Source organism: Streptantibioticus ferralitis, from assembly GCF_029223525.1.
Lineage (GTDB): Bacteria > Actinomycetota > Actinomycetes > Streptomycetales > Streptomycetaceae > Streptantibioticus_A > Streptantibioticus_A ferralitis.
On record NZ_JARHTQ010000002.1, the window covers coordinates 397,169 to 454,119 of the forward strand.

Sequence of the window (56,951 nt, forward strand, 5' to 3'; positions counted from 1 at the left end):
GCAAGAAGCTGGGTGCTCGGGAGATGAAGTTCGCCTCGCTGTACATCCTGACCACCCCGGCGATCGTGCTGGTGGGGTCCGGGATCGCGATGGCGCTGCCGGGGGAGCGGGCCGCGATGCTCAACTCCGGTGCCCATGGCTTCTCCGAAGTGCTGTACGCGTTCACCTCGGCTGCCAACAACAACGGCTCGGCGTTCGCGGGCCTTTCGGCCGACACCGTCTGGTACAACACCGCGCTCGGCCTGGCGATGATCTTCGGCCGCTTCCTGCCCATGGTGTTCGTCCTGGCGCTGGCCGGATCGCTCGCCAGGCAGCAGCCGGTGCCGGTCACCGCGGGCACGCTGCCCACGCACCGGCCGCAGTTCGTCGGCCTGCTCGCTGCCGTGATCCTCATCGTCGTCGGCCTCACCTACTTCCCCGCGCTGGCGCTGGGACCACTCGCGGAAGGGCTGCACTGATGCCTACAGCCACCGCTCAACCGCCGGTTTCCAAGGACCCGCTGGCCCCCAACGTCCACCGGGTGTCCGGTGGACTGCTCGATGCCAGGCAACTGGTGACCTCCTTTCCCGACGCGCTGCGCAAGCTCGACCCGCGGACGATGGTCAGGAACCCGGTGATGTTCGTGGTCGAGGTCGGTGCCGTACTGACCACGCTGTCCGCGATCAAGGACCCGAGCGTCTTCGCGTGGGTGATCACCGCCTGGCTGTGGCTGACCGCGGTCTTCGCCAACCTGTCCGAGGCTGTCGCCGAAGGCCGCGGCAAGGCGCAGGCCGAGACGCTGCGCCGGACGAAGACCGACACCATGGCACGCCGGCTGACGGACGGTTGGCGGCCGGGCGCACCGGGCGTGGTGGAGGAGGAGGTCCCGGCGGCCGGGCTGCGGCTGGGGGATCACGTGGTCGTCGAAGCGGGCCAGATCATCCCCGGGGACGGCGATGTCGTCGAGGGCGTCGCCAGTGTGGACGAGTCGGCGATCACGGGTGAGTCGGCGCCGGTCATCCGTGAGTCCGGCGGTGACCGCTCGGCCGTCACCGGGGGAACGAAGGTGCTCTCCGACCGCATCGTCGTGCGAATCACCTCCAAGCCCGGGGAGACCTTCATCGACCGGATGATCGCGCTGGTGGAGGGGGCGGCCCGGCAGAAGACACCCAACGAGATCGCGCTGAACATCCTGTTGGCCTCGCTGACCATCATCTTCATGGTGGCCGTGGTGACGCTGCAGCCGTTCGCCATCTTCGCGGGCGCCGAACAGAGCATCGTCATCCTGGTGGCGCTGGTGGTGGCGTTGATCCCGACCACTATCGGTGCGTTGCTGTCCGCGATCGGCATCGCGGGCATGGACCGCCTCGTCCAGCGCAATGTGCTGGCGATGTCCGGTCGCGCGGTGGAGGCGGCGGGTGATGTGAACACCCTGCTGCTGGACAAGACCGGCACGATCACGCTGGGAAACCGTCAGGCCGCCGAGTTCCTGCCGGTGAGCGGTGTGGAGATCGAGGAACTCGCGGACGCCGCCCAGCTGTCCTCCCTCGCCGACGAGACTCCCGAGGGCCGCTCGGTGGTCGTCCTGGCCAAGGAGCGGTACGCACTGCGCGGGCGCACCGAAGGGGAGTTGGCCCGTGCCGAGTTCGTACCCTTCACCGCCCAGACCCGGATGTCGGGCGTGGACCTGAACAGCACCGAGGACAACCGGTCTTTGCGCAAGGGGGCGGCGACCGCGGTGATGAGCTGGGTCCGGGAACACGGCGGACATCCCACCGAAGAGGTCGGCCCGATCGTGGACGGCATCTCCGCCAGCGGGGGAACGCCGTTGGTGGTCGGTGAGGTCGCATGGTCCGAGGGCGCCCGCACGGCCCGGATCCTCGGTGTCATCCACCTCAAGGACGTGGTCAAGCAGGGGATTCGGGAGCGGTTCGACGAGCTGCGCCGGATGGGCATCAAGACCGTGATGATCACGGGTGACAACCCGCTGACCGCGCGGGCGATCGCGCAGGAGGCGGGCGTGGACGACTTCCTCGCGGAGGCCACTCCCGAGGACAAGATGGCGCTGATCAAGCGGGAGCAGTCGGGCGGCAAGCTGGTCGCGATGACCGGTGACGGCACCAACGACGCGCCCGCGCTGGCCCAGGCGGACGTGGGCGTGGCGATGAACACCGGTACCTCGGCCGCCAAGGAGGCCGGGAACATGGTGGATCTGGACTCCAACCCCACCAAGCTGATCGAGATCGTCGAGATCGGCAAGCAACTGCTGATCACCCGGGGCGCGTTGACCACCTTCTCCATCGCCAACGACGTCGCGAAGTACTTCGCGATCATCCCCGCGATGTTCGCCAGTGTCTATCCGGGCCTGCACCGGCTGAACATCATGGGCCTGCACAGTCCGACCTCGGCGATCTCCTCGGCGATCATCTTCAACGCGCTGATCATCATCGCTCTGATCCCGCTCGCCCTGCGCGGCGTGCGCTACCGGCCCTCGTCGGCGGCCGCGCTGCTCAACCGCAACATCGTGCTGTACGGGTTCGGCGGACTGGTGCTGCCGTTCGTCGGCATCAAACTGATCGACCTGCTCATCCAGTTCATCCCCGGGCTGCACTGACAGACAAGGAAGGCGCTCCTCATGGCCGGCTCTCTCGCCCGCACGGCCCGCCACCACCTGGCGGCGTTGCGGATGCTGGTGGTGTTCACGGTCATCACGGGCCTCGCCTATCCGCTGGCGGTCACCGGCATCGCCCAGCTCGCGTTCTCCCACCACGCCAACGGGTCGGTGATCAGGGACGGTGGACGGCCGGTCGCCTCCTCACTCATCGGCCAGAAGTTCAACCTGCCGCCCCCGAAGGGGCGGACCACCGGTGCCCCCGACCCCAGGTGGTTCCAGCCCCGCCCGTCCGCGGGCGGCTATGACCCGGCGAAGTCCGGCGCGTCCAACCTCGGCCCCAACAACGCCGGTCTGGCGAAGGCCGTGACGGACCGCCGCGCCGCCGTGGCGGCCTTCGATGGCGTGCCCCCGAGCAGCGTTCCGGCCGACGCGATCACCGCTTCGGGCTCCGGGCTGGACCCGGACATCTCGCCCGCGTACGCCTACGAGCAGGTCAACCGGGTGGCGAAGGCACGCGCCGCGCCGCCGTCAGCGGTGCGAAAGCTGGTGGCCGACCATGTTCAGGGCCGCACCCTGGGCTTCCTGGGGCAGGAACATGTCAATGTCGTCGCGCTCAACCGCGCCCTGACCGCGCTGAAATGAGGGCGTGATGCGCCGCCTCCTGGTCGTCGACGGCGAGCCGCAGATGCTACGGGCCCTGGACGTCAACCTGACCGCGCGACAGTATGCGGTGGCCACGGCTCACGACGGCACCAGCGCCCTGTGGCTCGCCTCCCGCACACCGCCGGACGCGGTCATCGTCAGCCTCGAACTCCCCGACATCGAAGGCGTCGACGTCATCACCGGCCTGCGGGCTGGGACGCCGATGCCCATCATCGCGCTGTCCGAGCGCACGGACCCCGCCCACATGGTCGAGGCGTTGGACGCGGGGGCCGACGACTGCCTGACGAAGCCGATCTCCATGGACGAGCTGGCCGCGCGGTTGCGCGCGGTGTTCCGCCGCTCGGACCAGTACCAGCCGCGGACCGCCGACGTCGGTGACTACACCGTCGACCTGTCCGGGTACACCGTCGTACCCAGGTCAGGGCACGGTGCCCCGGTGCACCTCACCCCGACCGAGTGGCGGCTGCTCGTCACCCTCCTGCGCCACCCCGACCGCCTGGTCACCGGCCACCAACTCCTGCGCGACATCTGGGGACCCGACCACGACCAGAACACCAACTACCTGCGCATCCACATGTCGGCCCTGCGTCACAAACTCGAACCCGATCCGTCCCATCCGCGGTACCTGATCACCGAACCCGGCCTCGGCTATCGATTCCAGCCCGAGGGCCGGGCGGCGTGACGGGACGGCCATGTGTGGCGGCCGGTACCCGGAAGGCGGGTACTCCCGATCACCTCCCTGCTCGCGCGGACAGAACGGTCAGGGCCCGAACGGGCGCCGACCGACGCGCCCCCCGTGCGCCGCGTCCGCCAACGGGCCGAAGGCCATGGAGTGTGCGGGCCGAAAGTCCCCTTGCGGCGGAGCGTTGTCCGCACGGGCCTGTCACCCGATCTTCCCGCTGATGTAGTCCTCGGTGGTCTGTTGCCGCGGAGTGCTGAAGATGCGCTCGGTCGGGCCGACTTCGACCAGTCGGCCGGGCTCGCCCACGGCGGGCATGGTCAGGAAAGCGGTGGTGTCCGCGACGCGGGCCGCCTGTTGCATGTTGTGGGTGACGATGACGACCGTGTACGTCTCCTTGATCTCCCTGATCAGGTCCTCGATCGTCAGGGTGGAGATCGGGTCCAGATGCGAGCAGGGCTCGTCCATCAGCAGGATCTCCGGATCCACCGCCAACGCCCGGGCGATGCACAGCCGTTGCTGCTGTCCGCCGGACAGGCTCCCGCCCGGCGCCTTGAGCCGGTCCTTGACCTCCGGCCACAACCCCGCCTTGGTCAGCGCCTGTTCGGCCAGGTCGTCGTGCGGGCCCCGGCCGAGCCGCCGGCCCAGGTGCAGCCCGGCCAGAACGTTGTCGCGGACGGACATGGTGGGGAAGGGGGTCGGTCGTTGGAAGACCATGCCGACCCGTTGGCGTATCTCGACCGGGTTGCTGTCCTTGGCGTAGATGTCGGCGTCGTCCAGCAGCACGCTGCCGGTCACGCTGGCCCCGGGCACGGTCAGATGCAGGCCGTTCAGACAGCGCAGCAGGGTGGACTTGCCGCTGCCCGACGGGCCGATCAGGGCGGTGACCTGACGTGGCTCGATGGCCAGGTCGACGTCCGCCACCGCGGGACGGCCGTGGTAGGAGGCGGTCAGGTTGACCACGTCGAGACGGGCTGGGGCCGCGGTGTCGGAGGGCGGGGCTGGGGTCGGCATCGCGGGCTCCTTCGCGGTGCGGCGGTCGGCGGCGGTGGTCGGTTGCTGAGTACGTGGTTCATCGGGCGCTCCGGGCGATACCGCGGCGGCTGAGGAGGCGGGCGCCAACGCTGAGCACCAGGACGATGATGATCAGGGTGAGTGTCCCGGCCCAGGCCCGGGCCTGGGCGGTGGCGAAACCGGTGATGGCGTTGTTGAAGATCTGCAGTGAGAGGGTGGACATCCGTCGGGTCGGGTTGGCCTCCAGGAACAGGTCGTTGCCCAGGGCCGTCAGCAGCAGTGGCGCGGTCTCGCCCATCGCGCGGGCCACTGCCAGCATGGCGCCGGTGATGATTCCGGAGCGGGCGGTGGGCAGCACGATGGACATCACGGTGCGGGCCCGGCTCACCCCGAGCGCCAGGCTGGCCTCGCGCAGCTCGTTGGGCACCAGCCGCAGCACCTCCTCGGTGGCACGGATGATCAGCGGCAGCATGATCAGGGCGAGCGCCACCGCCCCGGCCAGTCCGGAGAACCCGAAGTGCGCGACCCACAGCGCGTAGACGAACGCCCCGGTCACGATGGACGGCAGGCCGATCAGCACGTCGGTGAGGAAGCTGCACACCCTGGCCAGCCGGCCGCGGTACTCCACCAGGTGGATGGCAGCCGCGATACCGGCCGGCACCGACAGGCCGGTGGCGATGCCGACGATGATCACCGAGCCGACGATGCCGTTCGCGAACCCGCCGCCCGCCTGCGAGGGCTCCCCCGGTGGCGTCTGTGTCAGGAACACCGGGCCGAGGTACTTCAGCCCCTGACCGGCCACATAGGCCAGGATCCACACCAGCAGGGCCACCACCCCGGCGGTGGCGAGCGCCAGCACCACGGTCATCACGGCATTGACGGCCAGGCGGTGTGACAGACCGCGGCGGACGGGGGAGGCGGGCATACGGGCGGTCATCACGCGATGTCCTCTCCGGTGCGCCGGACGATCAGCTTGCCAACAGTGTTGACGATCAGTGCGATGACCAGCAGCCATGCGCCCACCACCATCAGCGACTGCAGATGGAACGGCTCGGTGGACTCGGTGAACTCGTTGGCGATCACCGAGGACATGGTGGCCCCCGGCCCGAGGATGCTCTTGGTGATCGAAAGGACGCTGTTGCCGATCACCATGGTGACCGCGATGGTCTCCCCGACCGCCCGGCCCAGACCGAGGACGGCGGCACCGGTGATGCCGGAGCGGGAACGCGGCAGTACGGCCATCCGCAGCATCTCCCATCGCGTCGCGCCCAGCGCCAGGGCGGACTCCTTGTCCGCGGTGGGCACGGTGGCGAAGACCTCACGGCAGATCGCGGTGATGATCGGCAGGATCATGATCGCCAGCACGAGACCGGCCACCAGATACGAGACGCCGAAGAACGGACCGGCGAACACCGGCCCGATGCCCGGGGCCGAGCCCAGCGTCCGCGACAGCCAGACGCCGGCCGGGCGGACGGCCGGGATCAGCGCGAAGATTCCCCAGAAGCCGTAGACCACCGAGGGGATCGCGGCCAGCAGGTCGACCAGGCCGGACAACGGCTTGCGCAGCCAGCCCGGCGCGACCTCGGTCAGGTACAGCGAGACGGCGACCGCGACCGGCACCGCCAGCACCATCGCGATCAGCGAGGTGACCGCGGTGCCGTAGACGAACTGCACGATGCCGTACGGGTTCGGGTGCCGTGCGGTGGTGGTGGCTTCGGACGGTGCCCAGCGGTCGGAGCTCAGGAAGCTGAGGATCCCGTAGTGGCGTAGCGCGGGCCAGGCCTGCGCTACGAGGAACACGGCGGTCGCCACCAGCACGACGACCACGAGTGCCGCAGCGGCCCTGACGGCGTACCGGAAGACGGTGTCGGTGTCGCGCCACCGGGCGCGCACCCTCCGCCGTGTGGCGGGGGTGTCGGCGAGGGGGGTCATCTGTCTTCCCGGGGTCGGGCGGCTCCGGCGGCGGGAAGGCCTGGAGAGCGGCCTTCCCGCCGCCGGGTGCTGGCTACGTGACGGCGGGCTTGCCGTTGATGGTGACCTGCTTCAGCTGGTCCACGGCCAGTTTTTGCAGGTTCTTGCCGAGGGGGGCGTAGTTCAGGCTGGCGTTGAGGTCCTGTCCTTTGGACAGCACCCAGGAGAAGAAGTCCACCAGCGCGGTGCCCTTCGCCGCGTCCTTCTGGTTCCGGTAGAACAGCGCGTAGCTGGTGCCCGCGATCGGGTACGCGTTGGGGTCGGCGCTGTCGGTCAGTGAGGTGTTGAGGTTGGCCGGGAAGGTGATCCCGTTCACCGCCTGGGTGACGGTGGCGACGCACGGCTGGATGAACCTGCCCGCCTTGTTCTGCACCTGCCCGTACGTGCTGTTCTGCGCCAGCACGTAGTGCAGTTCCAGGAAGCCCAGTGCGCCTTCGGTCTGGTTGATCTGGCCGGACACGCCCTCGTTGCCCTTGCCGCCGATGCCGACCGGCCAGGCCACCGTCTTGCCCTTGCTCTCGCTCGGGCCGCCGAGCGTGCTCACCCAGGTCGGGGACTCCTTGGAGAGGTACTCCGTCCAGAGGCTCGTGGTGCCGGAACCGTCGGAGCGGTGGACCACCGCGATCGGCTCCTTCGGCAGCTTCACCCCGGGATTCAGTGCGGTCAGCGCCGGGTCGTTCCACGTCTTGATCTTCCCGGCGTAGATCTTGCCGAGCACGTCGCCGGTGAACTTCAGCCCCGATTTGACACCCGAAAGGTGGTACGTGGGCACCACCGCACCCAGCAGCAGCGGAATCTGCAGCACGGGGCCCTTGGCCTCGGCCTGCTCGGCCGGGGTCATTCCGGTGTCGCTCTGGCCGAAGTCCACCGTTCCGGCCTGGATCTGCGCCACACCGCCGCCGGAACCGATCGACTGGTAAGCCACCTGTACGCCCGTGGCCTGGCTGTACGTCTTGGTCCAGTACGACATCATCGGCGCCACGAAGGTCGATCCCGCGCCCGAGAGGGTCTTGGCACCGTCGGGCAGCGGGGGGAACGGCGCCGGGAAGCCCGGCTTGTTGTCGCCGGTCCGGCCGCAGATCTGGTGGCCGAAGTCCGCGCCGGAGACGGAGCTGGACCCACCGCCGGGGCCGCTGCTGACGTTGTTCGTGTTGCCGCAGCCGGTGGCGACCAGCGCCACTGCGATCGCCGGAACGAGCCCGGCCAGGGCCTTGCGCGCCATGGGATCCATTCTAGGAATGGCGGGCGACGCACGGCGCTTCGGTTACTGCGGATGCCCCAAGGGGCCGCCCTGGGACGCCGCGGCTGGAAAGGCGAGCCCCCGCCAGGTCAGGCCCGGATGACCTGCGGGCCCAGCAGCGCGTAGCGGTGCGCTTCCGCGCTGGACAGTCCGGTGTCGGTGATGATCACCTCGAAGTCGGAGACCTCCGCGAAACGACAGAAGCTGCTCGCGCCGAACTTGCCGTGGTGGCCCATGAAGATCCGTCGGCGCGACACCTCCAGCGCCTTGGCCTTCACATCGGCCACCACCGGGTCGGGGGTGGTGAGGCCGTATTCCCGGGAGATGCCGTTCGATCCCAGGTACGCCAGGTCGATGACGAAGCCCGAGAGCATGGCGCACGCCCAGGACCCCACGGTCGCCAGCGTCCGGGCCCGGACCCGGCCGCCCAGCAGCAGGACGGTGGTGTTGGCCGACTCGACGACCGCGGCAGCCGTCGACAGCGATGCCGTCACCACCGTCAGGGGCCGATCGGTCGGCAGCAGCGCGGCGAGGAGCTGGGGCGTGTAGCCCTCGTCCACGAAGACGGTCTCCGCGCTGCCGAGGAGTTTGACGGCTTCCGCGGCGATCCGGCGTTTGTTCTCGACGTGCTGGGTGACGCGCTGGGCCAGGTTGGTCTCGAACCCCGCGCTTTCGACCGGATAGGCGCCACCGTGCGTACGGCGGACCAGGCCCCGGCGCTCCAGTTCGCGCAGATCCCGGCGAATGGTCTCCCGTACGACGCCGAACTCGGCTGCCGCGACGGCTACCTCCACCCGGCCGTGCCGGCGTGCCAGCGCCAGCAGCCGCTGGTGCCGCTCCTCCGCCCGCATCTCCTGCACCCGCTCCTCCTGCGACCGTTCGGACATCTGGGGCTCGAACGCGTCCGCGAGAGAGAGTTATACCGCTGTTTCGCGTCCGCACCCGTCCGTTGCGAGCACATCCGCCCCTGGACCACTTTCCGGCGGCGTTCGTCAGCCACGGCACCGCTCCCCATCCGCCGGAACTCCTGGAGCACATGACGCGCAGTTGGTCGCCGATCGCCCTGATCGTCGTCGGCCTTCGTGTTCGTCCGTATCGCCGGCGGCTCAACTACCCGGAACAGCACGCCCGTTGCCGTGGCTACCACCCACCCGGCGACGCCGGACCTGAAGGCATGGGCTGGTGGCCCGCGCACGAGAACTCCGGCGCCGTGGCAGCGGACGCGGGTCGGCCAGCCCAACGGGGCACTCAGGGGCGGCGCGAGCTGGACGACCGGACTCCAAGGCGGAGCGCTGCGGCTCGACGGCGCGGCTCACCGGGCCATGGACGGCCACCGGATGCGGGGTGTGCCGGTGCGAAGGACAATGGACGAGGACGGGGGCGACCAGCACACCGGAGGAGGTGTGTGGGGATGGCCTGCCCCGTCCGGGACGCGATTGCCCAGCCGGTGGTGAACCAGCCGACGACGGCGGCGATGTTTCTGGTGGTGACGATCGACCCGGGCGGCGAGCCCGTAGCACGGGAGTTGCTGCCGGAGTTGTCGGGGCTGCGGCGATCCGTCGGCTTCCGGGTACCGACCGGCAACCTCACCTGTGTCGCGGGCATCGGTTCGGATGCCTGGGACCGCCTGTTCGGCGGGCCGCGCCCGGCCGAGCTGCATCCGTTCCGGGAACTGGTCGGGGCCAGGCACCGCGCCCCCGCGACGCCCGGCGACCTGCTCTTCCACATCCGGGGCGGGCGGGAGGACCTGTGCTTCGGCCTGGCCTCGCTGATCATGGGCCGGCTGCGCGGCGCCGTCACGGTCCGCGACGAGGTGCACGGGTTCAAATACTTCGACGAACGCGATCTGCTCGGCTTCGTGGACGGAACCGAGAACCCGGAAGGGCCCCAGGCGACAGCGGCGGCCCTGATCGGCGCCGAGGACCCCGAGTTCACCGGTGGAAGCTATGTGATCGTGCAGAAGTACCTGCACGACCTGCAGGCGTGGGAGGCCTTGCCGGTCGAGGCCCAGGAGAAGGTGATCGGCCGTACGAAGCTGTCCGACATCGAACTGGACGACGCCGTCCAACCGGCCGACTCGCATGTCGCGCTGAACACGATCGTCGACCCCGACGGCACCCAGCGGCAGATCCTCCGCGACAACATGCCCTTCGGCAGCGCCGGGCGGGGCGAGTTCGGCACCTACTACATCGGATACGCCCGTACCCCTGCCGTCACCGAGCAGATGCTGGAGAACATGTTCCTGGGCACCCCGTCGGCCGCCCATGACCGGGTCCTCGACTTCTCCACGGCCGTGACCGGCACGCTGTTCTTCGTGCCCAGTGCCGACTTCCTCGACGACCTGCCCGATCCCTGCGGAACAGCCACCACGGCCGAGGCCGGCACGGCAGACACCGCACCCGAGGTCCGGCTTCCGTCGGTGGACGACGGATCGCTGGGGATCGGCAACCTGAAGGGGAGCGCCCCCGATGAAGAACCTGCATCGTGAACTGGCGCCCATCTCCGACGCCGCATGGGCCGACATGGAGGAAGAGGCGCGGCGCACGTTCAAGCGCCATGTGGCAGGCCGCCGGATCGTCGACCTGCCGGAGCCGGGCGGTGTGGAACTGTCGGCGGTCGGCACCGGGCATCTGACGGCCATCGACCCTCCGGCGGACGGTGTGGTCGCCCGTACCCGCCGGTCGCAGCCGGTCGTCGAGCTGCGGGTGCCGTTCAGCGTAGACCGCCAGCAGGTCGACGATGTCGAGCGCGGAGCCAGGGACGCGGACTGGCAGCCGGTGAAGGACGCCGCCCGGAAGATCGCGTTCGCGGAGGACCGGGCGGTGTTCGAGGGGTACCCGGCAGCGGGCATCGCGGGCGTCCGAGAAAGTACGTCCAACCCCGCGCTGACCCTGCCGGCCGAGGTGCGCGACTACCCGACCGTCATCAGCCAGGCCGTGACCACCCTGCGGCTGGCGGGCGTTGGCGGCGCGTACACGGTGGCGCTCAGCGCCGACGCCTACACCGCCGTGAACGAGACGTCCGATCACGGATACCCGATCCACAAGCACATAGACCGGGTTCTGGACGGCGAGATCATCTGGGCACCCGCCATCGACGGAGCGTTCCTGCTGTCCACCCGCGGCGGTGACTTCGAACTGCGCATCGGCCAGGACGTGTCCATCGGCTATCTGTCCCATGACGACACGAGCATCCGGCTCTACTTCCAGGAGGCGCTGACGTTCCTGATGTACACCAGCGAGGCCGCGGTGGCGCTGGTGGCGCCGCCACAGGCATGAGCCCGGGCTGGTGATGGACGCGGTAGCGGCCGGGGCGCGGCTCCTCGGGCTCGCCGAGGTCCAGTGGCGGAGCCCGGTGTGGAACGAGGGAGCGGTCCGCTGCTACGACCGCCTTGGCGCACACGCCGAGGAGAAGCTCCGCTGCACGTTGTCAGTGCCGGGCTGACCCGAGTTGGCAGGGCTCAGGTCGGCTCGATCGCCACGATCTGCCCCGTGGCGCCGATCTCCGTGAACCGGTGGGTGAGCGCGGCGGCCGCGCGGTCGTCGTCTCGGTTGTGGTACAGCGCGATGGCCGTGTCGAGGTGGGCGGATCCCTCCTCGACGCGGCCCAGGCGGGACAGGAAGGCGGCGAACTGTGCTTCGGCGAGGCCTCGCAGATGCTCGTCGCCGGTGTAGGAGCTCAGCTCGATGACGCGGCGCCAGGTCGTCTCGGATTCCTCGGTCCGCCCCAGGCGGTCCAAGGCGGCGGCTTCGAAGAGCATCGCCCCCAGGTACTGCTGACTGAGGGGCTTGCCCGCCATCAGGTGCCGGGCCCGCCTGGCTCGTCGCAGCACCTCCTCGGGCGCCGCGGACCGCAGGTCGGCGACACAGGCGCGGAGCAGGACGAACGCCTCCAGGCTCGGGTCGCCCGTCGCACGGGCCTCCTCCAGCGCTGTCGCGAAGCACCGTCCGGCGAGCTCGGGCCGGCCGAGGTCGAGGTGGATTCCGGCCAGCATGCCGACCGTGATCACGCGATGGCGGTCCCCTTCGGGGTGCAGCTTCAGCGCGCGCTCCAGATACGGAAGGGCCTCGTCGGGCCGGTTCAACTGACCGAGCACGATGCCCATCGAGGTGTGCGTCCTGGCCAGCGCGGCCGGGTCCGCCAATCGCCGCGCGGCCCGCAGACCCGCGGTGGCGCAGTCGAGCCAGCCGTTCAGGCCGGTGCAGACGTAGTAGCCCGCGGCGTTGTCGGCCAGCCGCCAGGCGCGGTCGTGGTCCCCCGAATCGGTGCAGACATCGACCAGCGCCCGGATCACCGACGCCTCCGATCTCCACCAGACCATCGCGTCCCGGGTGTCCTTGAACCGTGGCAGGTCCTTCGGCCCCGCGCCCAGCGGCCTGCACGGGGTGCCGTCGTCTCCGAAGACCAGCACGCAGGCCGCGGCCGTCGCGGCGAGGTAGTAGTCGGCCAGCCGGGCTGCCGCCCGTGCCCGGTCCGCCTCGCCCACCTCCTCGTTCAGTACCTGCGAGCAGTAGAGCCGGACCAGGTCATGGGCCTGGTAGCGGCCGGGGCTGGACTCGTTGACCAGGTGCAGGGCGGCCAGCGCCACCAGCGCGCGGCGTCCGGCGGCCAGCGGCCGGTCGAGCAGCGCGGCGGCGGCCGTCGCGTCGATCTCGGTTCCCGGGTGCAGGGCGAGCAGCGGCAGCAGGCGCTCGGCTTCCGCAGGCAACTGGCGCCGGGTCAGGGCCAGTTCGCGCTCCACGCTGAGCTGGCAGGGCACACCGAGGGCGGCGAGCCGGGCCCGCTCGTCCTCCAACTCGCCGACCAGGTCGGCGACCGACCAGGCGGGACGGGCGGCGAGGCGGGCGAGGGCGATGCTCAGCGCCAGCGGCAGATGGTCACACAGCTCGACCAGCCGCCGCGACGCGCCGGGATCCTCCAGCGCACGCCGGTCACCGAGGCGCAGCCGCAGCAGTTCGTGGGCCGCCGTGGTGGTGAAGGTTCCGACCGGTTGGAAGGCGACGCCCTCCCGTGCGATCAGCTCCTCCAGCGCATGCCGACTGCACACCACCGTCACGGCCGGGCCGCGATCGGGCAGGAACGCAGCGACGTCATCGGTCCGCAAGACGTTGTCCAGGACGACCAGCACTCGGCGACCGCGGACGCGGTCCCGGTAGAGGGCCGAGCGCGCGGCCACGCCATCCGGGATCCCGTCCTCGGGCACGCCCATGGCCCGCAGGAACGTGTGCAGAACATCGCTGGGATCGGCTGGACCGCCGGTACTGAAACCCCGTAGATCGCCGAAGAGTTGCCCGTCCGGAAACCGGTCCGCGACGGCGTGGGCCCAGCGCACCACCAGCGAGGTCTTCCCGCTCCCGGCGGGCCCCGCGACGACGGCCAGCCGCGCCATGGGCTCGGCGTCCGGCCCGCACATCTGGTCCAGCCGCGCCCACTCCTCGTTCCGCTCCACGAACCCGGTCAGCGCACGTGGCAGCAGGCGTGCCGCGAGGTAGGCGGCGGCTTGCGGCGGGGTGGTGTCGGCGCTCGGCTCAGCTGCCTGGGCGCACCCCGTCACCGTTGCCGCCAGCGCCGCGAGGGCCGGGTCGGCGCGCAGGATCCGCTCGTACAGGCTCTGCAGCCCGGGGCCCGGCGACACCCCGAGTTCGTCGGCCAGTTGGCGTTGGGCGTCGAGGAAGACACCGATCGCCTCGGCCTGGCGGCCACCGCGGTACAGGGCGAGCATGAGCAACTCACGCAGGCGTTCCCGCAGCGGATGCCGGGCGGCCAGCTCGCTCAGCTCGGCAACCACCTCGGCGTGCCTGCCGAGTTCCAGCCCGGCTTCCAGCCGCTGCTGGCCGGCGTTGAGCAACAGCTCGGTCAGCCGGTCGCGTTGGCTGGCCGCGAACGGGCCCGGCAGACCGGCCAGCGGGGTTCCCTGAGGCAGCGCCAGCGCTTCGGCCAGGATGTGTTCGGCCCGCTCCAGCTGTCCGGTGGCACGGGCTCGCGCCGCAGCACCGAGCGCGCCCTCGATGACACCGGCATCGACGCACTCGGCGGACACCTCGAGTGCGTACCCGCCGCCCACCGACACCAACGGACCGGGCCTGCCTCCGGCCGGGTCCAGACTTCCGCGCAGTCTGGAGACGTAGCTGCGCAGCGTGCGGACGGCGGAAGCAGGCAACTCCTCGCCCCAGATCGCGTGCAGCAGTTCGTCCACGCCCACTGGACGCCCACCGCGCAGCAGCAACATGGCGAGCACCACCCGCTGCTGGGGAGATCCCACCACCAGTGGAGTGTCCGCACGCCAGGCCCGCACCGGGCCCAGCACCGCGAACCGCAGAGCGTCATCCGCTCGATCCGGCATCGACGCCCTCCACCCCACAGCGTTCGAAGAATGAAGGCCGAGTCCCGCCAGGTTCCGGTGAGCCATCCGCGTTCCCCCGCGCAATGGCCGGCCAGCTCAGCGGTTCCGGCCGTCGCGAGCAAGCGAACTCTAACCTCGCGCCAGCCGATCGCCAACCTCACGTCCACCGATCGCCAACCCCGCACCATCCACGGGGTGGGACGGTAGACGTGCCGGTGCCCACGCCAGGCGGTCCTCGCGCCTGCGAAGACCCGCGGCCCACCGGACTACTCTGGCCTGCCCGTTGGCCCAGACCATCGCCGTGCCATAGTCCACCGTGGGCATCGAGTCCCCCCAACCATCGGTTTCACACCATGACGCATGAGGAGACGCCCGTGACACGGGCCAGACATCAGGTGCGCAAGCACCGCCGCCTGTTCATGGCGGCGGCAGCCGTGCTGGCCGGGGCGGCGGTTGCCGTCGTCGTCGAGACCGGAGCCCAGGGGGCCAACCACGCCCAACCGCGCGCCGCTTCCGCATCGTCCGCTCCCACCAGCGGGAAGTGGCTCGGACTGAGCCACGGCCACCTGGTCTACGGGCATGACGCGCAGGGCAACCGCATACCCGACTACTCGTACGCCGGGTACGACGGCGGCGGTGTGGCGCTGCCGCAGGTGCCGGCCCGGGTGAACGTACCCGCTCCCGGGACCGGTGACGAGACCGCGACCATCCAGGCCGCCATCGACAAGGCGTCGGCGCTGCCGCTGGACGTCAACGGGTTCCGCGGCGCCGTCCAACTCGCCAAGGGCAGCTACCACATCGCGGGCCAGCTGCACATCACCGCCAGCGGTGTGGTCCTGCGCGGCGCCGGTACCAGCTCCTCGGGCACGACCCTGGTCGCCGACCAGCCGACCGTGCGCACCCTGCTGACCATCGGCGCCAAGTCCCGCTACACCACCGTCGGCACCGCGCAGCAGGTCACCGACGACTACGTTCCGGTCGGCGGCACCACCCTCACCCTTGGCAGCACCCAGGGGCTGTCGGTGGGGGACGAGGTGGTGGTGGAGCGGCCGACCACTCAGGCGTGGATCGACGCGATCGGGATGACCGGCGCCTGGTCGCCGAACTGGAGCCTGAGGTCCGAGCGGAAGATCACCGCCATCAACGGCGACAGGGTGACCATCGACTTCCCGCTGACCACGGCACTGGAGAAGCAGTACACCCAGGCCACCGTCTACCGCTACAGCTTCCCGCGGATCGACCACGTCGGTGTGGAGAACCTCAGCGAAGACGGCCAGGCCATGTCCGCCGCTCCCGACTACTCCAAGTCCTTCTACAACGCGGCCCCTTGGGAGTTCAACGCGGTCGAGGACTCCTGGGTGAACAACGTCGTCTGGCACCACTTCGGGGGGAGCGGCCAGACCGCTCTCGGCCCGCAGAGCCGCCGGATCTCGGTGCTGCACACCCAGGCACTGGACATGATCACCACGAACAGCTCGGCCCGCTCCGAGGCGTATCTGCTGCAGGGCCAGGAGAACCTGGTGCAGGACTGCGCGGTGACCGCGGCCAAGATCCACGCCTTCTCCACCTACGGCCGCCAGGCCGGTCCCAACGCGTTCGCCAACTGCAAGGCCACACTGGTGAAGGACACCTATGACGCCGGTGGCCATGAACGCTGGGGGAGCGGCACGCTCTACGACAACGTGAGCGTCGACGGCTCACTGCTGCTGGTCAACAACGGCAGCCGGGGCACCGGTCACGGCTGGTCCGACGCCAACAGCACCGCCTACAACTGCACCACCCAGCAGTACATGGTCGAGGAACCGCCCACCGCCCACAACTGGGCCATCGGCTGCACCGGAACCCTGATGAACGGCAGCGACGGACAGGTCCAGTCGTCCGGCCAACACACGATGCCGACCAGCCTGTACGCCCAGCAGCTGCTGGACCGCGGCGCGACGCACTGACGCTCGCCATCATGTGGCCGCAGGGACCACCGTCCCTGCGGCCACTGCGCTTTCCGTCAGGCCGGGGCCACTGCGCCTTTCGTCAGGGCAGGTTGACGACCCGGCTCCAGTCGATCTTCAACCTGTCGTCAATCTGGCGTCAACCTGTCGAAAACCTTTCGTCAATCGCGCGGCGCGACCGTACGCGTGTCGGCGCCGGACCACTCCTCGTCGACCCCAGGAAGCGCCGTCCGCGCGGCCTGTTGGCCCCATGCCCGACCTGCCTGACGCGACCCCGACAGGCCCTCACCAGCGCCCCGCGCCCCCCACGGCGAACTCCATCTCGCCTGCCCGGCCGCCGCTGGGCGCCCTCTCCCATCCCACCGCTGAAGGACCCAGGCCCCCAGTGCCCGCACCCGTATTCCTCTGCGGCCGCATCGTGCGGCTGGAGCCGCTCGCCGAGCACCACATCGAGGCCCTGACCGTGGCCGCGGGCGAGGATCGCGGCAGCTATGCCTTCACACCCGTGCCCAGCGGGGCGGAGGCGACGGAACGATACGTCGCCGATGCGCTGGCGGCCCAGGCGGCCGGACGGGCGCTGCCCTTCGCCACGGTGCGGGTGGCGGACGGCCTGGTGGTGGGCTCGACACGGTTCTGCGAGCTGGACTACTGGCAGGGACCGGTGATCTGGCCGCCGGCCCCGCACGGCCCGCTCGGCGACCCGCTGACCGCGATCCCCGACGCCACCGAGATCGGCGGCACCTGGCTTTCCGCCCGCGCCCAGGGCACCGGGATCAACACCGAGGCCAAGCTGCTGATGCTGCGCCACGCCTTCGAGACCTGGGGGGTGCGGCGCGTCTCCATGCGCGCCGACGCCCGCAACACCCGCTCGCGCGCGGCGATCGAACGGCTCGGCGCGGTCCTCGACGGAGTCCACCGGGCGCACACCCGGGGCCTGGACGGCATGGTCCGGGGGACAGCGTTCTACTCGATCCTGGACGAGGAGTGGCCCCAGGTGCGGGTCCGGCTCGAACAGCGGGTCGCGGCGGACCCGGCGGCGGAAGCGGCCCCCGCGGCGGAAGGCGAGCGCCCGCTCGTCTCGGCGTAACGGTCAGTTGAACACTCTGTTTGCACCGTTTCGTTGACAATGGATTGTGCGCCCGCTCATTCTGGTCGCATGCCATCGAATCCCGATCCCTCGTCCGACCTCTTCGCCGCCCCCGATCCGGACCAGGCGCGAGCGCGCCGGGTGTACGCCTCGCTGGCCCGTATCGCCGAGCGGCACGCGGCCTCCGGCGCGCAGCGCCTCCGGCAGGCGCATCCGACGGTCCTCGGTCCGCACGAAGCCATCCGGCTGGTGTCGTTCCTGCTCGGCGGCGCCGCACTCGCCGAGGCGGGCGAGCCTGACGTGGACCACGCCGACATCACCGCCGCCCTGAGCCTGGTGCCGCTGGCTCGCGGCGAGATGGACGAACTGGAAGCCGGGCTTCTGCGGATGGCGCGGGGGCGCGGTATGACCTGGCAGGAGATCGCCTTCGGCCTGGGTCTCGGCACTCCCCAGGCCGCCAGGCAGCGCTATGAACGACTGGCCGGTCGTACCGCCGTCGAAGCGGAGTAGGGCGCGGGCTCCGGGCGCGGTCGAGGCTTAGGGGGGAAGTTTCCGGCCAGCATGTTGAAGTTTCAACAACGGCTCCCTATGATGGAGAAAGTTCAACATTGAACCAGTATCTCTCCGAGGAGTTCCCCATGGGTCTGTTCAGCCGTAAGCCCGACACCGCCACCGAGGCCGCCCCGGTGCCCGCCGCCCAGGACCTGTCGCACCTCACCGGCATCTACGCCATCGACCCCACGCACAGCGAGATCGGCTTCGCCGTCCGCCATGCCATGGTCACCACCGTGCGCGGACAGTTCTCCGAGTACGAGGGCAAGCTGCACCTGGACGGTGGCGACCCGTCCCGCTCCACCGCCGAGGTCCTGATCAAGGTCGCCAGCATCGACACCAACCAGGAGCAGCGCGACGGCCATCTGCGCACCGGAGACTTCTTCGACGCCGAGACCCACCCCGAGATCGCCTTCCGCAGCACCTCCGCCCAGCAGCTCGACGCGGAGACGTACCGACTCACCGGCGACCTCACCATCAAGGGCACCAGCAAGCCGGTGTCGGTCGACTTCACCCTCAATGGCAGCGCCAAGGACCTGTACGGCAACGAGCGGGTCGGCTTCGAGGGCAGCACCACCATCAACCGCACCGACTGGGGGCTGACCTACAACGCCGCGCTGGAGACCGGTGGTGTCCTGATCGGCGAGAAGGTCAAGCTCACCTTTGACATCTCGGCCATCAAGTCGGCCTGATCCACCGCCCGTTGGTACCCATCGCCATCGGCGATCCGCCGCGGAACGGCACAGGCGCTCAGCTCAGAGCGCCTTCCGCCGCGGCGAGCGTCGCCGTGTGGCCGAACAGGCCCGGTAGGCCGCCCGAGTGCAGGAAGACCGTGCGTTGTCCGGCGGTCACGTCACCGTCCTCGATCGCCGCGATCAGACCGGCCATCGCACGTCCGGTGTAGATCGGATCGAGCACGATGCCCTCAGTGCGGGCGGCCACGGTCAGCGCGGCCATGACCGGATCGGTCAACACGCTGTATCCGCCGCCCACTTGGTCGAGGCGCAACCTCAACTCCGGCGCGCAGTGCGTGCCGGACAGCCCGCGGACCAGATCGGACACCGTCCGGGCCGGCTCGGCGACGGCACCGCAGTGGACCCCCAGCACCCGCTCGGGACCGAGCTGGTCGACGAGGCCCGCCATGGTGCCGCCGGAACCGACCGCGACGACGACGGTCGTCAGGTCCGGTGCCTGGGTGAGCAGTTCACGCCCGCACTCGACGTAGCCGCGCGCACCGATCACACTCGAACCGCCGAGGGGGATCAAGGCCGGAACGGCGCCCTGCCGCCGCAGCCGCTCGGCCACCTGCCCGGCGGCGGCGTCAAGCGGCTCCCCGTGCACATCACCGGCCCACACCACCGTGGCGCCGAAGAGTCCGTCGAGTGCGATGTTGCCCGACGACGAGGAGCCGGGCTCGCCGGCGAGCACGAGCACCACGTCGAGTCCCAGCCGTGCGCCAGCGGCGGCCGTCAGACGCGCGTGGTTGCTCTGCGGTGCGCCGGTGGTCACCAGTACCGTGGCGCCGTCGGCCAGCGCCGCGGCGCAGATCCACTCAAGCTTGCGCACCTTGTTCCCACCGCCGCCGAGACCGGTGAGGTCGTCGCGCTTGACCCACAGGTCGTCCGGGCCGAGCCCGAGAGTGCGGGCCAGCCGGGGCATCGGCTCCAGCGGGGTGGGCCAGGTACCGAACGTCACCCGCTGCGGGGTTCGGCTGTCCGAAATCTTCGTCACCATCTCTCGTCCGCGACACGGGTGCGCGCGTCGGCAGATCATCCTGCCACGGCATCGATCACTCAACCTGACGAAGCCGCCCACGTCCAGGCGCCGGCCGACCATGCGCTCCGTCGCACCGTCCGCCACCCGACGTCGATGCCGGTAGCGGCTGGTCTGGAACAATCCCCGCGTGACCCGATCGAACAACCGGCCCGCGGCGGCGCAGAGTGTACGGCCGCTGGAACTCTTCTTCGACCTGGTCTTCGTCTTCGCGATCACCCAGATCGCCACGGTCCTCGCCGCCCTGCCGACGGGGGTGGGCCTGGCCAGGGTCCTCGTCCTGCTGGCCATCACCTGGTGGATGTACGGGGGTTACGCCTGGCTCACCAACGCCCTGGACCTGGAGCGCACCGGCGCCCGGCTGTTGCTGCTGGTCGGTACGGCGGCGTTCTTCGTGATGTCGCTGGCCGTGCCGAGGGCGTTCGAGGCCGGTCCGTGGGGTGTGGTGCTCGGGGTGGCCTATCTGGTCGTGGTGCTGGTGCACACGGTCGGCTTCATCGGGACATCAGGTCATCGGGGCATCACCCGGATCGGGCCGCTCAATCTGGCCAGCGCGTTGATCGTGCTGGCCGCGGGCGTGGCTCCGGAGCCGTGGCGGCTGTGGGTGCTGGCGTTGGCCTGCCTGATGCAGGTACTGACCCCGTTCATCGGCCTTACCGGCGGCTTCACGGTCGGCATCGGGCATTTCGTGGAGCGGCACGGCCTCGCGGTGATCATTCTGCTCGGGGAGTCGATCGTGGAGGTCGGATCGGCCGCCACCGGACAGAACGACCTGGTGACGGTCGTGACGGGCGCGCTGCTGGCCCTGGCGCTCAGCGCGGCGATGTGGTGGCTGTACTTCGACCGGGAGGAGCGGGACAGCGAACGGCTGATGCGCCGCGTTCCGGTGCCGCGGCGCCCACGGGTGGCCGTGTACGCGTTCGGCTACGCGTACCTCGTCATGATCCTGGGTATCGCCGTCACGGCGGTCGGCATGCAGAAGGCGATCAACTCCTTCGACACGCCGCTGCACGGGCTGCCGTCGGGGCTGCTGCCGCTGGGCGCGGCACTCTTCCTGGCGGGCCTGGCGGCCTTCCATCGCGCCTTGGCCCGGACCTGGCCGGTGGCGCGACTGGTGGCCGCCGTCGCCGTCGGCGTCGCCGCCCCGGCCGCGCGATGGGTCGGTGGTTGGCTGGCGCTCGCCGCCACCACCGCGGTCCTGGTGTGCCTGGTACTGGCGAGCCGCGAACCGGCCCGGGCCACCGACCTGTCGTGACGCGACGTTCCGGCGGCCGGTTCGGGTAGCGACGGAGCGGGCAGCCGGTGGGACGCCATCTCGCGCAGGCCGTGGCGGGCGGCAGTGCACAGCGCGCTCACCGCGGCGGGACCGTTTCGACGGAGCCGTGGCCGAGGAGTTCGTGGAGCAGCCGGCTGGCGGGCAGGGCGGTGTGCAGATAGACGTGCTCGCGGCGGTGTTCGATGACGGCGAGCATCCTGCGGAGGGTGTCCTGCGCCTCCTTCGCCCGCCCGGCGTGGTGTTGGGCCTGGCCGAGCAGGCCCAGATGGAGCGGGAGGCGCAGGTTCGTTCTGGAGAGCCGGAGTTCGGCCATCGAGGCCTGCAACTGCGCGATGCCGTCGTCCTCATGGCCGGAGTGTGCCAGGGCCCATCCCTCGGGCAGGCGCAGCATCGCCTTCCAGTAGAGCAGTCCGTGCTCGCCCGCCACCCGTGCGCCCTCCGCGCTGGACGACCGGGCCGTGCCGACATCGCCCTCCCAGGCCGCCAGGACCGCGTCCACGTACAGGGCGAAGGCCCGGTCGGAGGGCCGGCTCTCGTACTCGGTCAGGTGCAGCAGCTCCCGGCGTCGCGCCGCGGCCGTATCGCGGTCGCCCAACAGCCAGTGGGTGAAGGCGTCGTAGGAGCGGCAGGAGACGCGGGGATCGTGCTGGAATGTCCGAGCCAGCAGGTGGCCCTGGCGGGCAAAACGATCCGCCATCTCGACGCCGCGCTCCAGTTCCGTCAGCGCCTCGGGGAGCCGGCCTCGGATGTGCAGCACGATGCCGCCGCCGTACGCCGCGCCGAGCAGGGCCACCGGGTGGCGCGTCCGGTCGGCGAGCTCCCGCAGCAGACCGGAGTTCTCCCGGGACTCGTCGTAGCGGCCGGTGACCAGAAGCGCCGCGCACAGCGCCCACAGCACCGACGGGTCCTCGGGTGCGTGCGTGAGGGCGTTCAGGGCGCGGCCCCGGTCGAGCGCCGCCTCGGCCTCGGCGTCGCCGTAGCCGCGTACCATGGCCAGCACCTGCCCGAGCTGGATGTGCAGCCGCTGCTCCAGGCCAGGGGCCGAAGCGGCGTCAGAAGGCAGGTAGCCGACCAGATGCACGGCGCGGCGCAGCCAGGTCTCCACCTGCTCGTACGCCAAGCGGTGCTCGGCGTGCTCGGCGGCACGCAACAGCCGGGGCAGCGCCCGCTCCGCCGGTAGCGCGCCCTTGGCGTGCCAGGTGTGGTGGGCGACCCGCTCGCTCTCCTCGCCGCCCATCCGCCCGTGCCCTCGGGCCCCCAGCGCCTCGGCGACCCTGGCGTGCAGCTGATGGCGCTCCTCGCGGGAGAGTTCGCCGATGAGCGTCTCCTGGACCAGGGCATGGGCGAAGTGCAGCCGTCCGGGGTGGTGCGGGTCCTCGCCGAGCAGATCGGCCCGGATCGCCGACTCCAGTGCCGCGGTGACCGGTTCGTCCCTGGTGGCGGTGCGGTGCAGCAGGTCCGTGTCCACCTCGGTGCCGATCACGGCGCACAGCCGCAGCACCCGCAGGACCGGTTCCGGCAGCGCGCTGAACCGCTGGCGCAGCGCCTCACGCACACCGGTCGGGATCTGGGCGAGGAGCACGTCCGCGGCGCCGGGGTCGTGCAGCCGCCGCACGTCGCCGAGCAGGGAGAGTAACTGCATGACGAAGTACGGGTTGCCCTTGCTGCGCTGGTGCAGCGCTTCGATGACCTCCGCGCCCACGCCCGGTCCGGCCTGTGCCTGGACCAGGGCCGCGACGGCGCCGCGGGACAGCCCGCTGAGCCTCAGCGTCTCCGTCCTGGGGCCCCTGAGCAGCTCGGTCAGCATCCGGCGCATCGTGGCGTCGGACTCGATCTCCAGGTCCCGGGCGGTCAGCACGACGCTGAGCGGATGCCCCTGACGGCGGGTTCCGAGCAGCCTGAGCAGGTCGAGGGAGGCGGTGTCGGCCCAGTGCAGGTCCTCCAGGAGGAGCACCAGCGGGCGTCCCGCGGACAGGGTGAGCAGGACCTCGCAGACCGCGTCATGGGTGAGGAACCGCGCCTGGGCCCAGTCGACTTCGGAGCCCTGGCCGCCCTCGGGTCCGGCCGACCGCTCGGGCATCAGCGGAGCGAGGTGGGTGCCGAACGGCGCTGCCGCGGTGCGGAAGTCGTCAGGGCGGGTGGCCGCCAGCTGCCGCAGGATTTGCGTCCACAACCAGTACGGCGGGACTCCCTCGCCCGGGAAGCAGTGGCTCCAGAGCACTTCAAGGTGCTTGTCCGCTTCCAGGCCCTGGTCCGCGGCTTCCAGACGTGGCGCGAGCTCCATCAGCAGACGTGTCTTCCCGACCCCGGCCGGGCCGAGCACGGCGGCCATGTGCCCCTGTCCGGTGAGCGCGCTGGCCGCCGCGCCGACCAGGCGGTGCAACTCCTGGTCCCGGCCGGTGAAGGGGCCCGGGGCCGCGGCGTCCACGGGGCCGGGCCCGGTCCGCTCGGCATCCGCGGGCCGCAGGGGCCCGGCATCAGTGGCCGGTGTGATCTGCGCGGGCTCGGCGACCGGCTCGTCGGCGGGACCGCCGTCGCCGAGTTCCTGCCGGAGGATGGCGGTGTGCACTCGCTGGAGTTCGACGGCGGTGTCCACGCCGAACTCCTCGACCAGCAGGCTGCGCGTCCGCTCGTACACCGCCAGTGCTTCGGCCTGCCGCCCGAGGCGGGACAGCGCGGTCATCAGGTGGCCGACGAGGCGTTCGCGCGTGGGGTGTCGGCGTACCTCCCGGTCCAGTTCGGCTACCACCTCGTCGGCCGCCCCGAGAGCAAGCCGGGCTTCGGCACAGGACTCCAGCGCGGTGAGCCGGAGTTGCTCCAGGCGCGTGCTCTCATCGGCGAGCGGCGGGTGGGCGCCGAATTCGGTGTACGGGGAGCCGCGCCACAATGCCAGTGCCTCGGTGAGGCGGTCACGTGCGGCGAGTGGGTCTCGTCGGTCCAGGAACTGCCGTCCCTCGGTCACCAGCTGCTCGAATCGGCAGACGTCGACCTGCTCTGGGGCGAGTTGGAGTAAGTAGCCGGGTGCCTGGTAGCGCAGCGCTGAGGGCTCGTCCCGTCCGGACGGAGGGTCCAGCACGCGGCGCAGATGGGAGATGTGGCTCTGCAGGGTGGCGACGGGACGCCGTGGCGGCGCGTCCCGCCACAGCTCCTCGACAAGCAGTTCGGTGGGGACAACTCGGCCCAGCCGTATGAGCAGTAGGGCGAGCAGCGTCCGTCGGCGCGGTGGGCCGAGCGGGAGATCATGCCCGTCCAGCTGTGCCGACATGGGGCCCAGGACGCGCAGCAGCGGCCCGGACGGGTCGGCCTGCCCCGGCCGGGGCGGCGGGATCGGCGTCTGTGTGGACATGTCGGCCCCCATCGTTCCGAGGCATGCGGCGGCGCTGGCGGACGGGCCTCGATGTACCCAGGACCGGCCAGACGTGATCTTGGCATACAGAACGGACTATTCCAAGATCGCCAAACGGCCGGGGGCAACCGATCGGCAAGCAGGACGGCAAAGTTCCGACGCTGACGGCAAGGTACCGGCAAGGTGCCACCAGCATCCGGACCAGGCCGCGCGACGCGTACCGCATGGTCACCCGCACGGTCACACCCAGCACTTCGGCGTCATGGACGACGGGCGGCGAGTTCGCGGCGAACGCATGCCGCTCGCACCGGTCCTCGGCACCGGACGGCCTGACCGGGCGTCGGCAGTGTGGAGCGGGGCGCGCGATGCCGTAGGGAGTGGGATCATCCGCGCCCCATGCGCAACAGCTCCGCGCACCGACCTCCGCGAGGTCTCGCCGAGGCGTGGCGGCAGGCTTGGCCGAACGGTCGACCACCGGCTGCTTCCAGCCGTTTCGCGAGCTGGGGCGGCCGGCGGCGGCATGCCGTCTGCCAGGCCCTACGCCAGCGCGACCCCGCTGGGCTCGGCCGACAGTCCCAGTGAGGTACGGGCAACGATCTTCAGCGTCCTGGCGTCGATCGCGTCCACCGCGCTGGAGGCATTGGCGGACACCCAGATGGTGCTGTTGGTCGCGGTGATCCCGGTCGGTACGTGGTTCACCCGTACCGTGCGGAGCACCGTGTTGTGGGCGGCGTCGATCACCGTCACGGTGTCGTCGTTGGCGCCTGTCACATAGAGATCGGGCGCCCGTTCGGCAGTGTGGCGGCGTGCGGGTCCTCGAATCGGCGTACCTCGTGCATGGTGCCGAAGTAGTGGTCGAACGACCGGTTCTCCTGCATCAGGATGACGACGTGTTCGATGTCGTTCAGGGACCTTGGGCGCCGCATCGGTTCCGCCATGGCGCGCCGCAGGTTCGGTGGGAGAAGAGATGCCGCGGCGGCGACACCACCGACGCCCAGGGGGACTTGAGTATCTGCCGACGCGAGAACTCGGGCATGATCACCTCAGTGCCAGGATCGGGCGCGCGCCCCAGCACACATCAAGTCGCCGTCCGGCACGGGTTATTGGCCCGGACCGAGGTAGAGCCCAGGACACGCAGGGGTGAGAAGCGGACACCCGGACACTACCGGCACCGCCCTTGATGTCCACGGGCGCACGATCGGACCGAAGGCACCGCGGTGCCTTCGGTCCGATAAGGCCGTCAGGTGGTGGACAGCCCCTGCGCAGGGCACACCGACGCACCTGTCGGGAGATGCCCGCGGACATGGCGCCGGTCGGCGGTCAGAACACGAACGGGCCAGGGTCCTGCGCCGAGGTGGCGTTGCAGGTCGCCGTGATCCCGAAGACCGTGACCTGCAGCGATGTGGCCTGCAGACCGTCACCGGAGGGAACGGTCCCGGTGAGCGGTCCGGTGGTCACCGCTGATCCGGCAGGTATGTCCGGGTTGGAGTTGCCGGTCAGCGTCACCGTCGCGGAGTTGCTGTCGGTCATTACGAGGGATGAACTCACCGAGTTGGCTGAAATGTCGATGGGCGCGGTGATCGCCGAGGTGGAGAGGGTGATCGTCGCGGTGCTGCCATCCTGGGTGGCCGTGAGCGTCGCCGATCCCGAGCCGTAGGAGCCGCAGTCGAACGACACCGTGGCCGTGTCGGGCGAAACCGCCCCCGCGTACGGGGCCATCACCAATGTGCCCGCGACAATCACACCAGAGCCAAGCACCGCGCCGATCCCGAGCCTTCTGTGCCGCATGATGGTTTCTCCTTCCGGAGCACAACAGTGGGGGGAACCGGCGGTGCCGACTGCTCTCATACCGGGCGCAGGGCATCGATCAGTGATGAACCGGCATTCGTGCGGGACAGCGGCTCAAAACTCACGCCGAACGCTTGATGCCTGACGGGTAGTCGGTCTACCGGTCCAGGGCCCATTGATGCACGCCTTCCTTGAGACAACAAGCCTCGATGCCAAGGTTTTTTGTCGTGCCCCGGTCATGAACATAAGTCAAGGTGCGTCGGATGAAGGGCTGTTGAATCCACCGCAGACGCCCGACAGGGCGGCGGCACCTGTGGGTGCCACCGCCCTGTACGGCGTGCGGGTGTCGCGAGTCGCGGCCGCTCAGTAAGCCGAGTTGACGTGGTCGATCGAGCCGTACCGGTGCGCCGCGTAGTTGGCGGAGGCGGTGATGTTGGCGACCGGGTCGTAGATGTTCGAGGACGTACCGGCCACGTGGTAGGCCTTGAACGTCGGGTCGATCACCTGCATGAGCCCCTTGGAGGGGGTGCCGATCTTGGCGTTGGAGTCCCAGTTGTTGATGGCGTTGGGGTTGCCGGCGGACTCACGCATCAGGTTGCGGTGGATGCCCTCGTAGCTGCCCGGGATGCCCTTGCTGTGCATGACGGACAGGGACTGCTTGATCCAGCTGTCGACGCTGCCGGGGGTGGCTGCCGAGGCGCTCGGGGCGGCGACGGTCGCGGCCAGTACCGAGAGGCCGGCGGCGGCGATGCCACTGATTGCGAACTTGCGGGCCTTGGACAGACGGCGGGTCGAAGACGTGTTGGAACGCAGCATGCGGGGGTTACCTCATTTCGTCGGGGACTCCGTAAGCATTAACCAGGCATAACGGGTAAAACAAGACATAGCTTTCGGTGCCCCCTACGAAGGCGCTTCGTATGCGTTAATCACTGCGCAGTAAAACCGTTGCGGCATCGGGCCTGCGGGCCGCTGAATCCAACTAACCGGCTTCGTATGTGACCTGCCTCATATCGCCGTCATCACAGCGAAGGCCCGCCAATGTGACCTGGGTCATATTGCCTGCGTCACACGGCGCGGACCGCCGAAAGGAAAAGCCCACAGAAAAGCCGTGGCCGAGGAATGCGGGACCCGGGGAATTACGGAACGTCTCCGCTCACGCCTCCGGTCGCTCACCGCCGCGGGGCACCGAGTCCCCCTCGCGCGGGAGGCGACAGGCGATGGGACCAACGGCTCAGCGCTCGGCTGCCGCGATGGCGGCGAACTTCTGAAGGAGACGGCTACGGCGGGTGCCCTGCCAGGCGAGGCACACCTGGTTGGGGCTGAGGTCGCTGACAGCGATGTGCACGACGTCCGGGCGGGCGTAGAAGGTCGCCGCGGATACCGGCAGGATCACCATCCCGTGCCCAGCGGCGACGTGCTCGAGCTTCTCCTCGACGGAATGGAAGACCGGCAGGCGGCCGGGCGCCCGGACGCCTTCCGCAGTGGCCACGTCGCGCCACTCCGGGACCGCTTCGGGATCCTGTAGCAGGTGCTCGTCGGCCAGGTCGGCGACGGCGACCACGTCCTTGTCCGCCAACCGGTGCTCGGCGGGCAGCACGGCCATGCGCGGCTCGGTCCACAGCGGCACGACCCGCAGTCCCCGCCGGTCGATGGGGAGGCGGACATAGCCGACGTCGACCCTGCCGTCGTGGATCACCTCGACCTGGTTCTCCCAGCTGGTACGCAGTACGTCCACGGTCAGCTCCGGGTGGCGCCGGCCGAGGGCGCGTACGGCGCGGGTGACGATCAGGCCGGGCATGAAGCCCACGGTGAAGGTGTTCCGGTCGTGTGCGGCACGTGCCGCGCGGCGGCGCAGCGCCTGGGCGTTGGCCAGCAGCGGTCGGGCGTCGGCCAGCACCTGCTCGCCTGCCGCGGTCAGCTGCGTGCCGTGTTTACCGCGGATGAGCAGCTGCACCTTCAGCTCGTTTTCGAACGCCCTGATCTGGCGGGAGAGCACCGGCTGCGCGATGTGCAACGCCTCGGCCGCGCGTCCGAAGTGCAGCCGCTCGGCCACCTCGACGAAGTAGCGCAGCTTGCGCAGATCCACATCCACCAGGGCGGCCTCCCACAAGGTGATACCTACAGGGGTATTACCCGGGAGCGGAAGGGTCTTGGACGCGGCGGTGCCGGCCGCAGCACCGTGAGTGGCGTCCAGGCACGAACGAAAGGATCTCGTCATGGATCTGCACGGGCAACGCGTGGCCGTCCTCGGTGGTACCTCCGGCATCGGGCTGGCCACCGCCATCGCGGCCGCCGAGCAGGGGGCCGACGTCACCGTCGTCTCCAGTCGGCGCACCAGCGTGGACCGCGCGCTTGACCGGCTGCCGCCAGGCGCTCGGGGGCGGGTCGCGGATCTGACCGACGCCGCACAGGTGAGCACGCTCTTCGAGGAACTGGGCGAGATCGACCACCTGGTGTACACCGCGGGCGAGCCGCTGGCGCTGACGAGCCTCGACAGCCTCGATCTGGACACCGCCAGGAGCCTCTTCACGCTGCGCTACTTCGGCGCACTGTCGGCGGCACAGGCCGCGGCGCCGCATCTGCGGCCCGGCGGATCGATCACGTTGACCACCGGCATCGCCAAGGACCGCCCCGGACCAGGGTGGAGTACCGCGGCCGGCGTCTGCGGCGCCGTCGAGGCCCTCACCCGAGCGCTGGCCGTCGAGCTGGCGCCGATCCGGGTCAACGCCGTCTCTCCAGGAATCGTGCGATCGCCGCTGTGGTCCCAGATGACCGGAACCGAACGAGAGCGGATGTACGAGGAGCAGGGCGCCGCCCTGCCGGTCGGACGTGTCGGCGAAGTCGAGGAGATCGCGCAGGCATACCTGTACTGCATCACTCAGACGTTCGCCACCGGAACCGTCCTCACCGTCGACGGCGGCGCCCTCCTCGTCTGATCCGCCCTACTGGGACGCGATGTTGTCAGAGAGCGGCACCCGGCGGGTTCACGCCCCCAGCAACTGTTTCAGGAACGGGCTGGAGAAGACCGCCGCCGGGTCGTAGCGGTGCAGTGTGGCCACGGCGTCGCTCCACTGTGCGCCCGCGGGCAGGCCGGTGCGGAAGGCGTCCGGCCAAGTGGTGCCGATCACCGTGGAGTTGGTCCAGGGGCCGCCGGAGGCGGTGTGCGCCCAGCCCTTGGACCACTCGGGGCGGACCATCGACCAGCCGGTGTAGTGGCCGAGGATCCACTGGTCCAACTGGGCGAAGAACGCAGCGGAGTTCGGCGTACCGGGGTAGGTGGCGAAGTCCAGCCAGACGACGGTGTCCCACTCCGGGTGGTCAGGTCTCGCCCGGGCCGGCGAGAGCAGCGCTTCCGCGCCACCGCCCACCGCGGCGGGCGTGTCCACGCCGGTGATGCGCAGTTCGACCGGGCAGTTCACCGGATACTGCCCGGCGTTCTGCGCCGCGGTGACCTGGGCCTGGTACGTGACGTAGAAGTCGTGCACCACCCGCTGCACATCGGCACGGGCGCAGAGCACCGCCCAACCGCCCTCGAAGATCCGCAGCGTGGTCGGCTGGACGTACAGCATGACGTTCTTGGACCAGCCCCAGACATCCCAGATCCCGAGCGCGATCATCGCGGACCCGGCGGTGGCCATCTCACCGTTGGTGAAGGTCGGGGTGAGCCCGCCGTCGCCCTGCAGGATCCGCTTGATCTGGTCGGACACGGCCTGGCTGACCTGGTTGGCGAAGGTGTACGGGTAGGGCGCGTCCAACTGGGTGCAGAACCACGGCTTGTCGGGCGCGACGCTCCACACCTTGAGCCAGGGGATGGTGGTGAACGGGAACCAGATGGCCTCCACCCGCCCGGTTGCGCTGAGGTACTGGTCCAGGTTGGAGCTGCTGCTGCCGGGCGCGCCGAAGAGGTCGCTCACCTGGATGTCGAACCAGTTCTGGCAGCGCATCCGGGAGTTGACCGGGACCTGCAGGGTCACTTCGGTGACGAAGGCCCGACCCAGGTGGACCAGGAAGGCTCCGATGTCCGGATCGTCGCGTTGGAAGGTCCGCAGTAGATAGCGGGCCGATGCCGGGTCCCAGACCACGGCGGTGAGGAAGAGGACCAGATTGCTCAGCGTGCCGAAGGCCGAGCCGGCCGGCGGCTGCTCGCCGGAGACCGGCAGCCCGGTACCGTGCGCGCCGATGGCCAGGGCGCCGCCGACCGTCAGGTCGCCGGGAGCGGGGATCGCGGCGAAGCCGAGACCCGCGCTCTCCAGCGCGGCGTGCACGGCGTCCAAGGTGGCGCCCGCCTGCGCGGTGATGCTGCCGGGGTTGCCGGGGTGCACAGTGATCGCGGTGAGCCGCGGTTTGGTGTCGACGAGCATGGTGTGCGAGACGTCCTGGCCGTCGCTTGCCAGGAACGGCGCCCAGTTGTGGCCCTGCCCCAGTGCGCGCAGTTGGTAGCCGTGGGCCAGTGCCCAGTTCGCGAGGGCGACCACGTCATCGGCTGTGCCGGGCACGGCCGTCCACACCTGGTCCAGCGCGATCTGCTCGGACCAGTTGGAGAAGGCCTGTTGGGTCAGCGTGATACCGGGCGGGAATTCGGGTGGCGGGGAGATCGTCGCGGCGTCGGCGGTCAACCGGAACAGCGGCGTCCAGCCGGTGGCGGTGACCACCGCGGCCCCGGCTGCCGCGCCGAGCAGGGCGCGTCGGCTGGGGCCGGCGGGGGGATCGGGGTTGACCGGCACGGAGTCTCTCACTGGGTCCATGGCAAGCCCCTTGCTGGGTGGGGGAGGGGTGCGGTGCGGACTCCTGGGGGGAGAGTAGGTTGACGGACCGTCAGGTACAATGCGCGTGCTGATGGTCGTTTCCGGCCGTCGGCCCGCGCGCGTCGTCTCGGTCCACGGCCGCGGGGCCTGCGGGGATGAGCCGTCAGAAGCGACCTCGCGGCAGCGGTAGCGGGCTTCCGCGGCGAGGAGCCGACGAACGACGAACCGCCGCGGGTGACGGACGGACCATCAGGTCCGGAGTGTCACCCGCGGCGGTTCGGGAATACGACGGCGGAGTCGATCAGTACGCGCTGTTGACGTTGTCGATCGAGCCGTAGCGGTGGTACGCGTAGTTGCACGCGGCGGTGATGTTCGCGACCGGGTCGTAGATGTTCGTCGAGGTGCCTGCCACGTGGTAGGCGGTGAACGTCGGCTGGATGACCTGGAGCAGACCGATGGAGGGGTGGCCGGCGGCGGCGTTGGAGTCCCACAGGTTGATGGCGTTGGGGTTGCCGGAGGACTCGCGCATGATGTTGCGGTGGATGCCGTCGTAGCTGCCGGGGATGCCCTTCTGCTGCATGATCGCCAGCGCGTGCTTGATCCAGCCGTCCAGGTTGTTCGCGTACGTCTGGGTGCTGGTCGTCGCCGAGGCGGTCTTGGCCACGGCGGCCTTGACCGCGGTGGTCTTGGTGGCGGTGGCCACGGCCGGGACAGCCTTCGCCGTGGTGGAGGCGGCCGACCCGGTGGGAAGGCTCAGCTGCTGTCCGGGCTGAATGATGTAGGGGCTCGCGATGCCGTTGATCGCTGCGATGGCCTGCCAGCCTCCGGGCACGTGCTCGGCCTGAGCGATGTGCGAGAGGTTGTCGCCGGACACGACGGTGTACGTGGCCGGAGCGGAGTCCGCGGTGGCGGCCTGAGCCGCTCCGGGCGTGACCACGCAGCTGACGGCGATCGTACCGGCGATGACGGCGCCACCGGCGAATCCGAGGCGCGTACGGGGCAGGCGGGTGAAGGCAGGAATGTGCATGTGAGCAGACCTCTTCCGGGGGGCTTGTCCGCAGTTGCCGGTCCCCTCGGCAAAAAGCCCGCATTTCGATAGCGGAGCGCTGCGGCTTGGACATTCTTAGCCGCTGGGAAATAGGTCGACAATTACCGATTTACTAAGTTGGCTAGTGGGTCGGCCGAGCGGTGCAGGGCTCTGGCCCCGACGTTTTGGTGCCGTAAGGACCGCATAAGCCACTAGGTGCCTTCGTAAGTGATTTGCGCCCTATGCTGTGCGTCACACCGTGCGGGCATCAGAATGGACGCAATGTGACGTTGCGGGTGCGGGATGTGTGCGCCCCGGGGATTGTGCGGTGTGCCGGTGGATAGTGCCAGGTCGTATTAATACGTAGCCGACTTTTCGCGGAAAAGCCACTATAGGGGCATAAGTGAACCAGTTATGCAATGCAGATAAATCGGACATATGGCGACTTTTGTGTCTGCCGACGTCCGGGCCGCAGCTAGGCCCCCGCCTCTTGTCCGCCATCGGGTATGGGCTGCTCGCACCAGATGGTCTTGCCCTCGCGGGTGTGCCGGGTGCCCCAGCGCTGAGTGAGTTGGGAGACCAGAAGGAGCCCGCGTCCTCCCTCGTCGAAGACTCGCGCACGGCGCATGTGCGGGGCGGTGTTGCTGTTGTCGGAGACCTCGCAGATGAGTGTCCGGTCTCGGATGAGCCGCAGCTCGATGGGCGGCCGGGCATAGCGGATCGCATTGGTGACCAACTCGCTCACGACGAGTTCGGTGACGAAGGCCGCCTCGTACAGCCCCCAACAGGCGAGTCGGCGCGCGGCCCAGGCACGGGCGTCGGCTACGGCGGCGGGGTCCTGCGGTATGTCCCGGACCGCGACCTGGTCCGACGCCAGCGCCTTCGTGCGGGCGATGAGCAGGGTCACGTCGTCGGAGGGGGGCTCGGGGCGCACGTCCTCGAACACCGCCTCGCACAGCGCCCGGGGTGACAGCGAAGGCCGGGCGAGCGCGCGGCGCAGCCGCTCCATGCCCTCGTCGACATCACGTTCCCGGGAGGCGATCAGGCCGTCGGTGTAAAGGGCGAACACACTGCCTTCGGCGACTTCCGCCTCGGTCGACTCGAACGGCAGGTTGCCCAGCCCGAGTGGGGGGCCTGGCGGCAGCTCAAGGAACTCGGCCGTCCCCTCAGGGGCCAGAACGGCGGGTGGCGGGTGTCCGGCGCGGGCGATGGAGCAGCGCCGGGAGACCGGATCGTAGATGGCGTACGTGCATGTGGCGCCCTGCTCGGCGGCCTCGCCCCCCGGGTCGTCCTCGGTGGCCAGGCGCGTGACGAGGTCGTCCAAGTGGGTCAGAAGCTCGTCCGGAGGCAGGTCCACGTCGGCGAGGGTGCGTACCGCGGTCCGCAGGCGGCCCATGGCCGCTGACGCCTTGATGCCACGGCCGACGACATCGCCGACCACCAGGGCCACGCGCGCCCCCGACAGCGGGATGACATCGAACCAGTCACCGCCCGCACCGCTCTGTCCAGCCGCGGGAAGGTAGCGGGAGGCGACGTCGACCGCCGCCTGTGCCGGAAAGCGCTGTGACAGCAGACTGTGCTGGAGCGTGAGGGCCGCGGTGCGCTCGCGGGTGAAGCGGCGGGCGTTGTCCAGGCAGAGCGCGGCGAACGCGACCAGTTCCTGCGCCAGCAGTCGGTCGTCGTCGGTGAAACGGTCCGAGCCGCGCCGGTAGAAGATCGCGACACCGAGGATCGCGCCTCGCGCGGATATCGGCACCGGCATGATCGACTGGAACTTGAACTCCCGGAAGCGCGCGGCTCGCGCGGGGTCCACGGCCAGCCATGACTGCATGACCGGGTCGGGCGTACGGAGAATGGCGGTCTGGCCGGTTGCCATGCAGCGCACCGGGGGCGACTGCGGCGGGTAGAAGTCCACTTCCCCCGGCTTGCGTACGGCCTCCGGTTCGCCTTCCAGCACGGAGCGGTTCGCCATACGGCGCAGTGCCACGGTCCGGGTGAAGGGGCCGGGCTCGTCGCCGCTGAGCACGGTGTCCAGAAGGTCGACGGTGATCCAGTCGCAGATCCGGGGTACGGCGGTGTCGGCGAGTTCCTGGGCTGTGCGCATCAGGTCGAGCGTGGTGCCGACGCGGGTGGTGGCCTCGTTGAGCAGGGCCAGTCGCTCCTGGGCGCGGCGGTGCTCGGTCACGTCGTCGACGGTCGCGCAGACGCCGATGACATCCCCTTGCTGGTCGTGCAGTGGCGCGGCAGTCGAGGCGAAGACCCGGTCTTGACCGGGATCAGCCGCCGTGCGCCCGCGGATCTCGCGGGCGGGGACCGCCTCACCCGTGGCGAGCGCATGCCGCAAACAGCGTTCCCATGTCGTCGCATCGGGGCCGAAGACCAACTCCGACAGGCGCCGTCCTCGGCCGTCCCTCGGCGGGGCGCCGAGGAGGCGGTCCATCGCGGCGTTCTGCCGTATACAGCGCAGATCGGTGTCGTAGACCGCTACCGCGATGGGCGACTGGCTGAACAGCCAGTCCAGTATGGCCTGTTCCTCAACCGCGGACCGGAGCCGGCCGGGCGTCGCCGCCATCAGTAGTCACCGCCCGCACTCCACTGCGGCAACGACCGGCCAGGTGATCACGACGACGCCCGCGGCGAACGCATCCGGCGCATCCGGTACCCGCTTGTGCGCAAGGCGGTCGCAAGCATCCATATCGCCTCGTCTCGCTCCCGCAAGCAGTCGGCTACGCCTGGCTGATCACCAAAACGCTCATGACCAGCATGCTCCCCAATCAGGGCCGGTACAACCGGATCAACCCCGTTCTGTCGGGTTGCGTCCTTTGTGGGGTAGGGCGGCATGGGGCTGCCTGAGCGCTTGGTGTCGCGGTTGCCTCCGGTAAGCGCAACTCGTAGTCCCTGAACGGGATTTCGGTGCCCGGTGGTCACCGCGTCGGCGCACTTCGGCGCCCAGTCGCCGTCATCGGGCTGCCGGGGGCCTGGTCAGGGCGCCGTACAGGAAGAGCTCCACCAGTTCCTGGTCGGTCAGCGGGGCGGGGGCGCCGGGGCGGCCGGCGGACAGCAGCAGTAGCTGGAAGGCGTCGGCCAGGCGGTCCGGGGACAGTCGCAGGGCTTCCTGGTCGGGGTCGAAGAGGGCGGCCAGGGCCGCACGTGGTGCGGCCAGTCCCGCTTCGCGGTCCGGCAGGCTGTCCCCTTCCTTGGGCTGGGGACGTGCCGGACGTTCCAGCCGCCCGGCGGCGGCCAGCGCGCCCGTCACGGCGCCTATACGGGCCATATGGCCGCGCATGACCTCGGCGGCCTCGGTGAGGCGGTCGGCGAGTGGCTGGTCCAGCGAGATCGAGGCCAGGTGCGCGACGGTGTCGTCGGAGCGCAGGGCCTCGGCCATGCAGGCCGCGAGCAGGGCGTCCTTGTCCGAGAAGGCCCGGAAGATCGTGCCTTCTCCGATGCCCGCGGCGCGGGCGATCTTCGCCGTGGTCACGGAAGCGCCGTATTCGATGACGAGGGGAAGGGCCGCGGTGACGATCATCGCGCGGCGCTTGTCGGGGTCCATGGCCGGCGCGCGGCGCCGCGAGGGTGTGGAAGAAGTCTTCGCCATGCTTCACTGTACGGAGTGAGTGCTCACTCCGTCAATAGGTGTGCGGCGGCCGCCGGCGGACCCGGTGGGCGCGGCAGCAGGCTGGCGTTGCCGCTCAGGGGGATCGGCTCCAGGAAGGGAGCACGCCTGGGGTTGTCGGGCAGCTGAGGCGGGCCTGGGCGGCGTGACGGAAGGCGGTGATCAGGCGGCTGCGGTCATCCGCGCGGGTGGCGAGGACAACGTGGCCGGGCCCGACGCCTTCCAGGGGGTGCGGCGAGGTCGGGGCGTACGTGGACTGCCAGGGCGCCGAGGGGGCGATGGCGACGGCGTCCCCTGCGGCGATGATTTCGAGTGTCCGTGCGTACTCCCGGACGGCGACGCCAGGTGTCCATCACCCATGCGGCCACGAGCGCACCCCCGGCCCGGGACGGTGCCCGGGCACGACACCTGTCGTTCACCGGGCCATCCGTGCTGCGCGCGGTCCATGCGTGAGAAGTTGCGCAACTAGGGAACTGCAGTGGCGAGTTGTCGCGTCGCTCCAAACAGGAAGGGCCGGTGGGCGAGACACGAACCACGGCGAAGTGAGAGCGCAGCGACCGGAGGAAGTCGATGGGGGAGCTTTCTGCATCGCGATCGTTGATGGGGACGCCTATGAGCAGCCCCGGCTACCTGTTGCGGGAGGACCGGGGTGATTTCGGCCAGGTGCTGCAGCAGGCCCTGACCTCCGCGGAGATCCAGGAGGCTTTGCACGACACGGCCGACGCGGTCAACATCGAGCAACTGCGTACCGGGGCGTTCACGGCGAGTGAGTACATCGCGGCCAGCGCGGCCGCGGAGTACCAGGACTACGTGCGCGAGCGCGCGGCCGTCCACCCGCAGGGGGCTCGCGGCGAGCGGACCAGCAGTGGAGATCGGGCGCAGCACGGGCGCGGGCAGCTCGGGGCAGCGTTGGCCGTGCTCGTTCCGGTCCTCGGCGGCGTAGCGGCCGCGGTCTTCCTCCTGATCGGCTACGGTCTGCGGCTCGCCGCTGCCTGGCCTCAGTTCTCGGGCACGTTGGTGGCCACGGGCTGGGCGGCAGCAGGGATCTCCGCGGTGGTCGCACTGTCTGACGCGGTCGGCCTGCTGGCCAGCGCGGCGCGCAACCGCCCGGTGCCGACCGGCGATCACAGCGCGGAGGTCGACCGCGCCCGCGCCATCTGGCAGGCGGCGCTGCTGGAGCGCGGCATCATGCCGTATCTACGCCGCCGGCTGCCGCAACGGCAGCCCGCACAACGCTGAATCCGACAACCCGTGACGGGGACGTTCCGGTGGCGAAAGCAGGCGTACCGGGCCCGCGCCCACCCCGAGGAGTGAGAACGGACAAGCCCCGGGGCGCACGGTGGTGCCGTCACCCGGGGCCTGCCGTTCATGCTGTGTCGGGCGTCAGTTGACGCAGGGGACGCCGCCCTCCTTCACCGAGTCACCCGCGAAGGCACTGTCGGGCGGCGTCGAAGGCGAGCTCGACGGGGAGCTCGACTGGGCCGTTCCGGAGGAACCGGTCGGGTCCGTGGCGGGCGGGGTGAAGTCCGTGCCAAGGGTGACCCGGACGTGACCGGCCGGAACCGAGGCGCTGGAGACGGCCGCGGCGGTACCGAGACGGGAGACGATCTGCTGGGCCGCCTGCTGTGCGCCCGCGCCGTAGACGATCGTGGTCTTGAGCTGCGTCGCGGCGTTGGACGTCTGTCCCGCCGTGTAGCCGAGCGCGGTCAGGGCCTTGAGCTCGTCGGCGGCCGCGCCGGTCTTGCCCGAGCCGTTGAACACGTCGACGGTGGCGGGCTTGGCCTTGGCGGACGGTTTGGCGCCGCCGCTGCCGGGGGAGGGAGACGGGTCATGGCCGATCGTCGCCTGCACGATGGACCTGATCTGGTCGACGTTGACGAGGTTGACGTCCTCGTTGTTGCGGTTGCCGAAGCCGGCGATCGGCAGGGTGTGGAAGACCACGTTGCCGCCGGTGAGGTTGGTGGCCTGCTGGGCGAAGTCGAGCACGTCGAACTTGTTGTCGATGACCAGGTCCTTCTTCACCACGCCGAACAGCCCCTGGAGCTTGCCCAGATCACCGAAGACCCCCTCGGTCTTCAGCTTGTGGGTCACCGAGGAGATGAACGCCTGCTGGCGGTGGGTGCGGTCCAGGTCTCCGCCGTCGAGTCCGTGCCGCTGCCGGACGAACGCCAGTGCCTGCTTGGGGTTGAGGTCCTGGACTCCGGCGTGGAAGTTCGCACCGGAGTACCAGTCGTGGACCGGGTGCTTGAGGCAGACCTGGATGGGCTGGAGGACCTTGGCGATGTCGTAGAAGCCGAGCAGGTTCACTTCCGCGAAGTGGTCGATCGGCACGCCCAGGAAGTTCTGCACGGTGGCCAGCGTCGCCTCGCGTCCGGCCTCGCGGCTCTGCGCCTCCAGGTCGGCGCCCTTGACGCCCTGGCCGGCAAGCTTGTCGTGGGCGCCCGTGTAGGCGTTGGCGTACGCCTCCTTGATCTTGAAGTGCCCCTGCGCCGAGCCGTCTCCGTTGAAGGTCTGCACGTAGTCGTCGCGGGGGATGGAGAACGCGGTGACCTTGCCGCCGTCCGCGGGTATGTGCATCAGGATCAGCGTGTTGGTGTTGTAGTACCCGATGTCGCTTGATCCGGCGTGCAGTTGGTCCTGGACGAACTCCTTGGGGAGGTCGTTGCCGTTCATGTCCTTGCGCGAGTCCAGGCCGATCAACAGCAGGTTCACCGAGTTGTCGAGGTGCTTCGGCGCGTGCTGGCCCAGCTTGTCGAGCGCGTCCGAGGTGTTCAGGCCGCTGGTGATCCAGTGGTACGCGGCCCAGGAGACCCCGCTGGCCGCCAGCACCGCCGCTGAGGACAGGCACACCGCGACCCGCCCGACGACCACCAGCGGAGAGCGTCGCGCCGCGCCCCGGGCCGACTTGCTGTTCCGCCGAGCGGCCCGCCCGCCCGCTCGCCTGGGTGACTCGGCACCGTGTTCGTCACGCACCGCTATTCCTCCCGTTACGCCTGGACCGGATGAGTCGCACCGCCAGCACGGCGATCAGCGTGACCTCGGCCGCCCCCATGGCCGGGAACGCGTCAACTGCCCAGTGCACCGCTGATGTTGTCAGCTTGCCATGGGACCCGGAGGTGTTCGCCACCTGCTCGGCGACAATGGTGATCGCCGCCACCACCAGCGGTGGCGCGGACAACACCCACCAGGTGCTCGCGCGCGTGCAGTTCATCGCCGCCAGCACCGCCGCGAGGACCGCGGTGATCGCGAAGGCCCACCCCAGCGCGGAGCCCACCAGCTCGTCCACGATGGCACCGGCCACCGGCAGCCCCAGGGCCAGGAGGACGATCCTGCTGGTCGGCGCTGCGCCTCGTTCGTCGTGCCGGGCCCGTGAGGCACGGCCGGAGGGCCGCCCCACGCCCGCTCTGCGCGAGCCTCCCGCCGCTTGGCCGCGCGGACCCGGCACACGGCGTGACTGCCGTGCCGCGTCTCGGGGCAGATACGTGGACTCGCTCGGGGCTTCGGCGCTCTGGCCTGTCATTCGCCTTCCTCGTCCGGCCGGTCGGCGCGTCCGTCCAGCAGCGTGCTCGCCCTGCCCCGTGGATGGTGCAGGAACTGGTGCCCCCGGCTGTAAGGACGACTCGCGTCGACTCCTGGTTGCATGGTTGCGCAATGTAGCAAGCATGGAGGCTAAGCTGTCCGGGCGCCCGGAAGCAATCCCGGGCGCGGCGAGCGGAAACGGGGACGCGAACCAGGGCGGGGAAGGGGCCACGGCGATGGCGGCAGGGGTGGGACGCGACGATCCCCCGACGCAGGCGTTCGTTCTGGCGGCTGAGGCGTTCGGCCTCCTGGCCTCCCCCTTGCGGCTGCACATCGTCCTGGCACTCACCGAGCGCGAAAGCGGGGTCTCGCAGCTGGCGCTGCGGGTGGGTGCGACGCCGCAGGCCGTCAGCCAGCACCTGGCCAAGCTCAAACTCGCCGGTGCGGTGCGCCTGCGCAGCGAAGGCCGCTACCACGTCTACCAGGCGACCGACCCACGGTTGGCGACGGTGGCCCGGATGATGCTGGACAAGACCATCGCGGAGCCGGTCGACGGGGACACCAGGCTGCCGGCCTGACGATGGCAGGGCGCGAGCCGTGCGGTCGTCGTCAGGTGGCGGTGAGTGCCAGGGCGGCCTGGTCGTCGCCGGTGGAATCACCCGCGAAGGCGCTGACCGCGGCGGTGACCGACTCCACGAGGGTGGCGGCGGTGGGGGAGGCGGTGCGTAGCGTGCCGAGGGCGTCGGCCAGGCGGTCCTCGCCGAAGAACTCACCGCTGGGGGAGCGGGCTTCGGTGATGCCGTCGGTGACCAGGACCAGGCCGTCACCTGGATACAGGTCCACGCTGCACGGGGACCCGTCGGTGTCGGGGCCGATGCCCAGGAGCAGGCCCGGTTGGGCGAGTTCTTCGACGGTGCCGTCGGCGCGGCGTACCAGCGGCGGCACATGACCCGCGCGGATCAGGTCCAGTGCGAGGTGGGACGCGGCGTGCCGCAGCTCGCCGTAGACGAGTGAGACGAAGCAGTCGTCGCTGGTGTCGCCCTCGGTCAGGGCCTCGTTGATGGCGGCGACCACCGCCGCCGGATCGTTGAGCAGGCGGGCTGCCGCGCGTGCGGTGTGGCGGACCATGCCGGTCGTGGTGGCGGCCAGCGCGCCGCGCCCGCACACGTCACCGATCATCAGCGCCCAGCGGTCGCCGGGCAGCGGGAAGACGTCGTAGAAGTCGCCGCCGACGTCCAGTCCTTCCCCGGCCGGATGGTAGGAGGCCGCCAGGGTTGCGCCCGGAATCCTGGGCAACTCGGGCGGCAGCAGACCTGCTTGCAGGTCCCGGGACAGTTGGACGCGGTCGGTGAACTGATGGGCGTTGTCCGCACTGGAAGCCGCCCGGCGGGCCAGCTCCTCGGCCAGGGCGACGACGTGGCCGTCCAACGGCCGGTGGGTGGACAGCAGCGTCAGTACGCCGAAGGTGCGGCCGCGGGTGGCCAGCGGCACGCTCACGTATCCGTTGATGCCGCGCTGCGCCGACAGACCGTCCGGACGGGCGCCGACGTGGCCGGTTTCGGTGGCGCCGGAGACCAGCACACGGGCGACCGCGGTGTCGATCTCGTCACGCAGCGCGGGGGAGCCGAGGAGGTCCTCCTCGGCCCGGGTGGCGGCGGCCACGGCGATCCGCCGGGTCTTGCCGCGCTCGACCACATGGACGACACACAGCGGCGCCAACGCCGGTACGGTCAGCCGGGCCATGCACTGCAGGCAGTCGAAATAGTGCGGCTCGCGGGTGATCGCGGTGCTGGCGTCCAACACGAAGGCCAAGTCCTCATGGGCGACCTTCTCCCGCTCCTGAGCCGCGTGGCCCGCCTCCATCGTGCGATGGCGTTCGATGGCCAGGGCGGCGATGCGGGCGAACGCGGCGCTGAGCGCCAGGTCCGTGCCCTCGGGGGCCTTCGGGGTGCGGTGGTACATCGCGAACGTGCCCAGCAGCCGACCGTCCATGCCCTCGATCGGGGTGGACCAGCACGCCGCCACCCCGGCCCGCTGTGCCAGGTCGCGGTAGTCCGCCCACCGGGGGTCGGTGGCGATGTCGGTGACGATCACCGGCGCGCGCAGATGGGCGGCGGTGCCGCATGAGCCGACGTCCTGGCCGATGGCGATCCCGTCGACCGCCTCGTTGTAGAAGTCGGGCAGGCTCGGCCCGGTTCCGTGCCGCAGGTTCTTGCCACTGGGATCGGCCAGCAGCACCGAGACGATCATTTCCGGCGACAGTTCCTCGATCGCGCGGGCCATGCCGTTCAGGATCTCGTCCAGCGGGGCGTCGCGCGCGATCTGCTCCAGCAGGATGCGCTGCTCGGCGGCCAGCAGCTGGGCGTGGTGGTACGCGGTGGTGTCCACCGCGATCACCAGCACTCCGTCGACCTGGCCGTCCGCGTCCCGGCGGGGCTCGTAGGTGTAGTCGAAGTAGCCCTCCCGCTCGGCACCGAGTCCACCGTGCACGAACCGCCAACCGCGGGCGCGGCAGGCGATGCCGGTGCCGTACACCCCGTCGAGCTGGTGGAGGTTGCCGTGCCTGGTCAGTTCCGGAATCAGCTGGGCGACGGGCGCACCGATCCCCTCGTGGGCGATGCCGAAGGTTTCGAAGAACGCCGAGTTCGCCGCCTCCAGCAGATGGTCCGGGCCGCTCAGCGCAGCGAAGATCACCGGGGCCTGCCCGAACAGGTCCGCGTACTCCTCGCTCCTCCGGTGCGGGGGCCTGGGTTCTGCAGTGGCCGACATGCTGGGCCGCCCTCGCGTTCGCGCCGTCGCGTTCTATCCCCACTTTGACACACCACTGTCCGGATTCCGGGCGTCAGGCGTGACCGGTCCGGATGGTCAGTCGCGGCCGCGGCGGCCCGCGTGCGACGGGCGGGCGCCCCGGGCGCCTTTCTCCGCGGCTCTGCGCAGCAGTTCGGTCAGGCGGTGCGGTACCAGTTCGCGCATCGCCAGGGCCGTGCTGGTGCGTTCGACACCGGGGCAGTCGAGGATCTTCCCGGCGACCCGGTACAGGTCCTCGGTGTCCGCGGCGACGACCCGTACCAGCAGGTCGGTCTGGCCGCTGAGGCCGAACACCTCGACGATCTCCGGGATGTCCTTGAGCCGGTCCGCCACTTCGGCCAGCCGGTGTTGGTCCGCCTGCGCGGTGACGAACGCGGTGAGCGGATAGCCCAGTGCGCCCGGGTCCACCCGGCGTTCGAAGGAGCCGAGCGCGCCGTTCTCGTCCAGTTTGGCCAGCCGCGCCTGGACCGTGTTGCGGGACAGCCGCAACCGCTCGGCCAGGGCGAGGACGGTGGCGCGCGGGTCGTCGGCCAGCGCAAGCAGGATCCTGGCGTCGGTGGCGTCGACGACCGGGCTGCTGTTCACACTGCTCACTCAAGACCCCCTTTCGTCTCATGCGAGTGAGCACAATGCTCACTTGATGGGAGGGACGTTGTGCAGATGGTGAGTCGTGTGTCTACATACGGAGCATAGAGCGGAATCAACGGGTGACGGTGTGTATGGCATCGGAGGTGGTGGAGCGTGATCACTAGTGCCGCGTCGGCGGAAGCGCGTGTCACGGGCGGTTCCCGGCAGGACACACTGGCGGTGCTAGGCGCGGTCGAGCGCCGGGTGCTGTGGCTGTCGTCGGCGATCATCGATCACGCGAACCGGGTACGGCCGAATCCCTCAGGACTGAAGGTCGGCGGCCATCAGGCGTCCAGCGCCTCGATGGCCTCGATCATGACGGCACTGTGGTTCCATGAACTCACCGCGCACGACCGGGTCTCGGTCAAGCCGCACGCCTCGCCCGTGCTGCACGCGATCAACTATCTGCTGGGGGAGTTGGACCCGTCGTACCTGACGACCCTGCGGTCCTTCGGCGGCCTGCAGAGTTACCCCAGCCGCTCGAAGGACCCCGATCCCGTCGACTACTCCACCGGATCGGTGGGCATCGGCGCCACCGCCCCCATCTGGGGTGCCATCGCCCGGCGTTACGTCGAGGGCCGCTTCGGCGGGGCGGGCGTCGGACGGCAGTACTCGCTGCTCGGCGACGCCGAACTCGACGAGGGCGCCATCTGGGAGGCCATCCAGGATCCGATGGTCCCCGACCTCGGCGAGATCGTCTGGATCGTCGACTTCAACCGGCAGTCGCTGGACCGCGTGGTGCCGGAGATCGCCGCCGGTCGGCTGCAGGGCATGTTCGCGGCCGCGGGCTGGCAAGTGATCACCGTGAAGTACGGGCAGTTGCTGGAGGAGCTGTTCACCCGCCCCGGCGGTGAGATGCTGCGCAAGCGCCTGGACACCATGGGCAACCCGGAGTACCAGCGGCTGCTGCGGTGCACCGCGCAGCAGTTGCGCGAGCGGCTGCCCGGCGCGGGTTCGACGGCCGCGCCCATCGCCCGGCTGATCGCGGAGCTGGACGACGACACCCTTCGGGCCGCTGTGCGCAACCTCGGCGGCCATGACCTCGGCGCGCTCCTGGAGGCGTACCGGAGCATCGACGACACCCGCCCGACCGTCATCTTCGGCTACACGGTGAAGGGCTACGGCCTGTCCAGCGAGGGACACCCGCAGAACCACTCCTCCTTGCTGACCGCCGACCAGATGGCTGATCTGGCGCGCCGTCTGGGGACCGACCTGGACGACCCGTGGGCGGGCTTCGCCGACGGCAGCGCGGAGGCGGCCCTGTGCAAGCAGGCCGCCGACCGGCTGCGGCGCACGGACTTCCCGCGCCAGCGGCCCCCGGCACTGCCCGCCGACATCGGCCGCACCCCCACCGGTACCGGCAACACACAGCAGGCCCTCGGGCGGCTGCTGCTGGACCTGACCCGGCAGGCGCCGCAGGCGGCGGCCCGGATCGTGACCGTCAGCCCCGATGTCAGCTCCTCCACCAACCTCGGCGGCTGGCTGAACAAGGCCGGGGTGTGGTCGCACGCGGAGCGCCCCGACTGGTTCGCCGACGACGCCGAGACCATCCTGCACTGGCGGGAGAAGCCCACCGGTCAGCACCTGGAGCTCGGCATCGCCGAGACCAACCTGGTGGGACTGCTCGGCGAGCTCGGCGCCACCTGGAGCCGCTGGGGCGAGCCGTTGCTGCCGATCGGCGTGGTGTACGACCCGTTCGTCAACCGCGCCTTGGAACCCTGGTCGTTCGGGATGTACGCGGGCGGGCAGTCGATCCTGGTGGGTACCCCGTCGGGTGTCACCCTGGCCCCGGAGGGCGGGGCACACCAGTCGATCACCACTCCGTCGCTGGGCATCGAACAGCCCGGCTGCGTCAGTTACGAGCCCGCGTTCGCGATCGAGACGGAATGGTGTCTGCTGGCCGCGCTGGCCAACCTGGGCAAACCTGACGGGAGTTCGGCCTATCTGCGGCTGTCCACCCGCCCGGTGGACCAGACGCTTGCCGCGGTGCCCGCCGACCCGGCCGCCCGCGAGCGCCGCCGTCGCCAGGCCGTCGCCGGTGCGTACGCGCTGCGGCGGCCGGAGAAGCCCGCGGTGACCATTGCGGTGATGGGCGCCATGGTCCCCGAGGCCCTCGCCGCGGCCGATCGGCTGGCCGCCCTAGGCTTCCCCGCCGACGTGGTCTGCGTGACCAGCCCAGACCTGCTCTTCCGGGCCGTGCAGGGCAGGCGCGGTCTGCAGGACGGCCCCGGCTGGCTGCTCGACCAGGTCTTCCCGGCCGAGCGGGCGGTCCCGATGGTCACGCTCCTCGACGGCCACCCGCATACGCTGGCGTTCCTCGCCACGATCAACAACGTGCCGGTGACCACGCTGGGCGTGAGCCGCTTCGGCCAGTCCGGCGCCATCGACGACGTCTACCGCTACCACGGCATCGACACCGACAGCGTCGTCCGGGCCGCCCTGGACCTGGTCGACTGATCGTCCGACCGCGACCGGGTCGGCGGCGCCCCGGCGAGCCGCTCACGCCTGCTGCTTGCGTTCCTGGGGCGTCCCGTCGGCCGGGGCGGGCGTCAGCGGTTCCGCGGCGTAGCGGTTCTGCTCGGTGAGCAGGCGGGCGAAGGGCCCGCCCTGCGCCTGCAGTTGCCGGTAGGTTCCGCGTTCGGCGATCCGTCCGGCCTGCAGGACGGCGATTTCGTCGACCTGTCCCAGGGTGCTGAGCCGGTGCGAGATGACGATGACCGTACGGCCGCGGGTGAGGCGCTCCAGCGCGCGCAGCACCTCGGCCTCGGCTTCGACGTCGAGGTTCGTGGTCGGCTCGTCGAGGATGAGGATCGGCGCGTCCCGCAGCAGCGCGCGGGCGATGGCGATGCGCTGACGCTGGCCGCGGGAGAAGTTCTTGCCCAGTTCCCGGACCGCGGAGTGGTAGCCGCCGGGCAGTCCCGTGATCGTGTCGTGGATGTGGGCCTGCCGGGCGGCGGTGATCACCTGGTCGTCGGTCGCGCCCGGCCGACCGATGGCGATGTTGTCGCGGACGGTCCCCTCGAACAGGATCGAGTCCTCCGGCACGATGGCGATGTTGTCGCGCAGGACGCCCAGCGGGTAGTCGCGGACGTCCACGCCGTCGACGGTGACGCTGCCCTGCCAGGACTCGTAGAAGCGGGGCAGTAGGCGGGTGAGGGTGGTCTTCCCGCTGCCGGACAGTCCGACGAGGGCGAGGCGGGTGCCGACCCGGATGTGCAGATCGATGCCGTGCAGCACCGGGCGGTGCGGGTCGTAGCCGAACACCACGCCGCGGTAGGCGATTTCACCGCGGATGCGCGGCGGACCGGCGTAGCGGCGGGAGGCCAGGCGGTGGTCCTCCCGGGGTTGGTCGAGGATCTCCTGGATGCGCCCGGCGGCCGCGGCCGCCGTGGAGGCCAGCAACGTGAGCTTGGACAGGTCGCGCATGGGTTGGTAGAGCTGCTTGGAGTAGGCGAGGAAGACGGTCAGGGTGCCGATGGTGAGGCTGGCCGCGGGGATGGTGAGGATCCCCAGCGTGTAGCCCTGCTCGTGGCCGGCGGCGATCCAGGCGCCCAAGGTGATGATCACGACGTCGCTCACCGTGATGAAGACGATGACCAGGGGGTTGAACTCGGCCTGGCGCCGCCCGGCCTGGAGACCGAAGCGCCGCTGCCGGTCGACATGGCCTCCGAAGGCACGGGCCGCCCAGCGCTCCAGGGTGAACGCCTTGAGCTCGACGATCGCCGTGATGGAGGCACTGGCCACCCGGGCGACATGGCCCGCGGCACGGGCAGCCTCCTTGGAGGCCCGCTTGACCCATCGGGTGTAGAGCAGCACGGTCACGAACAGCAGCGGCGCCATGCACATCGCCAGGACGGTGAACTGCCAGTTGAGCACCAGCATCACGGTGAGGATCCCGGCGAGGGTCAGCACCCCGGACAGCAGGTCGACCAGCCCGTCGGTGACCAGCTTCTCGATGTCGGTGATGTTGCCGCTGACCCGCTGGACGACCTCGCCGACCTGCTGGCGTACATGCCAGTCGAGCGGCAGGTGCTCGATGTGCGCGAACAGCTTCTTGCGTAGCTTCGCTCCCAGGTCCTGGCCGACGAACGCGGCGACGGACAGCTGTACGAAGGCGACCACCGCGCTGATCAGCCCGAGGGCGAGGAACATCAGCCCGGCGAAGAGGAGTACCCCGAGTTGGGTGTGCTCCTCCGTGGCGTCCGTTCCGCCGCGGTTCCCGAAACGGTCGAAGTAGTCGATGAGCCAGTCGGTGAAGGGGATGTCCGGATCCCGATGGTTGACGATCTTGTCCAGGATGATCTTGAAGGGGAAGGCCGCCAGGACGTCGCTGGCCACCGCGACGAAGGTGAGCGCGACCGCGAGGCAGACGAGCAGCCGACGGCCCCGCAGGTGCCGATAGAGAAAGCGGATCATCCGTCACGTCCTTCAGCGAACCGTTCCAGGCACCGGTCGATCTCGGCCACAACAGCTTGCACCTCGGCGGGACGGGGACTGCCCAGGCGGCGCACCCGCCGCGAAGCGACCTTCAGCAGCAAGGCGGCGTCGAACAGGGCGGCCCGTCGGCGTACCGCGGCGAGGTGCGCCTGGTCGGCGCCGTGGCGGGCCAGCGCGGCCAGGTAGGCATCGAGGAAGACGTCCCTGGCCGCTTCGTACCAGCCCCGGACACCCGGCCGCGCGAGTTCCGGATGGGGTGGGCGCAGATAGGCGAGGAAGTACCCCACGTCGAGCGCCGGGTCGCCCTGGCCGACACCGTCCAGGTCGGTGATGACCGGATGGCAGGGCGGGCAGAACACCAGCTGGCTGGGTTTGAACGCCCCGTGGACCAGAGCGAGATCGTCGCTTTCGGCATGAGTGAGCGCCTCGGCGAGCGGATGAACGGCCTGGTCCAGCGCTCCGTTGAGTCCGTGGACCGTGTCGGACAGGGCCTGTGCCCACCGCCGCGCCCGGGCCGCGTAGGCGGCGCCGCGGGGCGCGGCACGCCCGGACGCCACTCCGCTGGTGTGCATCCAGGCCAGCGCCGCCGCGCTGGCGGCGAGTGCCGCGGACGGTGGGCCCACTGCGGCGCGCAGGCGCCGGGGCGGGCGCAGGAGAGCCGTCCCGGCCAACTGGCCGCCGTGGTGGGCACCGCCCGCGGTCTCGGTGATCACCAGACCGAGTTCCGCCGCCAGCGCCAGCGGGCGCGGTACGACGGCGGGTGCGGCTGGCCGACCGTCCGCCGCCGGTTGGAGCGGGCCCGAGCGGTCGTGTGCCGCCCACAGTTGCTCGGCGAGGCGGTAGGCCGCCGCGGCGTCGGCGGGGTCGCGGTAGAGCTTGCCGAAGAAGACGAGTTCGTGCTGGCCGGGCAGCCGCACCTGGTAGCGCAGTACACATCGGGCCGCGGGCTTGTAGCGGACCGGGCTGACCCGCAGCTCGCTGACGCGGGCGCCGGGGTCGTCCAGCACCGTTCTGGCCGCGGCCGTCAGCGCCGAGGCCAGCCTGCCGTCCAGCGGGGAGGTGGCGCACGCGGCGGACAGGGTGGGCAGGTCGGCGTCGTGGGGGAAGGACTGCAGGGTGAGGCCGACCCGGGGGCAGCGCAGGATGCCGGGCCAGTAACCGCGGAACTCGGCCGGGTCGGCGGAGGAAAGCAACTCGCCGACACGGGAGTCGGCAAGGGCAGAGTCGGTGAGTAGGACGGTCACCAGCGGCCACGGCGTGCCCGCCGTTCCGCGCCGGTCGTGCGGTCGGTAGCTCGCGGTCAGCCCCCGGCCGGGCTTGCGGCGCACCGAAGCGACATGCAGGGCCACCGGGGCCGGACCGCTCTCGGCTCCGCCGTCGAGCGCGCTGATCAGGTCGCGTACCGCCTCATGGAGCACGGCCACCGGGGATGCCGACGACCGGCGCCGCTCCTTGGAACGGCGGGCGGGCACGTAAGGCGGGGACTCGGCCTGCTGGATGAACGTGGCGAGTGCCCGGGGAGCGCCGGGGACGCCACGGCACCCGGGGAAGGGATTGACGTCGACAACCATCGGCCCGTCGGCGGTGGCGAGGATGTCGACCCCGTAGATCCGCAGGTCGAACACCTCCCCGGCGGCCCGGGCCAGGTCGAGCCAGCCCGGCGGGAGTTGCTGGGGGTTGAGCGTTCGGGTCACGGTCGGCACCCTGCCGTCCAGCGTGCTGTGGCGCAGGCCGGCGAAGACCTGCTTGCCGATCAACCACAGCTTGTAGTCCCAACCGTCGTTGGCGATGAAGTCCTGGACGACGACGGGCTCACCGGTCCAGTCCCCCTCCAGCGACCGCAGACGGTCCGGACCGTCGAGCCGGGCCACCAGGTCCATCCGGCGGCTGGTCCGGCTTTTGACGACGAGCGGGAAACCCGGCGCCGACGAGTCCGCGAGCCCACCGCTGAGTTCGGACAACTGGGTGAAGTGGTGGGTGTCGGGGAACGGCAGGCCCGCCTTGCGTGCGAGGTCGGCCATCTGGACCCGGTCCTGGCACAGTGCGGTCGCGGCGGCGCCGTTCACCACATGGCTGCCCAGGCGCTCCACCTGCCGGGCGAGCGCGACCGCCTGCGGCGAGTGGGCTTTGAGCAGGTACAGATCGGCGGTTGGACGAGGGTCCGCGGTTGGCACGTCGTCGGGGTTGAACACCGCGACGCTGTGCCGCTCGCCCAGCAGATCGGGCAGCGTGGCGAGCAACGGATGGGCCGGGTTGTCGGTGAGCAGGCAGACCCTCATGGCAGCCTCGCGCCGGTGTGCTCGTCAGCCGCCGGGACGAGCGGGCTCGGCCCCGCCTGCCCGTCGCCCTCGCGGTCGTCGGCGCTGACCCGGGCGGTGGTCAGCAGGGTGGCGGCGCCCTCCGCACGTTGTGTACGGCCCGCCGCGGCCAGCCGAAGGATCTTCCTGGCGACCCGCTGGACCGCGTTGGGGACACACCGGAAGCTGGGGAAGTCGTTGACGTCGACCACGACCCACCCGTCCGGCCCCTCCAACAGGTCCACCCCGAACAGGTCGAGACCGAACACCTCGCCCACGGCGGTGGTGACCTGGGCCAACTCGGCTGTCAGCGCCGTCCGGTGGCCCCGCACCGGAAGACCGGGGTGCAACGGCGAGCGGTGGATGGTGGCGTGCAACTCCCCGCCGATGCTGTAGACCTTGACGTCCACGCCGGGGTTGACGACATACGGCTGCGCGAGCAGGAATCCTTCACCGGCGAGCGAACTGGCGATGCCGCTCAGCTCGGCGGGCTTGCTCACCAGATGGACCGCGCGGCCCGAGTTGCCGCCCGTGGGCTTGACGACCAGCGGGTAGTGCTCGTCCGGTATCTGGTGCAGAAGCGCGGGACCGGCCGCGAAATACGTCAGGGGGAATGCCAGTCCGGCCCGGCGGGCGATGGCCGCCGCGACCGCCTTGTCACGCACCAGCCGGATCGCGCGGGCGTCGTTTATCGTGTTCAGCCCGCTGGCCGCCACCGCCTCCAGCACGCTCAACCCAGGGCCGCCCGAAACGGTCTTGAGGATCCAGGCGTCATGGGAGCCTTCGTGGGCCGGATCGGAGATCTTGGCGATGGACCGTCCCGGCTCGAACACGTCGATGTGATGGTTCCACTCTGCCAGTTGGCGGGCCACAGCCAGGGGCATGCTGTCGCGGCGGTAGCAATCCTCGACGATGAAACACAGCCTCATCGGACCGCACCCTCTCGTCGTCGGCGGCATAACACCGCAGAGCATCGTTATGCCGGGGCCTAATCGGCGGTACGCCGGCTAGATTCCGAGGCAACCAGTGGCACGACCGTGGCGCCCACTCAACTAGGCCATTCGGTTAACGGAGGGCGGATCTGGTGAATCCGGAACATGGCGTGGAAGTGAACCACCGGAGCGCTGTTCGTTTAGCCCTCGTCGCCTGGTACGTCGGCTTCGTTGCGGGGGAGCGTGATCGGCTCCCCAGGCTGGGCGCGGACCTCGGCGGGGACGGGCCGTCGGAATCCTGATCCCGGGTCAACTGGTGTGCCGGGAGGTGCCGGTCCCCGGCCGGTTGGCATGGCCGGGGACCGGAACATGGGTGACGCTGTGAGGGGACGTCACACGAAGGTGAAGCCACCCGCCACCGTGGTGCTGCCGCCCGGGGCGGTGACGCCCACGGCGACGTTGCCCGCTGCGTGCGGGGGGGTCACGCCGGCCAGCACCGTGCCCGCGCCGTTCACCACGATGCCGGTCGCCGGGACGCCGCCGAAGGTGACGGTGGCGCCGGTGAGGTTGCTGCCGATGATGACGAACGGCGTGCCACCGGCGACCGGACCGGTGATGGGCGTGATGGTGGTGGCCACCGGCGGAAGCACCGCGACATAGGTGAAGCCGCCGGCGACGGTGGTGCTGCCGCCCGGAGTGGTGACCACGACGGTCGCGTTGCCGGCCGCACCCACCGGGGTGACACCGGTCAGAATCGTGCCGGTCGGGTCCACCGTCACACCTGTGGCGGCAACGCCGTTGAAGGTGACGGTGGCACCGGTGAGGTTGGTGCCGATGATGGTGAACGTCGTACCGCCGGTGACCGGGCCGGTGATCGGGGTGAGGCTGACCACGACGGGAGCCATCGGGGGCAGGTACGTGTACATGGCCGGGGCACTCGTACCGCCGGCGTTCGTGACCACCACCGGTACCGTTCCGGCGGCGTGGGCCGGGGCCAGGACGATGATCACGACCCCGATCGGGTCCTGGAACAGGATGGTCGCCGGTGTGCCGCCGAAGGTGACCGACGAGGCGTTGGCGAGTCCCGATCCGAGGATCAGGACGGGGTTGCCGCCGGCGGCGGGCCCGGACATGGGGACGACGAGCCCGATGCTCGGGGCGCCGGGGAAGGGGAATCCGGTCGGGAACCCGGGAATCTGCAGGGCGGGGGTGGACATGGAGGTTCCTCCTCGTTGAGGTGGCAAGGTGGGACTGATTGCCGCCCGCGAACTGCCCTGGCCGGTCATGGGCGGAACGGGGGCTGATGGCAGGACGAAGGTGAGGCGCGAGCTCACATGACGCCTCCTGGGACGTCGTTCGAGCCGCCCGCCCGCTGGTGCCCGTGAGCGGCACCGACCGCGAATCCGGGTCCTCCACGAGGGTGTTGTCCACGTCGCCGTCAGGCTGCGAACTGCGCGTACCTGTCAACGAGGTCATCCGCACGAGTTCATGTGGGAGACCGGCAGGCCGCGTCATTCCCCCGGAGAGGAATGGGCGACCCACCGGTTTGGATGAATCCAGTACTCCACAAGGGTGCGGTGTGGAACAAGAGAGTTGACGGTGGTTCACCTGAATGGCGCAGTATGGCGCGTGGTGCGGGGTTGCCGCGTCACTCGCTGCTGTCGAGCCGCTCGCGCCACGCGAGGAAATCCGCGGCGAGATCAGAACCGGCCTTGCGAAGTTCGGCGAGTTGACTGTCGATGTAGTGCAGATACAGCGGAATCAGCCGGGCGTTGAGTAGCGCGGTCGCCCGTGCCGTGTTCACGGGGTCACCGTGCCGCCACCGCATGGTCGTACGGATGAGTTCAGCAGCCACGGGCTGTGGGTCTGCCAGATACCGGTCCACGGCCTCGTCGGTGGCGGCGAGGCGTCCGGTCGCCGTGGTGTGCAGGAACCGCACCGGGAGCAGGACGACCCTGGTGAGTGGAACGAGCGCGTCCAGGAGCATGGCCGGCTGGTGGAACGCGCCGACGACGCGATCGGTCGCGAGTTTGGCCAACGCGAAGCGGGCGCTTTCCTTGAGGAGTTGGGCGCGATCGGGGCGTGGAAGCTTCGCGGTGATGTCCTCTCCGTGCAGTATCTTGACGTTCTCGGCCAGGTCCAGACGGTCGATCGCGGGGAACCTGCCGTCGTCCCGGTTTTCCCGCAGTGCGGCCAGCGAGCTCCAGAACACCGAAAGCCGCTGGTGCAGCGCACCGCCGCGAGCGCACAGGTTCTGCCGCACCCGGTCGATCGTGGCCTGATCGTCCGGGGATCGACCATCGAGGACCAACGCCAGGTCCACATCGCTGACCGTGGGGGCGAAACCTCCGTGCGCCAGACTGCCCAGCGCGCAGGCGGCCACCAGCCGATCGCCGAAGGCGGTTCGATACGCGGCGGTGGCTTCGGTCAACACCGCCCAGCCGGGCTCGTCCGCCGAGACGCCTGAGAATGCGTATGCCATGTCGGGACACTCTTGTCGGCACTTCGCCGCGCGCAAGGGGGCGATGGGCCGGGCCGCCGCGGCGACATGGCGCACGTGGCGAAGTCGCCATATGGCGGGGGAAGTTGCAGAGGAATCTCTCCAGAGGACTCTATGCAGAGAGTTCTCTGCAACTTACGATGCTGGTATGTCCGACGAAGTCGAGAGCACACCAGAGCCCGCCAGGCCCGCCCGGCGCATCGATGCGCGCAGCCTGCGGGGGTTGGCCCATCCGCTGCGGATGAGGATCTTCGAACTGCTCAGCCTCGACGGCCCCGCCACCGCCACCAGGCTCGCCGAACGCCTCGGGGAGAACACCGGGACCGTCAGCTGGCACCTGCGGCACCTCGCCGAGCACGGCTTCATCGAGGAGGAAGCCGGGCGGGGCACCAAGCGCGAGCGCTGGTGGCGAAGGGCCGGCGTCTCGAACGAGCTGAACACCGCTGATTTCCGCGACGATCCCGACACCCGGGGCGCGCTCTCGGTCTACGTCCACGAACTGGTGCAGCAGTACTTCAACCGGGTCATGAACTACGTCGGCGAGGACTGGGACGACGGCTGGCGGAACGCCGGTACCCTCGCGGACTGGCCGGACCTTCGGTTGACCCCCGGTCAGCTGGCGGCGCTCAACGCGGAACTGGCGGCCGTCATCGCCCGGCACACCCTCGCTCCGGGCACGGCGCCCGCACCCGGCGCGCTCCCGGTCGTCGTGCAGCTCCAGTCCTTCCCCCGCAGGGAGCGGGGCACCGTATGAGCCAGGGCATGCGCGGTGGCCTGCTGCGTCGCCACCGCGACTTCCGGCTGCTGTGGTGCGGTGAGACCGCGGGCAAGTTCGGTGCGTCCGTCACCGGGGTGGCCATGCCGCTGATCGCCGTCTCCAACCTGCACGCCAGCACGTTCGAGGTCGGTCTGCTGAGCGCTGCCACCTGGAGCCCGTGGCTGATCATCGGCCTTCCGGTCGGCGCCTGGGTGGACCGGCTGCGGCGCAGGCCGATCATGCTGGTCAGCGCCGCGGTCTCGCTCGTACTGTTCGCCAGCGTCCCGGTCGCCGCGTGGTTCGGCTGGTTGAGCATTGGTCTGCTGCTGGGCGTCGCGCTGCTCACCGGCACGGCGGCGGTGTTCTTCCAGACCGCGTACAGCGCCTACCTCCCCAGCGTTGTGGAACCTGACGACCAGCCCGAGGGCAACGCCAAACTGCATGGCAGCGCATCCGCGGCGCAGATCGCCGGGCAGGGATCCGGCGGTCTCATAGCGCAGTTGGCGGGTGCGGCGAACGGGATGTTCGCCAACGCCGCGACATTCCTGGTCTCCCTGATCTGCCTGGCGGGCATCCGGCACCGCGAGCCACGTCTCACCAGGTCCGGGCACCGCTCCGGGTCACTGGTCGGCGAGGTCGGTGAAGGCCTGCGGCTGATCGCCGGCGACCCCTGGTTGCGCACACTGGCGCTTTTCGGGGCCGCCTCCAATCTGGCCCTCATGGGATACCAGTCGCTCCAGGTGGTCTTCCTGGTCCGCGGCGTCGGCCTGGCTCCCGGGGTGGTCGGTTCACTCGTCGCGGCTGTCAGTACCGGAGGGGTGGTCGGGGCCTTCGCCGCGCGAAGGGTGGCCGGGCGGGTCGGCACCGCCCGCGCGACGCTGCTGTTCGAACTCGGTCTTGCGGTGTTCGCGCTGCTCATCCCGCTGACCGTCGGCGGAGCCGGGACCCTGCTCTTCGTGACCGGCGGATTCTGTGTCTCCGCGGGCGTGGTGGCGGGCAATGTGATCAAGGCCGGCTTCCAGCAGCGCTACTGCCCGCCGGACCTCCTCGGCCGCCTCACCGCGAGCACGGCGTTCCTCAGCTACGGGACGATCCCGCTCGGGGCACTCCTCGGCGGCGCGCTCGGCACCGTGTTCGGCGCCCGTACCGCACTGTGGATCACCACGGCCGGCGTCCCGCTCGCCGCACTGATCCTGTTCTTCTCCCCGATCCGGGGAGCCCGGGACCTGCCGACGTCCCGTCAACCGGAGAAGTGCCCGCGGCCATCGCCGGGTCCGGACGGCGAGCCGGCCCACCTCGTCGATGACCACGACCGCCGCTGAATCCGTCGGCAGCCGCGGGCGGCGGACACGACGGTCGAAGAGGCGCTGTTCGTCACTCGTCTGCGCGCGCTGGCGTGCCGAAAGCCGTTCCGCCCAACAGGCTGGAGTTCGTCACCGACCGCGGGGAAGCCGTCCCGCTCGGCCTGCCGGGCACCGGCACGACCCGCTCCGCGGCGGTGACGTCCTGTTTCCCGTCCGCCTGCGGGGCCGGCCCCGAGCGCGAGGCCGGCGCCGCGGCGGGGTGTTCCACGAGGGAGGAACGGGATGTCGCACAGCCTCGGCAGGACGCGCTGGAAGCTCTTCGCCGCCATCATGGTGCCGGGCATAGCGGTCGCCACAGCCCTTGGCATCGGTATGGCACAAGGGGCGCTGGCCGCTTCGTTCTTCATCTCCGGCCGCAGGTTCCAGCTCTCCACCGCCTCGCTGGTGGGACACGGGCTGAGCGTCTACAGCACCGTGGACGTGACCAGGGAGGGTGTCCTTGTGCCGGTGGTGGTCACGGGGCTGAGGTCGGCAGTGATCCGCGGGTTGTGCGAGTCGGTGGTGACTCCGGTTCCCTTCCTGGGCCCCTACACCCTGCGGCTGACCGGTGCGGACCGGCTGCGCCGGGCCGAGGCGAGGGACATCTTCATCGACGCGACGGCCCTGAACGCCACTCAGCAGTCCGCCCACGACCTGAACGTCGGCGTCGCGGCGGGCTCCATCACCAAGGGGCCGGTCAACCCGGGCGACCGGCACTCGCGGTTCTTCGACCCCAACGGCTTCGCTCAGCAGGCCTCGACGACCTTCCTGGCCAACGCACGCTGGCAGGCGGTCGCGGTCTCGGCCGTCACCCTCGATGTGCCCGATGTCAGGGTGCGGGTCCTGGCGGGCCGTCATGAGTGCTTCTGATCCCCGGACCGCGGCCGCTACGCCGCGGCTGCCGCAGGTGACCCGAGAACCGTCCGAAAGCAGCCAGGGACCGCGCGCCGCGGTCGTCAAGGCCCGGCGGGGGTTCAGGACCTGGCGCGGTACCCGGCCCTTCTGGGCCGGCGTGTTCACCCTTGCGGCGGGTGTGCCCGTCATCTACTTCCCCTTCGCCCGCCTCAGCCTGGGCGGCCTCCCTCTGGCGCTGTCCACCACGGCCGGGGCCGGGTCACTGGTCATCGGGATCCTGCTCATCGTCCTGGGCGTCATCCTCTGGCTGCAGCAGCACGTGCGGGTCTTCGCCGGGATCGCGGCCATTCTGCTGGCCCTCGTCTCCCTGCCCCTGGCCAACTTCGGGGGCTTCCTGCTCGGGCTGCTCTGCGGCCTCGTCGGTGGTTCGCTGGCCTGCTCCTGGGCGCCGCCGGACACCGACGAGCCATAGCCCGCGGCGCAGGCGGTGCGGCGGCTCAGTCGAGATGGCCGGTGATCTCGGCGAGGCGCCGCAACTGCCCGGCGAACTGGGTCCGTTCGTCGGGAGTGAAGTCGGCGCAGCCGCGTCGCTGGTGCTCGCGCCGGTGGTCGCGGAGCCGGGCGAGTTGGTCGGCGCCCTCCTCGGTGAGGCGGACGAGGACGCGGCGTTCGTCCTCGGGGGAGCGGCGGCGTCTCACGACGCCCTTGTTCTCCAGTTGCTGGAGCATGCGGGCGGCGGCGCGGAGGCGCTCTTCCCGCGCCTCGCCCGCGACTGGCCCCCCGGGACATGGCGCGCCATCTGGCCGGAAGCCCGGCGGTTGCCTCTCCGCCGTCCTACTCTGCGGCGAGGAGCAAGTCCGAGCGGGTACGGAGGCGTGATGGCGTCGATGAGCAAACCTGAACTGCGGCCTGTCGCCTGGCGCCCACCGCCCCGCCCGGGTCCGGCCGGCGGTGACCGGGTACCGGTATCCGCGCCGCGCCTTCTTCCGCTCGGCGGGACCGGTCCCGAACATGTGGTCGTCGACACCGCGGGGCGGCTGCTCACCGGCGTGGCCGACGGCAGGATCCTGCGGGTCGATCCGGAAACCGGCGAGGTGACGACCGTCGCCGACACCGGTGGACGGCCGCTGGGTCTCCAACTCCAGCCGGACGGGCGGCTGCTGGTGTGTGACGCACGGGCCGGTCTGCTTCGCGTCGTGCCCGAGACGGGGGAGACCGAG

The 56,951-nt window shown here is 70.3% G+C and carries 48 protein-coding genes (2 of these 48 running past the window's edge); 21 read left to right on the top strand and 27 right to left on the bottom strand.

The genetic code is table 11. The annotated features are described in order from the left end of the window. The 4 genes in view from kdpA to P2L57_RS04715 are tightly spaced (at most 21 nt apart) and all read left to right on the top strand, a layout consistent with a single transcriptional unit that may run on beyond the window. Positions 1-458: the final stretch of a potassium-transporting ATPase subunit KdpA gene (gene kdpA, locus P2L57_RS04700; protein WP_275808619.1), read on the top strand. 1,207 nt of this gene lie to the left of the window's left edge; the window shows 458 of its 1,665 coding nt (coding positions 1,208-1,665); the start codon falls outside the window, past its left edge; it ends in the stop codon at positions 456-458. Next, positions 458-2,593, top strand: a complete 2,136-nt coding sequence (gene kdpB / locus P2L57_RS04705; RefSeq protein WP_275808622.1) for a potassium-transporting ATPase subunit KdpB — start codon at positions 458-460, stop codon at positions 2,591-2,593. The genes kdpA and kdpB overlap by 1 nt, the downstream gene beginning before the upstream one ends. 21 nt (positions 2,594-2,614) lie before the next feature. Then, the gene (kdpC, locus tag P2L57_RS04710; protein ID WP_275808625.1) at positions 2,615-3,235 is read left to right on the top strand and encodes a potassium-transporting ATPase subunit KdpC; all 621 of its coding nucleotides are present in this window, start codon (positions 2,615-2,617) and stop codon (positions 3,233-3,235) included. A gap of 7 nt (positions 3,236-3,242) precedes the next feature. Continuing rightward, on the top strand, positions 3,243-3,938 hold the full coding sequence (locus P2L57_RS04715; protein ID WP_275808628.1) for a response regulator transcription factor: 696 nt from the start codon (positions 3,243-3,245) through the stop codon (positions 3,936-3,938). Positions 3,939-4,139: 201 nt separating this feature from the next. Here P2L57_RS04715 and P2L57_RS04720 read toward each other — a convergent pair whose 3' ends face one another. From P2L57_RS04720 to P2L57_RS04740, 5 genes are all read right to left on the bottom strand, one after another. Then, a complete protein-coding gene (locus P2L57_RS04720) occupies positions 4,140-4,949 on the bottom strand; it encodes a phosphate ABC transporter ATP-binding protein (RefSeq protein WP_275808631.1) in 810 nt (269 codons plus the stop codon). A gap of 58 nt (positions 4,950-5,007) precedes the next feature. Next, positions 5,008-5,886, bottom strand: coding sequence for a phosphate ABC transporter permease PstA (gene pstA / locus P2L57_RS04725; RefSeq protein WP_275808634.1), 879 nt, complete (start codon positions 5,884-5,886; stop codon positions 5,008-5,010). Further along, positions 5,886-6,881, bottom strand: a complete 996-nt coding sequence (pstC, locus tag P2L57_RS04730; protein WP_275808637.1) for a phosphate ABC transporter permease subunit PstC — start codon at positions 6,879-6,881, stop codon at positions 5,886-5,888. The genes pstA and pstC overlap by 1 nt, the downstream gene beginning before the upstream one ends. 73 nt (positions 6,882-6,954) lie before the next feature. Continuing rightward, positions 6,955-8,142 (bottom strand): phosphate ABC transporter substrate-binding protein PstS, encoded by a 1,188-nt coding sequence (gene pstS, locus P2L57_RS04735; protein WP_275808640.1) that lies wholly within the window; start codon positions 8,140-8,142, stop codon positions 6,955-6,957. Positions 8,143-8,249: 107 nt separating this feature from the next. After that, positions 8,250-9,011 (bottom strand): DeoR/GlpR family DNA-binding transcription regulator, encoded by a 762-nt coding sequence (locus P2L57_RS04740; RefSeq protein ID WP_275809194.1) that lies wholly within the window; start codon positions 9,009-9,011, stop codon positions 8,250-8,252. Positions 9,012-9,571: 560 nt separating this feature from the next. On the opposite strand from P2L57_RS04740, the gene P2L57_RS04745 reads away from it, so the two are divergent. From P2L57_RS04745 to P2L57_RS04755, 3 genes are read left to right on the top strand one after another with little or no spacing between them, the layout of a single operon-like run. Next, entirely contained in the window at positions 9,572-10,648 is a 1,077-nt protein-coding gene (locus P2L57_RS04745) for a Dyp-type peroxidase (RefSeq protein WP_275808643.1), read from the top strand. Beyond that, positions 10,629-11,438, top strand: coding sequence for a family 1 encapsulin nanocompartment shell protein (locus tag P2L57_RS04750; RefSeq protein WP_275808646.1), 810 nt, complete (start codon positions 10,629-10,631; stop codon positions 11,436-11,438). Before P2L57_RS04745 ends, P2L57_RS04750 begins: the two co-directional genes overlap by 20 nt. 10 nt (positions 11,439-11,448) lie before the next feature. After that, on the top strand, positions 11,449-11,604 hold the full coding sequence (locus P2L57_RS04755) for an N-acetyltransferase (RefSeq protein WP_308292431.1): 156 nt from the start codon (positions 11,449-11,451) through the stop codon (positions 11,602-11,604). A 16-nt stretch (positions 11,605-11,620) separates the two neighbouring features. On the opposite strand, the gene P2L57_RS04760 is transcribed toward P2L57_RS04755, so the two are convergent. Further along, positions 11,621-14,503, bottom strand: a complete 2,883-nt coding sequence (locus tag P2L57_RS04760) for an AfsR/SARP family transcriptional regulator (protein WP_275808648.1) — start codon at positions 14,501-14,503, stop codon at positions 11,621-11,623. A 374-nt stretch (positions 14,504-14,877) separates the two neighbouring features. Here P2L57_RS04760 and P2L57_RS04765 point away from each other — a divergent pair, with 374 nt between their 5' ends. The 4 genes from P2L57_RS04765 (at position 14,878) to P2L57_RS04780 (ending at position 18,780) form a co-directional block, all read left to right on the top strand. Beyond that, on the top strand, positions 14,878-16,449 hold the full coding sequence (locus tag P2L57_RS04765) for a peptidoglycan-binding protein (protein ID WP_275808651.1): 1,572 nt from the start codon (positions 14,878-14,880) through the stop codon (positions 16,447-16,449). 385 nt (positions 16,450-16,834) lie between these two features. Beyond that, positions 16,835-17,536, top strand: a complete 702-nt coding sequence (locus P2L57_RS04770) for a GNAT family N-acetyltransferase (protein ID WP_275808654.1) — start codon at positions 16,835-16,837, stop codon at positions 17,534-17,536. A gap of 69 nt (positions 17,537-17,605) precedes the next feature. After that, entirely contained in the window at positions 17,606-18,046 is a 441-nt protein-coding gene (locus tag P2L57_RS04775) for a DNA-binding protein (RefSeq protein ID WP_275808657.1), read from the top strand. Between the two features lie 128 nt (positions 18,047-18,174). After that, positions 18,175-18,780, top strand: coding sequence for a YceI family protein (locus P2L57_RS04780; protein ID WP_275809197.1), 606 nt, complete (start codon positions 18,175-18,177; stop codon positions 18,778-18,780). 58 nt (positions 18,781-18,838) lie between these two features. On the opposite strand, the gene P2L57_RS04785 is transcribed toward P2L57_RS04780, so the two are convergent. Further along, a complete protein-coding gene (locus P2L57_RS04785; protein WP_275808660.1) occupies positions 18,839-19,822 on the bottom strand; it encodes a D-cysteine desulfhydrase family protein in 984 nt (327 codons plus the stop codon). Between the two features lie 169 nt (positions 19,823-19,991). On the opposite strand from P2L57_RS04785, the gene P2L57_RS04790 reads away from it, so the two are divergent. Then, positions 19,992-21,116: a low temperature requirement protein A gene (locus tag P2L57_RS04790; RefSeq protein WP_275808664.1), complete on the top strand. Its 1,125-nt coding sequence runs from the start codon at positions 19,992-19,994 to the stop codon at positions 21,114-21,116. A gap of 97 nt (positions 21,117-21,213) precedes the next feature. Here the strand turns inward: P2L57_RS04790 and P2L57_RS04795 are convergent, their stop codons facing one another. The 6 genes from P2L57_RS04795 to P2L57_RS04820 all read right to left on the bottom strand — a co-directional run bounded on the left by P2L57_RS04795 (position 21,214) and on the right by P2L57_RS04820 (position 28,381). Continuing rightward, positions 21,214-24,483 carry an ATP-binding protein gene (locus tag P2L57_RS04795; protein WP_275808668.1) on the bottom strand — a complete coding sequence of 1,090 codons (3,270 nt, stop codon included), beginning with the start codon at positions 24,481-24,483 and terminating at the stop codon, positions 21,214-21,216. A 537-nt stretch (positions 24,484-25,020) separates the two neighbouring features. Continuing rightward, positions 25,021-25,254, bottom strand: coding sequence for a hypothetical protein (locus tag P2L57_RS04800; protein ID WP_275808671.1), 234 nt, complete (start codon positions 25,252-25,254; stop codon positions 25,021-25,023). Next, entirely contained in the window at positions 25,251-25,409 is a 159-nt protein-coding gene (locus P2L57_RS04805) for an alkaline phosphatase family protein (protein ID WP_275808674.1), read from the bottom strand. Before P2L57_RS04805 ends, P2L57_RS04800 begins: the two co-directional genes overlap by 4 nt. Before the next feature lie 394 nt (positions 25,410-25,803). Then, positions 25,804-26,271, bottom strand: a complete 468-nt coding sequence (locus tag P2L57_RS04810; protein ID WP_275808678.1) for a hypothetical protein — start codon at positions 26,269-26,271, stop codon at positions 25,804-25,806. Positions 26,272-26,634: 363 nt separating this feature from the next. After that, complete coding sequence (locus P2L57_RS04815) at positions 26,635-27,087, bottom strand: transglycosylase SLT domain-containing protein (protein WP_275808722.1); 453 nt, start codon at positions 27,085-27,087, stop codon at positions 26,635-26,637. A 415-nt stretch (positions 27,088-27,502) separates the two neighbouring features. Continuing rightward, positions 27,503-28,381 (bottom strand): LysR family transcriptional regulator, encoded by an 879-nt coding sequence (locus tag P2L57_RS04820; RefSeq protein WP_275808725.1) that lies wholly within the window; start codon positions 28,379-28,381, stop codon positions 27,503-27,505. A gap of 106 nt (positions 28,382-28,487) precedes the next feature. Between P2L57_RS04820 and P2L57_RS04825 the strand changes: the two genes are divergently transcribed. Continuing rightward, entirely contained in the window at positions 28,488-29,207 is a 720-nt protein-coding gene (locus P2L57_RS04825) for an SDR family oxidoreductase (protein ID WP_275808728.1), read from the top strand. Positions 29,208-29,255: 48 nt separating this feature from the next. Here the strand turns inward: P2L57_RS04825 and P2L57_RS04830 are convergent, their stop codons facing one another. The 4 genes from P2L57_RS04830 to P2L57_RS04845 all read right to left on the bottom strand — a co-directional run bounded on the left by P2L57_RS04830 (position 29,256) and on the right by P2L57_RS04845 (position 35,638). After that, entirely contained in the window at positions 29,256-31,016 is a 1,761-nt protein-coding gene (locus P2L57_RS04830) for a cholesterol oxidase substrate-binding domain-containing protein (RefSeq protein WP_275808731.1), read from the bottom strand. Between the two features lie 301 nt (positions 31,017-31,317). Then, positions 31,318-32,043 (bottom strand): LysM peptidoglycan-binding domain-containing protein, encoded by a 726-nt coding sequence (locus P2L57_RS04835; RefSeq protein WP_275808734.1) that lies wholly within the window; start codon positions 32,041-32,043, stop codon positions 31,318-31,320. A 475-nt stretch (positions 32,044-32,518) separates the two neighbouring features. Further along, positions 32,519-34,615, bottom strand: coding sequence for a SpoIIE family protein phosphatase (locus P2L57_RS04840; RefSeq protein ID WP_275808737.1), 2,097 nt, complete (start codon positions 34,613-34,615; stop codon positions 32,519-32,521). A gap of 387 nt (positions 34,616-35,002) precedes the next feature. Beyond that, positions 35,003-35,638, bottom strand: a complete 636-nt coding sequence (locus P2L57_RS04845; protein WP_275808739.1) for a TetR/AcrR family transcriptional regulator — start codon at positions 35,636-35,638, stop codon at positions 35,003-35,005. Positions 35,639-36,268: 630 nt separating this feature from the next. Between P2L57_RS04845 and P2L57_RS04850 the strand changes: the two genes are divergently transcribed. Further along, the gene (locus tag P2L57_RS04850; protein WP_275808741.1) at positions 36,269-36,895 is read left to right on the top strand and encodes a hypothetical protein; all 627 of its coding nucleotides are present in this window, start codon (positions 36,269-36,271) and stop codon (positions 36,893-36,895) included. Between the two features lie 144 nt (positions 36,896-37,039). Here P2L57_RS04850 and P2L57_RS04855 read toward each other — a convergent pair whose 3' ends face one another. Both P2L57_RS04855 and P2L57_RS04860 read right to left on the bottom strand, forming a co-directional pair. Then, positions 37,040-38,629, bottom strand: a complete 1,590-nt coding sequence (locus tag P2L57_RS04855; protein ID WP_275808744.1) for an LCP family protein — start codon at positions 38,627-38,629, stop codon at positions 37,040-37,042. Continuing rightward, entirely contained in the window at positions 38,622-39,176 is a 555-nt protein-coding gene (locus P2L57_RS04860) for a DUF6542 domain-containing protein (protein WP_275808747.1), read from the bottom strand. Before P2L57_RS04860 ends, P2L57_RS04855 begins: the two co-directional genes overlap by 8 nt. Positions 39,177-39,318: 142 nt before the next feature. On the opposite strand from P2L57_RS04860, the gene P2L57_RS04865 reads away from it, so the two are divergent. After that, positions 39,319-39,753 (top strand): ArsR/SmtB family transcription factor, encoded by a 435-nt coding sequence (locus tag P2L57_RS04865; protein ID WP_372515606.1) that lies wholly within the window; start codon positions 39,319-39,321, stop codon positions 39,751-39,753. Positions 39,754-39,784: 31 nt separating this feature from the next. On the opposite strand, the gene P2L57_RS04870 is transcribed toward P2L57_RS04865, so the two are convergent. Together P2L57_RS04870 and P2L57_RS04875 are read right to left on the bottom strand one after the other, a co-directional pair. Beyond that, positions 39,785-41,944, bottom strand: coding sequence for a SpoIIE family protein phosphatase (locus P2L57_RS04870; RefSeq protein WP_275808750.1), 2,160 nt, complete (start codon positions 41,942-41,944; stop codon positions 39,785-39,787). A 96-nt stretch (positions 41,945-42,040) separates the two neighbouring features. Further along, on the bottom strand, positions 42,041-42,568 hold the full coding sequence (locus P2L57_RS04875) for an Lrp/AsnC family transcriptional regulator (RefSeq protein WP_275809202.1): 528 nt from the start codon (positions 42,566-42,568) through the stop codon (positions 42,041-42,043). Between the two features lie 159 nt (positions 42,569-42,727). Here P2L57_RS04875 and P2L57_RS04880 point away from each other — a divergent pair, with 159 nt between their 5' ends. Next, positions 42,728-45,067, top strand: coding sequence for a thiamine pyrophosphate-binding protein (locus tag P2L57_RS04880; protein WP_372515616.1), 2,340 nt, complete (start codon positions 42,728-42,730; stop codon positions 45,065-45,067). A gap of 42 nt (positions 45,068-45,109) precedes the next feature. On the opposite strand, the gene P2L57_RS04885 is transcribed toward P2L57_RS04880, so the two are convergent. The 5 genes from P2L57_RS04885 to P2L57_RS04905 form a co-directional block, all read right to left on the bottom strand. Next, a complete protein-coding gene (locus tag P2L57_RS04885) occupies positions 45,110-47,026 on the bottom strand; it encodes an ABC transporter ATP-binding protein (RefSeq protein ID WP_275808756.1) in 1,917 nt (638 codons plus the stop codon). Beyond that, a complete protein-coding gene (locus tag P2L57_RS04890) occupies positions 47,023-49,326 on the bottom strand; it encodes an ATP-grasp domain-containing protein (protein WP_275808759.1) in 2,304 nt (767 codons plus the stop codon). The genes P2L57_RS04885 and P2L57_RS04890 overlap by 4 nt, the downstream gene beginning before the upstream one ends. Further along, entirely contained in the window at positions 49,323-50,273 is a 951-nt protein-coding gene (locus P2L57_RS04895) for an ATP-grasp domain-containing protein (protein ID WP_275808761.1), read from the bottom strand. The genes P2L57_RS04890 and P2L57_RS04895 overlap by 4 nt, the downstream gene beginning before the upstream one ends. A gap of 395 nt (positions 50,274-50,668) precedes the next feature. Next, positions 50,669-51,493 carry an IPT/TIG domain-containing protein gene (locus tag P2L57_RS04900; protein WP_275808764.1) on the bottom strand — a complete coding sequence of 275 codons (825 nt, stop codon included), beginning with the start codon at positions 51,491-51,493 and terminating at the stop codon, positions 50,669-50,671. 431 nt (positions 51,494-51,924) lie between these two features. Next, on the bottom strand, positions 51,925-52,758 hold the full coding sequence (locus tag P2L57_RS04905) for a hypothetical protein (protein ID WP_275808767.1): 834 nt from the start codon (positions 52,756-52,758) through the stop codon (positions 51,925-51,927). Between the two features lie 166 nt (positions 52,759-52,924). Between P2L57_RS04905 and P2L57_RS04910 the strand changes: the two genes are divergently transcribed. The 4 genes from P2L57_RS04910 to P2L57_RS04925 all read left to right on the top strand — a co-directional run bounded on the left by P2L57_RS04910 (position 52,925) and on the right by P2L57_RS04925 (position 56,203). Continuing rightward, positions 52,925-53,530 carry an ArsR/SmtB family transcription factor gene (locus P2L57_RS04910; protein ID WP_275808771.1) on the top strand — a complete coding sequence of 202 codons (606 nt, stop codon included), beginning with the start codon at positions 52,925-52,927 and terminating at the stop codon, positions 53,528-53,530. Then, on the top strand, positions 53,527-54,855 hold the full coding sequence (locus P2L57_RS04915; protein WP_275808774.1) for an MFS transporter: 1,329 nt from the start codon (positions 53,527-53,529) through the stop codon (positions 54,853-54,855). Before P2L57_RS04910 ends, P2L57_RS04915 begins: the two co-directional genes overlap by 4 nt. Before the next feature lie 264 nt (positions 54,856-55,119). Continuing rightward, complete coding sequence (locus P2L57_RS04920) at positions 55,120-55,746, top strand: DUF6230 family protein (RefSeq protein WP_275808776.1); 627 nt, start codon at positions 55,120-55,122, stop codon at positions 55,744-55,746. Continuing rightward, the gene (locus P2L57_RS04925; protein WP_504986653.1) at positions 55,733-56,203 is read left to right on the top strand and encodes a DUF6114 domain-containing protein; all 471 of its coding nucleotides are present in this window, start codon (positions 55,733-55,735) and stop codon (positions 56,201-56,203) included. The genes P2L57_RS04920 and P2L57_RS04925 overlap by 14 nt, the downstream gene beginning before the upstream one ends. A 25-nt stretch (positions 56,204-56,228) precedes the next feature. Here P2L57_RS04925 and P2L57_RS04930 read toward each other — a convergent pair whose 3' ends face one another. Then, the gene (locus P2L57_RS04930; RefSeq protein WP_275808780.1) at positions 56,229-56,459 is read right to left on the bottom strand and encodes a MarR family winged helix-turn-helix transcriptional regulator; all 231 of its coding nucleotides are present in this window, start codon (positions 56,457-56,459) and stop codon (positions 56,229-56,231) included. Between the two features lie 159 nt (positions 56,460-56,618). On the opposite strand from P2L57_RS04930, the gene P2L57_RS04935 reads away from it, so the two are divergent. Further along, positions 56,619-56,951 carry the start of an SMP-30/gluconolactonase/LRE family protein gene (locus P2L57_RS04935; RefSeq protein ID WP_275808783.1) on the top strand. It continues 672 nt past the right edge of the window, so 333 of the gene's 1,005 nt are visible here — the first part of the coding sequence; the start codon lies at positions 56,619-56,621; its stop codon lies beyond the right edge, outside the window.

What these genes read in the sequence shown, in the direction of transcription:
- P2L57_RS04885 (WP_275808756.1), bottom strand. Translation starts at nt 47,026, where the DNA reads ATGATCCGCTTTCTCTATCGGCACCTGCGGGGCCGTCGGCTGCTCGTC.
- P2L57_RS04785 (WP_275808660.1), bottom strand. Translation starts at nt 19,822, where the DNA reads ATGGTGACGAAGATTTCGGACAGCCGAACCCCGCAGCGGGTGACGTTC.
- P2L57_RS04740 (WP_275809194.1), bottom strand. Translation starts at nt 9,011, where the DNA reads ATGCGGGCGGAGGAGCGGCACCAGCGGCTGCTGGCGCTGGCACGCCGG.
- kdpC (WP_275808625.1), top strand. Translation starts at nt 2,615, where the DNA reads ATGGCCGGCTCTCTCGCCCGCACGGCCCGCCACCACCTGGCGGCGTTG.
- P2L57_RS04845 (WP_275808739.1), bottom strand. Translation starts at nt 35,638, where the DNA reads ATGGCGAAGACTTCTTCCACACCCTCGCGGCGCCGCGCGCCGGCCATG.
- P2L57_RS04860 (WP_275808747.1), bottom strand. Translation starts at nt 39,176, where the DNA reads ATGACAGGCCAGAGCGCCGAAGCCCCGAGCGAGTCCACGTATCTGCCC.
- P2L57_RS04805 (WP_275808674.1), bottom strand. Translation starts at nt 25,409, where the DNA reads ATGCGGCGCCCAAGGTCCCTGAACGACATCGAACACGTCGTCATCCTG.
- P2L57_RS04870 (WP_275808750.1), bottom strand. Translation starts at nt 41,944, where the DNA reads ATGTCGGCCACTGCAGAACCCAGGCCCCCGCACCGGAGGAGCGAGGAG.
- P2L57_RS04905 (WP_275808767.1), bottom strand. Translation starts at nt 52,758, where the DNA reads ATGGCATACGCATTCTCAGGCGTCTCGGCGGACGAGCCCGGCTGGGCG.
- P2L57_RS04825 (WP_275808728.1), top strand. Translation starts at nt 28,488, where the DNA reads ATGGATCTGCACGGGCAACGCGTGGCCGTCCTCGGTGGTACCTCCGGC.
- P2L57_RS04745 (WP_275808643.1), top strand. Translation starts at nt 9,572, where the DNA reads ATGGCCTGCCCCGTCCGGGACGCGATTGCCCAGCCGGTGGTGAACCAG.
- P2L57_RS04815 (WP_275808722.1), bottom strand. Translation starts at nt 27,087, where the DNA reads ATGCTGCGTTCCAACACGTCTTCGACCCGCCGTCTGTCCAAGGCCCGC.
- P2L57_RS04795 (WP_275808668.1), bottom strand. Translation starts at nt 24,483, where the DNA reads ATGTCCACACAGACGCCGATCCCGCCGCCCCGGCCGGGGCAGGCCGAC.
- P2L57_RS04930 (WP_275808780.1), bottom strand. Translation starts at nt 56,459, where the DNA reads ATGCTCCAGCAACTGGAGAACAAGGGCGTCGTGAGACGCCGCCGCTCC.
- P2L57_RS04915 (WP_275808774.1), top strand. Translation starts at nt 53,527, where the DNA reads ATGAGCCAGGGCATGCGCGGTGGCCTGCTGCGTCGCCACCGCGACTTC.
- P2L57_RS04910 (WP_275808771.1), top strand. Translation starts at nt 52,925, where the DNA reads ATGTCCGACGAAGTCGAGAGCACACCAGAGCCCGCCAGGCCCGCCCGG.
- pstA (WP_275808634.1), bottom strand. Translation starts at nt 5,886, where the DNA reads ATGACCGCCCGTATGCCCGCCTCCCCCGTCCGCCGCGGTCTGTCACAC.
- pstC (WP_275808637.1), bottom strand. Translation starts at nt 6,881, where the DNA reads ATGACCCCCCTCGCCGACACCCCCGCCACACGGCGGAGGGTGCGCGCC.
- P2L57_RS04750 (WP_275808646.1), top strand. Translation starts at nt 10,629, where the DNA reads ATGAAGAACCTGCATCGTGAACTGGCGCCCATCTCCGACGCCGCATGG.
- P2L57_RS04810 (WP_275808678.1), bottom strand. Translation starts at nt 26,271, where the DNA reads ATGCGGCACAGAAGGCTCGGGATCGGCGCGGTGCTTGGCTCTGGTGTG.
- P2L57_RS04830 (WP_275808731.1), bottom strand. Translation starts at nt 31,016, where the DNA reads ATGGACCCAGTGAGAGACTCCGTGCCGGTCAACCCCGATCCCCCCGCC.
- P2L57_RS04760 (WP_275808648.1), bottom strand. Translation starts at nt 14,503, where the DNA reads ATGCCGGATCGAGCGGATGACGCTCTGCGGTTCGCGGTGCTGGGCCCG.
- P2L57_RS04840 (WP_275808737.1), bottom strand. Translation starts at nt 34,615, where the DNA reads ATGGCGGCGACGCCCGGCCGGCTCCGGTCCGCGGTTGAGGAACAGGCC.
- P2L57_RS04720 (WP_275808631.1), bottom strand. Translation starts at nt 4,949, where the DNA reads ATGCCGACCCCAGCCCCGCCCTCCGACACCGCGGCCCCAGCCCGTCTC.
- P2L57_RS04920 (WP_275808776.1), top strand. Translation starts at nt 55,120, where the DNA reads ATGTCGCACAGCCTCGGCAGGACGCGCTGGAAGCTCTTCGCCGCCATC.
- pstS (WP_275808640.1), bottom strand. Translation starts at nt 8,142, where the DNA reads ATGGCGCGCAAGGCCCTGGCCGGGCTCGTTCCGGCGATCGCAGTGGCG.
- P2L57_RS04900 (WP_275808764.1), bottom strand. Translation starts at nt 51,493, where the DNA reads ATGTCCACCCCCGCCCTGCAGATTCCCGGGTTCCCGACCGGATTCCCC.
- P2L57_RS04780 (WP_275809197.1), top strand. Translation starts at nt 18,175, where the DNA reads ATGGGTCTGTTCAGCCGTAAGCCCGACACCGCCACCGAGGCCGCCCCG.
- P2L57_RS04865 (WP_372515606.1), top strand. Translation starts at nt 39,319, where the DNA reads ATGGAGGCTAAGCTGTCCGGGCGCCCGGAAGCAATCCCGGGCGCGGCG.
- P2L57_RS04835 (WP_275808734.1), bottom strand. Translation starts at nt 32,043, where the DNA reads ATGCACATTCCTGCCTTCACCCGCCTGCCCCGTACGCGCCTCGGATTC.
- kdpB (WP_275808622.1), top strand. Translation starts at nt 458, where the DNA reads ATGCCTACAGCCACCGCTCAACCGCCGGTTTCCAAGGACCCGCTGGCC.
- P2L57_RS04890 (WP_275808759.1), bottom strand. Translation starts at nt 49,326, where the DNA reads ATGAGGGTCTGCCTGCTCACCGACAACCCGGCCCATCCGTTGCTCGCC.
- P2L57_RS04895 (WP_275808761.1), bottom strand. Translation starts at nt 50,273, where the DNA reads ATGAGGCTGTGTTTCATCGTCGAGGATTGCTACCGCCGCGACAGCATG.
- P2L57_RS04850 (WP_275808741.1), top strand. Translation starts at nt 36,269, where the DNA reads ATGAGCAGCCCCGGCTACCTGTTGCGGGAGGACCGGGGTGATTTCGGC.
- P2L57_RS04925 (WP_504986653.1), top strand. Translation starts at nt 55,733, where the DNA reads ATGAGTGCTTCTGATCCCCGGACCGCGGCCGCTACGCCGCGGCTGCCG.
- P2L57_RS04775 (WP_275808657.1), top strand. Translation starts at nt 17,606, where the DNA reads ATGCCATCGAATCCCGATCCCTCGTCCGACCTCTTCGCCGCCCCCGAT.
- P2L57_RS04715 (WP_275808628.1), top strand. Translation starts at nt 3,243, where the DNA reads ATGCGCCGCCTCCTGGTCGTCGACGGCGAGCCGCAGATGCTACGGGCC.